Consider the following 57,671-nt stretch of genomic DNA (forward strand, 5'->3'; position numbering starts at 1 on the left):
TGAAAGAGTTTCTTCCGAAAGGGCAAATCATACAGCCGAAGTGGTCGGAAGATTTGATGAAAGTATATTGGCATGACAGCTGATTGATAGAAAAAAACCTCTCAACACCTTTTGAGAGGTTTTTTCATGCTTGTACGATAAAAAGAAGGATATCAGACCAATCTTGAAGATCGGAAGTCCCATGAATTGTACCCAATCGGCAAACAAAATGAAAACGCTTTATTATATGATGGCAATAAAGGGGGCGCAAAAATGATCAACGAGAAACGTCCGGCTCAATTGCTTCAATATTTGCTGCGTGTCAGAGAAGCGACCATGCATCAGCTGATTGATCATTTTCAATTATCAAAACGGCAAATCTGCTATGACCTGGACAAAATCAATCATCGGCTGACCGGCTTGCAGCTGCCTGAAATCGAATATAAAAGAAAAAACCGGCTGGCCGTTCCGGAAAAATTGCTTGAATTGCGGTTCTCCGAAGCCTGTTCAGACATCGGCCGCTCGTTTATTTTTACACAGGAAGAGCGGATCAAAGCCTTGTACATGTTCCTGTTTGTCCGCAGGGAGCCGATTTCATCCGCTCATCTCACACAGTTATTGCAGGTCAGCAAAAATACGGTCATGAATGATGTGAAAAAAGCGAATGAGGCGCTGGCTCCGTTTTTGGTGGCGATCAGATATACAAGACAGCGCGGCTATCATTTAATAGGAAGCGAGTTTGATAAAAGAGTTCCTGTCATGCACCACCTTTCTTATTTTCTGCAAAAGCCTTACGGCAAAGAAATCCTTTATTATATTTTAAAAGTTTCCGGCTCGTGCGATCACACACAACAAGAAACGAAAAGAGCGGTTGAACTTGTCTCGAAAGAATACAGGATTCAACTCGTTGAAGAAAGGCTCAATGAATTTGTTTACTTTCTGATGATGTATTCGATCAGAGTGGCCGAAGGAAAAATTGTTCGTTTTCACCAGGAGGAGGGGGAGCTTTTAAAGCAAAGTCCGCTGAAAAACGCAGCCGTAAGGCTTGTGAATGAACTTCGGATTCCCGTCTATGAAACCGAACTTTGCTACATTTTGATCCAGCTGCTCGGGCTTTCATTTGGACAACAGCCGGCGCATGATCCGCTTTATCAACTGTGTGAAAAGCTTGTGTTTGAATTTGAATCAAGAGCATGCATCACATTTCCGAGGAGACGCGAGGTGGCGGGATCTCTTTATCGGCACTTGAAGCCGGCATATTTCAGAATGAAATACCGCATTCCGATTCACAATCCCCTGCTCAGCAAGATTAAGAAAGAGCACAAAGAACTGTTTACCATCGTTCAAAAGCTGATGCGGCATCTTGAAGCGCTGCTGAACAAACCGGTTCCAGAAGAAGAAATCGGCTTTATCACGATTCACTTTGGTGCATTGCTTGAGCAGCCGGTACAGTCCGGATCATCGAAAAAGACAGCTGTCGTCATTTGTCCGAGCGGTGTCAGCTCATCCTTGATGGTCAGGCGCCAGCTTGAATCGCTATTTTCAGAGATTGTCGTTGAGAAGGCGATGTCTTTGCAGGCATTCACACCTGACGTCTTTGACCGTTATGATGCCGTGTTTTCCACCGTTGAGCTTAAAACCAAAAAACGATACTACATGGTCGGGCCGCTGATGACGCCCGCTGAAAAAAGCAGGCTTGTCAATGAAGTGTATCAGGAACTGTTCGGCGTGAAGCAAAAGGAGCTTTTGACAGACGAATTTCTTCACATCCTCAAGAAGCACGCCAAAATCATAGACGAAAAAGGCCTAAGAGAAGCATTGAAAAATATTATATTTATTCAAAAAGTGACGGAAACAAGGGGGAAACGACCAGTGCTGAAAGATCTGCTGACAGATGAAACCATTCAAATGGCTGACCAAATCAAAAGCTGGGAAGAAGCGATTCAAACAGCGGCAAAACCTTTGCTTGATAAGGAGGTGATCTTGAAAGAATACACAGATGCCATGATCGACAATGTCAAAAAGATGGGACCTTATATGATCATCGGCCCCGAGATTGCCGTTCCTCATGCAAGACCTGAAAAAGGCGTCCGAAAGGTGGGAATGAGTCTCCTGAAACTGAAGGAGCCGGTCTATTTTTTGGATGATGAACAGTATCCGGTAAGGCTTTTGTTTTGCATTGCGGCGGTTGACCATACGACACATCTGAAGGCGCTTTCCCAACTGACCCGGCTTCTCAGCAATAAAGAAAATCAGGACTCCTTAAAGGAAACCGAGTCGTTGGATCATATCAAACGTTTAATCGAAGCCTATTCATCCAATTAAAAACAGGAGGGATAACATGAAGATATTGGCAGTTTGTGGATCAGGACTTGGAAGCAGTTTTATGCTGGAAATGAATATTAAAGATATTTTGCAGGAAATGGGGTTAATGGAGATCGAGGTGGATCATTCGGATTTGAGCTCAGCGTCTCCTGATCAAGCGGATTTGTTTGTCGTTGCCAAAGATATCGCGGAAGGAGCAGCCCACCTGCGGGATATCGTCGTGCTTGAAAGCATTATAGACATGGATGAACTGAAAACAAAACTGGTTAAAACATTGCAGGAAAAAGGAGTGCTTTAATCACAGAAAAGGAGGAACTGCAAATGGGTGAAAGAGCGCTAAAGCTGATGATGGATGTGTTAAGCCAGCCGGCTGTATTAATTGCAGCCATTTCTTTTATCGGTCTTCTGCTTCAAAAAAAGCCGGCCAATGAAATCGTGAAAGGGACGACGAAATCGTTTTTAGGTTTTATCGTGATTTCAGCCGGGGCGGGTATTCTTGTTGGTTCGCTTGAGCCGTTCGGAAAGATGTTTCAAGCCGCCTTTCATGTGAACGGCGTCGTTCCGAACAATGAAGCGATTGTCGCGATGGCGCTCAACGAATACGGGACGGCGACAGCGCTGATTATGTTTTTCGGGATGCTGTCCAACATCTTAATCGCCCGTTTTACCAGATTAAAATACATTTTTTTGACGGGGCATCACACATTGTATATGGCTTGTTTAATCGCCGTCATACTGGCGGTGGCGGGTTTGAAGGGTCCATTTTTGATCGGCGTCGGAGCGGTTTCGCTCGGCTTGACAATGAGTGTGTTTCCGGCGATGGTTCAGCCTTTTATGAAAAAGATAACCGGCAATGATAAGGTCGCGTTCGGCCACTTTTCTTCAATCGGTTACGCTGTGTCCGGGTTAATCGGCAAAGCAGCAGGCAAGGGCTCGCGCTCGACTGAAAAAATCCGGTTTCCGAAGGGCCTCGGATTTTTAAGGGACAGTTCTGTCAGCATTGCGCTCACCATGACCATCTTGTACGTTTTGATTGCCTTATTTGCAGGGGCGGGCTATGTGGAGCGCGAGTTGAGCGACGGTACACATTACCTTGTCTTCTCCGTTATTCAAGCGGTCACATTTGCGGCAGGGGTGTTTATTATTCTTTCGGGAGTCAGACTCGTGCTCGCAGAGATCGTTCCGGCTTTTAAAGGCATATCTGACAAACTTGTGCCGGATTCCAAGCCGGCGCTGGATTGTCCGATCATTTTTCCGTACGCACCAAACGCCGTACTAATCGGCTTTTTTTGCAGCTTCATTGGCGGCATCACCGGCATGTTGATTCTCGGAGCAGCCGGAGCCGTCATCGTTCTTCCCGGAGTGGTTCCCCACTTTTTCACAGGGGCCTCGGCCGGCGTCTTCGGAAACGCTGCAGGGGGGATACGGGGAGCGGTCTTGGGGTCTTTTGTCAACGGTCTGATCATTACGTTTTTCCCTGTGTTTCTGCTGCCGGTCATGGGTGATTTAGGCTTTGCCAATACGACATTTTCCGATACCGACTTTGCCGCGACAGGAATCGTGCTTGGGCATGCGTTGAAACTGCTGGGGGCAGGAGGAGTTGTAATTGGAATTGCAGCGGTAGTGGCCGGTGCGGTCTTACTGGGCTTTAAACGCGGAAAGGCGGGGAAGTCCGATCATAAAGCTGAAGCATAAAGGAGTGGGCAATGATGTCAGTGAAGGAAATCAATATGGAACGTTTTCGTGACCAAATCAGGCTGCTGACACTGAAACAGCTTCATCACCTCGGTTTTGGGCATTATGGAGGCAGCTTGTCAATCGCCGATGTGTTAGCCGTTTTATATGGAAAGGTGATGAAAATAGATCCCGCCAATCCGTCGTGGGAAGATCGGGACTTTTTTATCCTTTCAAAAGGGCACGGCGGCCCCGCCTTGTATGCAGCGCTTCATCTTACCGGCTATTTTGAAGAAGATGTGCTCTATACGCTAAACCAAAACGGCACGGCTCTTCCGTCGCATCCTGACCGGAATTTAACACCGGGAGTCGATATGACGACCGGGTCGCTTGGCCAGGGGATCTCGGCTGCGGCAGGAGTCGCACTGTCGCACAAGCTTTCAGGACGCTCTAACCGGACCTTTGTTATTGTCGGCGACGGGGAGCTGAATGAAGGTCAATGTTGGGAAGCGATCCAATTCGCGGCACACCATAAGCTCCACAATTTTTATGTGCTTGTGGATGATAATAAACAACAGCTGGACGGTCCGACTAAAGATATTATTGATCCGCTGGATTTTGTCAGCAAATTTTCAGCCTTCGGTTTTTATTCCGAAAGGGTAAACGGACATGAACCGGATGCGATTTATCAAGCGACCAAAAGAGGAGAAGCCCAGCGGGAAAGGCCGGTTGCCGTCATCCTTGATACGGTGAAGGGAAAGGGCATCCCTTATTTTGAAAATATGGAGAACAGCCACCACATTAGAGCGAATGATGAACAAAATCGCATAATCGAAAAGATCATGATAACGCTTGAAGAAAAGGAAGTGAGGGCATGAATGAGGCGGCAGCAAATGTCAAGCTGGATGCAGTCGAAATGAGGCAGGCATACAGCTCGGCCGTTTATGAACTGGCTCAGGAAAACGCGGACATCGTGGCGTTGGAAGCGGATTTGATGAGCTCGATTTCCATGGACAAAATTAAACGGCGCATTCCCGAGAGAGTGATCAATTGCGGGGTTATGGAAGCCAATATGATAGGGATTGCGGCCGGGCTTTCGTTAACCGGAAGAATCCCGTTTGTTCACACGTTCGCCCAGTTTGCGACAAGACGCTGCTTTGATCAGCTGTTTGTTTCAGGTGCCTATGCCAAAACAAACATCAAGATTCTCGGTTCAGATTCGGGAATTACGGCTGAACATAACGGCGGAACACACATGGCCTTTGAAGATTTGGGACTCGCCCGGCTAATCCCGAATGCCTTTGTTTATGAAGCGAGCGATGCAGCAATGCTCCAATTTTTGATCAAAAAGGCTGCGGCAGAGTACGGCATTCACTATATCAGGACGATCAGAAAAAAGGCGGTCAGACTTTATGATGAACATGAAACATTTGCGGACGGAAAAGCAAAAGTTCTCAAAGACGGCAGCGATGCGGCGCTGTTTGCCAGCGGCATCATGGTCGCAGAAGCTTTGCGGGCGGCAGAACTGCTAAAAGAAAAAGGGATCGATGCAGCGGTCATCGATATGTATTGCATCAAGCCGATCGATCAAGAAACCGTGATTCGCTACGCACAAAAAACGAATGCGATTGTCACGGCAGAAAACCATAATGTCATAGGCGGATTGGGAAGCGCAGTCGCGGAAGTGCTGAGTGAACATCATCCCGCTCCGCTCAAGAGAATCGGGGTTCATGAAGCCTTCGGACAGGTCGGGACGATCGATTATTTGAAAAAATATTACCGTTTGACCGCAGAGCATATCGCACGGGCGGCGGAACAGCTCGTTTAAGATTTCTTTGTCCTGGCCGATTTTTATATTAGAATAGATAAAAGCCTAAAAAAAGTGAGGTATCTTAAATATCGTGTCAGTCAGTCAAAGAGATCGAATCGATGTGAAGCTAGTAGCTCTGGATATGGATGGAACACTATTAAATGATGAACAGACCATTTCTGATGAAAACAGAAATGCGATTAAAGAAGCAGAGGAAAAAGGGATTTATGTCGTGCTCAGTACCGGCCGCACGCTGATGACGTGCCGGGAGTTGGCGGAGTCGCTCGAACTGTCTTCTTTTTTGATCACGGCAAACGGCAGTGAAATTTGGGATTCGTCTTTCAACCTGGTCGAGCGTCAGCTGCTTCATCCCGATCATGTCCAAATGATGTGGGATTTGCGCAATCTGCACAACACCGATTTCTGGGCCGCCAGCGTCGATAAAGTGTGGAGAGGCGAGTTTCCTGAGGATATTCAGGCGTATGAATGGCTGAAATTCGGCTTTGATATTCCGGATGACGACGTCAGAAACCGGGTCCTGGAAGAGCTGAAAAAGAACAAAGAATTGGAAGTCAGCAATTCAAGCCCGACCAATATTGAAGTCAACGCCATCGGGATCAATAAAGCGGCCGCTTTGGCAAAAGTATGCGAGCGCCTCGGCTTTACGATGGAACACGTGATGGCGGTCGGAGACAGTTTAAATGATATCGCCATGATCAAAGAAGCGGGTTTAGGCGTTGCCATGGGGAACGCCCAGGAAATCGTCAAAGAAACCGCAGACTGGATCACGGATTCCAATATCGAACACGGAGTCGCAAAAGCGATCAGGCATTGGGTATTGTCCTAGCCGAAAAAAGAGCCGATTTACGGCTCTTTTTTTTGTGCAAAATAAAAAATATTCATGGACTGAAGCAAGTTGAAAAAACCTTGTGAAATCAGGTTTTTCAGCTAAAACTTTTTAGGAAAAATGATTTATTTTATGTGAGGTTTTCTAACAATATGATGCCAAGCGGGCAAATCCTTGATATAATCTATTCAAGTTTGATTATTCGGAATTAAGGTTCCGAAAATCGGAACAAAACGAGGGATATACTAAAATTCGACCGAATGTGCATCAATATATAGGGGGGATTTGATGAATCAAGTTGATTTAAACTGCGATCTTGGAGAAAGCTTCGGCGCTTATAAAATCGGGCTCGATGAGGAGATTCTCGAATTTGTTACATCAGCCAACATCGCTTGCGGTTTTCATGCCGGAGACCCTGGCGTCATGCGCAAAACCGTCAAAATGGCGGCGGAAAAAGGCGTGAAAATCGGCGCGCATCCGGGACTTCCCGATTTAGCGGGATTCGGGCGCCGCAATATGGCGATTACGCCTGAAGAAGCATACGATCTTGTCGTGTATCAAATCGGTGCGCTTTCAGGATTTTTAAAGGCCGAAGGTGTGACCATGCAGCATGTGAAACCCCATGGCGCACTGTATAATATGGCGGCGCAAAGCCGGGAACTGTCGGATGCGATCGCGCGTGCAGTTTATCAAACAGACCCGGAACTGATTTTATTCGGTTTGGCGGGAAGCGAACTTGTGCTTGCCGGTGAAAGAGCCGGTTTGAAAACGGCTCACGAAGTGTTCGCCGACCGTACATATCAGGAAGACGGAACGCTGACTTCCCGCCGCCAGAATGATGCGCTGATTCATGATGATGATGAAGCCGTCGGTCAGGTGATCCGCATGGTCAAAGAAGGCAAAGTCCGCAGCCTGCAAGGAACGGATGTCAGCCTTAAAGCAGATACGGTGTGCATTCACGGAGATGGTGCACACGCGCTTCAGTTTGCGAAAAAAATCCGCCGTGAACTCAGAGCAGCAGATATTAAAATACAAGCTTTTTCTACATGATGTTGACAAAAGGAGGAATACCATTTGAAACAAAATAAAAAAACAAAAGCGTCATCAAGCAACTGGACGTTGCTTTTGGGCGCCGCCTTTTTAATGGCCACATCCTCAATCGGGCCGGGATTTTTAACGCAAACCACAGTCTTTACACAGAGCTTGGCTGCAAGCTTCGGCTTTGTCATCCTCGTTTCCATCATTTTAGATATCTTCGTTCAAACCAATGTATGGAGAATCATTGCGGTTTCTGAAAAAAGAGGGCAGGAAATCGCCAACCTCGTCTTTCCGGGACTCGGCTATGTCATCGCCTTTCTCGTCGTTCTGGGCGGGCTTGCTTTCAACATCGGCAATATTGGAGGCGCCGGTCTCGGCCTCCAGGTTTTATTCGGCATTACACCGCAGACGGGTGCGATCATCAGCGCCGCGATCGCGGTTTTGATCTTTGTCATTAAAGAAGCGGGAAAAGCGATGGACCGGTTTACGCTGATCGCGGGCTTTGTCATGATTTTATTAGTGGTGTACGTTGCGATTACGACCGGTCCTCCGGTTGGAGAAGCAGTAACAAAAACGATCATGCCTGATAATATCGACATTCTTGCGATTGTGACGCTTGTCGGCGGCACGGTCGGCGGATACATTACATTTGCCGGCGGACACCGTTTGCTTGATGCGGGTGTTAAAGGGAGGGCTGCGATTCCTGAAGTAACGAAAAGCTCTGTTTCCGGCATTTTGATCACATCTGTCATGAGAATTGCGCTTTTCCTTGCTGTACTTGGAGTCGTCTCAAAAGGCCTGCACATTAATCCGGATAACCCGCCGGCTTCTGTCTTCCAGCTTGCTGCGGGAAATATCGGCTACAAAATCTTCGGTCTCGTCATGTGGGGAGCTGCTGTTACATCTGTAATCGGCGCTGCTTATACGTCCGTATCTTTCTTTAAAACGTTTTCTCCGAAAATTGAAAAGAATTCGCGCGGCATTATTATTGTCTTTATTATCGTATCAACGATTTGCTTTGTAACAATTGGTAAGCCGGTCAACCTTCTCGTGCTTGCCGGCGCATTAAACGGTTTAATCTTACCGATCGCACTCGGATCCCTTTTGATCGGCGCGTATAAGAAGAATATCGTCGGCGACTACAGGCATCCGATCTGGCTTACAATTCCGGGTATTCTGGTCGTTATTGTCATGGCGGTCATGGGAGGCTATACGTTAATCAATGAAATTCCTAAGTTATGGGGATGATATCGTTGCGTCATGTAAATGAAATGCGCCCTGACGAAGTCAGGGCCCTGATTCGAAAAGGCGAAATAACGGGTCCGACAGCCGGGATGGCCGGGGGTTTTACCCAGGCAAACCTGGTGATTTTGAAAAAAGAGCTCGCTTTTGAGTTTTTGCTGTTTTGCCAGCGCAATCAAAAGCCGTGTCCGATTCTCGATGTCACAGATCCCGGATCTCCGGTTCCGTCCATCACGGCGCCGGATGCCGATATCCGCACCGATTTTCCGAAATACCGCGTATACAGGCGCGGCGAATTGGCGGATGAAGTGACCGATATCCATTCTTTATGGGAAAACGACATGGTCGGTTTTTTAATCGGCTGCAGCTTTACGTTTGAGCAAGCGTTAATCAATAACGGAATCCCTGTCAGACACATTGAAGAAAAGCGAAATGTTCCGATGTATCAAACGAATATTCCTTGTGTCCCGGTAGGCCGTTTTCAAGGGCCGATGGTTGTCAGTATGAGGCCGGTTCCGGAAGAGCAGGCGGTGCGTGCCGTTCAGGTTACATCAAGGTTTCCCGCTGTTCACGGAGGACCTGTCCATATCGGCAGTCCTGAAGCCATCGGTATAACAGACATCGCAAAACCCGATTTCGGCGATGCGGTCACGATAAAAAAAGGAGAAGTTCCGGTATTTTGGGCATGCGGCGTCACCCCTCAGGCCGTCGCCATGCACGTAAAGCCGGAGCTGATGATCACGCATTCGCCCGGCCATATGCTGGTTACCGATGTTCGGGACGAACAATTTGGCGTGTTATAGGATCTAAAAAATCAATACAGAGTGGTTTATCTGTATTGATTTTTGATTTAAGGGGATGAAAGGCAAGGTGAAACAGAATGAAAAATCTATCGAATGTGACAATGTCTCCGCTCGGCGACTCCGCGGTTATCATTCAGCTCGGAGAGGGGATAAGCGAACAGACGCATCGTGTCGTCAGTGCACTGACAAAGCGGATTGAAAACGATCCGTTTCCCGGTTTTATTGAGTGTGTGCCGGCTTTCACGAGTGTGACCGTTTTCTATCAGCCGTTTGAAGTATACCGCAAGATGGAGAGCGGCAAGGCTGTTGATTCTCCGTATGAAAAGGTAAAAGCCCTCATCGAACATCATCTCCAAGAGCTCACAATGGAAGAAGAAACAAATCAGCGTACGGTGGAAATTCCGGTTTGTTACGGCGGCCGTTTCGGCCCTGATTTGGAGGAAGTGGCCGACATCAACGGACTGACTGCACAGGAAGTCATCGATATTCACACCTCGGGTGAGTACCTCGTTTATATGATCGGCTTTGCGCCGGGCTTCCCTTACTTAGGCGGAATGTCTGAAAAGATAGCCGCGCCGCGGCGGTCCTCTCCGCGGACTTCGATTCCCGCCGGCTCCGTGGGAATCGCCGGCATGCAAACAGGCGTCTATCCCCTTTCAACGCCGGGCGGCTGGCAGCTGATCGGCAATACGCCGCTTGAATTATTCAAGCCTTATGAACAGCCTCCGAGCCTTCTGAGAGCAGGGGATATCGTGAAATTTGTCAGCGTGACAGAAGAGGAGTATCACGCGCTGAAGGAGGGAAAATCTTGAGCATAGAAGTGTTAAAGCCGGGTCTGATGACGACGGTTCAAGACTTGGGCCGCGCAGGTTTTCAAAAATACGGCGTGCTTGTCAGCGGGGCCATGGATGCCGATTCTTTGCGGATTGCCAATCTCCTCGCGGGGAACAGCCAGAACGAAGCTGCACTTGAAGTGACGCTGATGGGACCGGGGCCGTCTCTCCGCTTTCAAAAACCGGCTCTTATAGCGGTGACGGGCGCTGACTTTTCACTGATGGTAAATGACGAAGAAGTCCCGCTTTGGCGTCCGGTTTTCATCAAAGAAGGCAGTGTGTTGACATTCGGCATGTGCAAGCGCGGAAGCCGTGCATACATGGCGGTGGCCGGAGGGATTGATGTGCCGCCTGTGATGGAAAGCAAAAGCACATATGTCAGAGCAGGGCTCGGCGGTTTTCAAGGAAGGGCGCTTCAAAAGGGAGACGTGTTATCGCTAGGCAGCCCGACGCCGTTGTCGGAAGCGATGTACAGAAAGCTTGCAGACCATGGCGATGGCTTAGGCTTTGGGGCTCCGAAGTGGGCTGTCGACCGCAAATATTTTCTCCCGTTAAAAAAGAATCCGGTCATTCGTGTCATCAAAGGCGATCAGTTCGCTTGCTTCACCTCATCATCGCAAGAACGCTTTTTCGCGGATACATTCCGGGTGACGGCCAAATCCGACCGGATGGGGTACCGTCTTCAAGGAGAAGCGCTCGAACTCACTCAGCCGCTGGAAATGATCTCTGAAGCGGTATCGTTCGGAACGATTCAGGTGCCGCCTGACGGCAATCCGATCGTTCTTCTCGCAGACAGACAGACAGCGGGCGGATATCCGAGAATCGCCCATATCGTATCCGCCGATTTTTCACAGGTGACGCAGATGATGCCGGGCGAGCAGGTACAGTTTCAGCTTGTCAGCCTTCAGGAAGCAGAGCGCATTTACATCGAACGGGAGACGAAAATCAGCGAACTTTCCGCCCGATTGAAGCTTGAATACATGTTATGATAGGTGTGATGTGTATCAGGAGGGGGAAGGCATGGAACATAAAAACAAAACAGTTGTCAAAGCTATGACCCTGCTCAATCTGTTCCTGACGAGAGAAAGGCTCTCACTGGGCGACATGATTGAGCTGACAGGCATGCCGAAAACATCTGTCTACCGCATGGTTTGTTCTCTCGAAGAAATGGGTTTTCTCGACCGTGAGGAGAACGGGATGTATGCTTTAGGACTGCTGTTTTTGCAATACGGCCACCTTGTTTCAGAAAGGCTTGATATCCGAAAAATCGCTCTGCCTATCATGGAAGAACTCCGCGATGACGTGGATGAAGCCGTCCATTTGATCGTGAGGCAGGGAAATGAAGCGATGTATATAGAAAAAATTGAGGGCACGCAGACCGTTCGCCTCTATACAGCGATCGGGAGGCGGTCCCCTTTATATGCCGGAGCCTGCGCAAGAAGCATTCTGACATTTTTGCCTGAAGAAGAGCGGGATGCCTATATCAAGAAAACAGAGCTGGTGCCGATCGCTTCCGGTACGATCCGGGATAAGAACGAGCTGATCCGCATTTTGAATGAGTCGTACCGGAGCGGCTGCACGGTCAGTCATTCGGAGCTCGAAGACTACACCTCTGCGATCGCCGCGCCGATTTTCAATCATAAGCGCGAAGTCGCGGCGGGGATCAGCATCGCCGGGTTTGAAGCCCGCTTTCAGAAAGACCGTCTTCCTTATTTGACCGAAAGAGTGAAAAAGGCGGCGCTTGACATTTCGAGAAAGTTAGGTTTTTAGGAAAAAAGAAAAGTATCCTTTCGAGCCTCTCCCGAGTACATATATGGTAGCTGCCGCGAAAAAACGGCATACCGGAGGGGGAAAGGATATGACGCTTCAATATACGGCTCTCGGCGATTCTCTAACCGTCGGGGTCGGTGCAGGTTTGTTTGAGCCGGGGTTTGTCCAGCGCTATAAAAGGAAAATGGAAGAGGATTTGAACGAATGCGTTTCTTTGCTTGTATTTGCGAAATCGGGTCTTGAAACGTCGGACATTCTGGCGATGCTGAACGAGCCGTTCATCATGGAACAGGTCAAAAAAGCGGACGTCATCACGATAACGGGCTGCGGCAATGACCTTCTGCAATCGCTGGAGATATATGAAAAAGAAAAGGATGAACACGTCTTTTTGGAAGCTTCCTCACACTGTCAGAAAAACTACTCAGGCATGCTTGAGAAAATCGGAGACATAAAGGGAGACAAAGATACGCGTTACCTCGTCCGTCTTCTCAATTTATACAACCCTTTTCCGTCGATCGAATTAGCGGACAAATGGATTTCCGGCTTTAACAGGCATTTAAAACAGCTCGAGTCCGCTCCGCAAATCAAGGTGATCGATACTTATGCTGTCTTTAAAGGACACGAACAAGAATATTTGTCAATTGACCGCGTACATCCAAACAGCAGAGGGTATGAAGCGATGGCGGAAAATTTGCGAGCGTCGGGCTACGGGCCGCTGAAAAGCTGAATATGATGAAGAAAGACCATTCCAATCAGGAATGGTCTTTTTTTATGCAATTCTTCAGCGCGCCTTTATTTTCCTCGAGTCGGCCGCGGCAGCCGAAACCAGACTAAAAAATGAAACTATTAAATTTTGTCACACGGCTCCTGCCAAAGTGCCGTTTTCTTTCAATTGAGCAGTCATCTGTAAGCGTTTTAATATAAAGACAAGGAGCCGACATTATTCGACATCATTTTTTTATCACAGGCTTTAAAGGACAACAAAGGAGGGTTATGAAATGGAAGAAAGACAAAATCCAGATTTCAAAGTAAAGATTCAACGTTTCGGAAGCTATTTGAGCGGAATGATCATGCCGAATATCGGTGCATTTATCGCATGGGGGATCATTACCGCCCTGTTTATTCCGACGGGATGGATGCCGAATGAGGCGCTTGCTTCATTGGTTGATCCGATGATCAAATTTCTGCTGCCGCTCTTGATCGGATACACGGGCGGTAAGATGGTGTACGACCACCGCGGAGGCGTCGTCGGTGCGACTGCAGCGATGGGTGTTATTGTCGGTGCGGACATTCCGATGTTCCTCGGCGCGATGATCATGGGGCCGCTGGGCGGCTTCCTGATGAAATTGACGGACAGGCTTTTCAAAGATAAGGTCCGTTCCGGATTTGAAATGCTGATCAACAACTTTACAGCCGGAATTCTCGGTTTCATTTTGGCAGTGCTCGGCTTTTTTGCGATCGGTCCGGTGGTGCTCGGCTTGAACAAAACATTGGCGGCCGGCGTGGAAGTGATCGTCAATGCGAATCTGCTTCCATTGGCAAGTATTTTTGTAGAGCCTGCGAAAGTTCTTTTCCTTAATAATGCGATTAACCACGGTATTTTGAGCCCGATTGGTATTGAACAGGCCGCCCAGACAGGAAAATCGATTTTATTCCTTTTGGAGGCGAACCCAGGTCCGGGTCTCGGGATTCTTTTAGCTTACATGATTTTTGGAAAAGGCACATCAAAGCAGACCGCCCCGGGCGCTGCAGTGATTCACTTCCTTGGCGGGATTCACGAAATTTATTTCCCTTACATTCTGATGAAACCGCTGTTAATTCTGGCTGCAATAGCGGGCGGAGCGAGCGGTGTGCTGACATTCTCCATCTTTAATGCGGGGCTGGCGGCTGTTCCTTCACCGGGAAGCATTATTGCGGTGCTGGCAATGACGCCGAAAGGCAACCACATCGGTGTGATCCTTGGTGTTCTCGTTGCGGCAGCCGTTTCATTCATTGTAGCTTCTTTGATTTTGAAAACGTCTAAAGCCGGCGAAGAAGATTTAACAGCCGCAGCGGAAAAAATGCAGCAAATGAAAGGTAAGAAGAGCCAAGCCGTTTCTGCATTGACTTCGGCTGATGAAGCGGAAGAATCAGAGGCAACTTATGAAAATGTCGGCAAGATCATTTTCGCGTGTGATGCCGGAATGGGCTCCAGTGCGATGGGGGCATCGATTTTGAAAAACAAAGTCAAAAAAGCAGAACTCGATATCGACGTATCCAATACATCGATCAATAATCTGCCTGGAGATGCCGACATCGTCATTACGCATAAAGACTTAACGGAACGCGCAAAAGCGAAGCTTCCAAACGCTAGACACATATCAGTGGAAAATTTCCTTAACAGTCCAAAATACGATGAACTGATCAATCAGCTTAAAAAGTAAAGTTTGAGAATCCGTGAGCCTGTCAATCAGGCTCACACAACATGTATGAAAGAGAGTGATTTCCCAATGAAACCAGTACTTGCAAAAGAAAACATTCATCTCAATCAATCTGCCGCAACGCAGGAAGAAGCGATCAGGCTGGCCGGAAAGGCGCTGGTTGACGCCGGCTATGTGACCGCGGATTATATCGAGAAAATGTTGGAGAGGGAAGGCCTCACTTCCACTTACATGGGGAACGCAATCGCTATTCCGCATGGTACGGAAGACAGCAAGCGGGATGTTCTTCACTCCGGAATATCCGTGATCCAGCTTCCGGAAGGTGTCGAATACGGCGATGGCAATATCGCTAAAGTGATCTTTGGCATTGCCGGGAAAAATGATGAGCATTTGGACATTTTGTCAAAGATTGCGATCGTCTGCTCAGAAGCGGACAACGTCGAACGGATCATCAATGCGAAAAATGAAGACGAGTTAATGGCGGTTTTTGAAGAAGGTGACCAAATATGATTGCACTGCATTTCGGTGCGGGGAACATCGGCCGGGGATTTATCGGAGCCTTGCTCTGCAAATCGGGGTATGATGTCGTGTTCGCCGATGTAAACGATGCCGTGATCAAGGAACTGAACGACAAGGGCCGCTATATCGTCGAATTGGCCGATGCCGGAAGGAAGCAGGAAACGATTGGCCCGGTTCGGGCGATCAACAGTGCGACCCAGCTTGACGAATTGTATGATTTCATAGCGAAAGCCGACCTTGTCACCACTGCGGTGGGCCCTGCGGTTCTTAAGCTGATCGCAGAGCCGATTGCAGAAGGTTTGAAGCGCCGGATAAAACTAAATACACAGCCTTTAAACATCATAGCTTGCGAGAATATGATCGGAGGCAGCGCTCATCTTCGCGAGGAGATTTTTGCCCGCTTAACTGAAACAGAGCGCGCCGCAATCAGCGATTCAGTCGGTTTTCCGAACTCGGCAGTCGACAGAATTGTGCCGATCCAGCATCATGATGATCTGTTGAAAGTAACGGTGGAGCCTTTTTTCGAATGGGCCGTCGATCAAACGGAATTCGCGGGAAAAGTGCCGGATATTGAAGGTGTGACATATGTACCGGATCTCGCGCCATTCATCGAAAGAAAGCTGTTTACGGTCAATACCGGACATGCCATGGCGGCGTATGCCGGCTATAAGAAAGGTTTGAAGACGATAAAAGCCGCCATTCACCACCCGGAGGTCCGTCAAACGGTAGCAGGCGCGCTTGAAGAAACAGGCCGGTACCTTGTTCAGACATACGATTTTACACAGGAAGAGCACCGGGCATATATGACAAAAATTATCGGGCGCTTTGAAAATGAATGCCTATCAGACGATGTCACCCGTGTGGCCAGGTCGCCGCTTCGCAAGCTTGGCAGGGATGACCGTCTTGTCGGCCCGGCCAGAAAGCTTTGCGACCTCGGCTTTGAACCTGTCCGCCTTGCAGAAGGTATTGCCTTGGCGCTGCAGTTTGATTGTGCCGATGATCCGGAAGCCGTTGAGCTTCAAAGCATGATCGCTGAAAAAGGCTATGAAGGCGTGCTTCGAGATGTATGCGGACTAAAAGAGGATCATTCTTTATTCAAACTGGTGATCAGCCATTTGAAAGCATAGTTTCAGATAGAATCGGGAAAAGTTCGGCAGCCGGGCGGGGGCTGCTGAAACAGAATGTATGAACAGGGCGGCGCAGATGCAACCTAACCTGGAAACATCAGCTGTGGGCTGATGTTTCTTCACTTCTTGAAGATTTTAATAAAAAATTAATTAGTTCGAATTGAAGATTTCTTAACAGCGTTTTATGATAGGGATACCGTTTCAACCGCCGGACCCCCTTTCACTCCCGCAAAAACGACAACACCGGAGGCGGCGTTTTATGTATATGACAGCAAGGGAACAAAAATTGATGAAATACCTTTTGCATCAAAACCGCTATGTCAAAGTCAATGAAATTGCCGACTATATTGAAGTCAGCACAAGAACGGTCCACCGCGAGCTCAAAGCGGTTAAATCCGTTCTGGACAAGTACAGTCTTCAACTTGATAAGCAGCCGGGAAAAGGCTTGAAACTGGTCGGTGTCTACAGAGACAAACAGCGGCTTCTTGAAGATCTGTCCCGGGACAGCCATGTCGAATACAGTGCCGATGAACGAAAGCTTTTGATTTTATGCGCGATGCTTGAAGCGGGAGAACCGATCAAGCTTTATACAATCGCCAATGACTTGCAGGTGACGACGGCAACGATCAGCAACGATCTTGACGAGCTGGAGAAGTGGATCGCTCCGTTCGGCCTGTCGCTGATCAGAAAAAGAGGTTACGGCATAGAGCTGAGGGGGCCGGAGGATGCCAAGCGAAAAATCGTCGGAAACTTGATGGCCGACAAGCTCGATGTTCAGCAGTTTCTGGAAACAATCGAAATGAATATTAAAGGCAAGAACGAAGCGCCGGAGAAAATATTCGGTGTCGTCAGCAGGGGGAAATTGCTGAAAGCGGAAAAAGTGCTGTTTCAGATGAAAGAAAAGTATGGGCTTTCCCTTTCCGACAGTGCATACATCGCTCTCGTCGTCCACTTGACGTTTGCGATCGAGCGGATACAGCTCGGTGAAATGATTAATATGAATGAAGAAGAATTGACGGACCTGAAGCGTACGAAAGAGTTTGAACTGGCGCTTGCGCTTGCAAAGGAGCTTGAAAATGCGTTTCACGTGAAGATCCCCGAAGCTGAGGCGGGTTATATAACGATGCATTTAAGAAGTGCCAACAAAAGCTTCAAAATCGACTACAGAGCGGAAGATATCGAGCTGGATACCGCCCTCAGGACGAAAAAGCTGATCGATTTCATCTCGCAAAAAACGGGCACGAATTTAACAGGCAACCATTCGCTTTATGAAGGATTAATCGCCCACCTTGAACCGGCGATCATCCGGATCAAAGAAAAGATGTCGGTGCATAATCCGTTAACAGAACAGGTCAAAAAAGATTATTTTCTCTTATATATGGCCATAGAGGAAGGCGTCGAAACATTTTTTTCGGAAATCCGGTTTCCAGATGAAGAAATTGCTTTTATCGTCCTTCACTTTGGATCGGCGCTTGAGATGAGCAAACAAAAAGTAGACATCAGCGCGCTCGTGATTTGTTCGAGCGGAATCGGTTCATCAAAGATGCTGGCCTCGCGGCTGAAAAAAGAGCTTCCTGAAATCGCTTCCTTTGAGATATCCTCGCTGATGGAGCTGAAATCGAAAAATACCGGTGCCTATGACATCATCGTTTCAACCGTGCCGATCCCATATGAAAACATTGACTGCGTCACCGTCAGTCCGCTCCTTGACACAGAAGATGTGAAACAGATCAAACACCAGCTCACCCGGAAAATCCCGCTCATCCTTCGGAAAAAGCGGATGGCTCCCAAAAAACCGGAGCCGTTTCCTGATATGCTTCAGATTGCGCGGAAAATCGGCCATTACGCAGCCGGCATTCAACATTTACTGAGCCATTTTACAGTTGAAACGCTGGAAGCTGAATCAAGCCTGGAACATACGGTCAAACGCCTTTGCAGCACCCTTGAAGATCAAGGTCTGGTTACGGATGCAGGGCAGATGGCCGGCGGGCTGATGACAAGAGAAGCACAGGGGGGCCTCGGCATTCCCGGAACCACCTTCGCACTGTTCCATTTAAAAAGCGAAGCGGCCGCGATTCCCCTCTTTAAAGCTTATGATCTGTCCAAACCGTTCGAGATCAAAGGGATGGACGGAAGCGTCATGAAGATGACGCGGATGCTTATCATGCTGGCGCCGGCCGATCTGTCTCCGGAAGGTTCCGAGATTTTGAGCTTGATCAGCTCTTCGATGATTGAAAGTGACGAAAGTATAAAAGCGTACCAGACCGGAGACCGCGAGCAGCTGTACGGAAGGCTGAACGTTTTGTTTCACCGGTTTATACAGGATAAAGAGTGGTAAAAGCCCCGGTCACCCGGGGCTTTCTTCATTTTTCGCGCACACGGTCATGTTTAAACAAAAATTTCTCCGGTTAAAAGTCTAGTAATATCAGCTAAAGGGAGGAATCACAAATGGATTTGCGCAATCAGCAGACAAACGGACAGCCGGCACAGACGCAAGACCGTCAGCCCGGCATCGAAAGCGTCATGAACCCGCGTCCGATCTATGAAGATGAAAATTACAAAGGGACGGATAAATTGAAAGGAAAGGTCGCACTGATTACAGGGGGCGACAGCGGAATCGGCAGGGCAGTTGCCGTTGCCTATGCTAAAGAAGGCGCGGACATCTCGATCGTCTACTTAAATGAACATGAGGACGCTCAGGAGACGAAAGTGCGGGTTGAAAAAGAAGGCGTCAAATGCATGCTGCTTCCCGGAGACGTCAGAGACGAAGCATTTTGCAATGACGCGGTTGAACAGACTGTAAAGGAGCTCGGCCGTCTTGATATTCTTGTCAATAATGCGGCCGAACAGCATCCAAAAGACAGCATTAAAGAGATTTCCAGTGAACAGCTTGAGAAAACATTTAAAACAAATTTCTTCTCTTATTTCTACTTTACAAAAAAAGCGATCGATTATTTGGAGCCGGGCAGCGCGATCATCAATACAACATCGATCAACCCTTACCGGGGCAATCCGCAGCTGATTGACTACACGGCAACAAAAGGTGCGATCAATGCATTTACACGGTCGATGTCACAGGCGCTCGTCAAAGACGGCATCCGCGTCAATGCCGTTGCACCGGGACCGATTTGGACGCCGCTGATCCCGTCCACATTTTCAGGTGAGGAAGTGGCGAAGTTCGGTACAAATACACCGATGGGCCGTCCAGGTCAGCCGGTGGATCATGTGGGCTGCTATGTGCTTTTAGCATCTGACGATTCTTCGTATATGACAGGGCAGACCCTCCACGTCAACGGCGGAGACTTTATCACGACATAAAAGGGGGAAGCTCGTGTGAAGGTGACAAAGGAAGACGTAATCGAATACTACGAGAAAGCGGGCATCGCGCTGAGCGACGATGATAAAGAAAACATCCAAATCATGGACTACGGTTTAAATAAGCTGAATAAGCTGGGACTTCAGCTGTTCGTCTATGTCAACACAGACCGCTACTGTGCCAAAGAGCTTGTATTATTCCCTGAACAAACATGCCCCGAACACCGGCATCCTCCCGTAGACGGGCAGGAAGGGAAAGAAGAGACATTCAGGTGCAGATACGGAAAAGTGTATTTGTATGTAGAAGGAGAAAAAACGGAAGTCCCGGCCGTTCTGCCGCCGCACGAGGATATCGAGCATTTCACCGTTTGGCACGAAATTCAGCTCACACCCGGCGAACAGTACACGATTCCGCCGGATACGAAACATTGGTTCAAAGCGGGGAGTGAAGGTGCTGTGGTTACGGAGTTTTCTTCAACAAGCACCGATGATCACGATGTGTTTACAGACCCGAGAATTTAGCGAATGGGAGCCAATCTCATTCGCTTTTTTCCGTCCGATCAAACACATCAAAGCCGATGAAGCGTTGTCCGTCATGATCGGCAAAATAAAATTGAACACCGTTCACACAAAGTGTTTTGACCGCTTCCTGTGACGTCGGTCGAAACCGATGAACGCGGGCGCCGTTTAGGAAAGCCGGTTCAAGTTTGTGTTTTCTGCCGGTCAGCGTTCCAAGCCGCGCTATTTCCGGAGCCGCCTTCCCCGGAAATTCGACACCGATCATCCGCTGATGGCGGTCAAAGTCTGCAGCCAAAGCCGTATTGCCGATATCATCGGTTGCTGCGGCAGACCCGGCACGGTTTTCCGTCAAAGCAATGTAGCCCATATCAGCCTCAGAATCAAACGATATGAAAATATTCACGTCAAAAACCTCCGTTCAATTGTTTAATATACAAGACATTGTGGAAAAGTAACAGTGGAGACGATACAAAGGAGGGAACTTAAAATGGATCAGCAGCAATTGAAGAACAAAGTGCTCGACATTCTCGATCATCATAAAATCGGTTCGCTTGCAACGGTCGAAAGCGGCAAACCTCATTCCCGCTACATGACCTTTTTCCACGACGGGCTGACGCTTTATACACCGACAAGCGATGAGACGCACAAGGCAGAAGAAATTGATAACAATCCGAACGTCCACGTGCTGTTGGGTTATAACGGCGAAGGATTAGGCGATGCATACCTTGAAATCACAGGTACGGCAAAGCTCAACCATTCAAAAGATTTAAAGGACAAAATCTGGGATGAAAAGCTTGAGCGCTGGTTTGACGGAAAAGACGATCCGAACTTGACCGTGCTTGAGATTGAGCCTTCGGAAATCAGACTGATGAATGAAGGTGAAAGCACCCCGGTCACGCTGGATCTGTAGCGCGCTGTGCTTAACAGTTTGTCATCAAGGACGAACTGTAGTATAATAAAAAACAGGAACACGCAAAAGAGCAAATAAATGGAAAGTAGACTTCTTTTTTCTTTCTTAGAAGATACTGATTTCTTCCTCTGACCCGCCCCTAACAGGATAGAGGGAAAAAAGACTTTTTGTTTCACAATTCACACTGGCGCGGCTTCGGAGCCGCAAGGACGAATGAGAGGTAGGGCTTTCGTTGTCTTGTATCAGAAATTCCATGGTGTTTACTTTCAACTCGGAACGATAGATACTGATCTTTTACGAAATTCAAATGACCGCCTTTGGCAGCGGATAAATTATTTGCTCGAATAAATATGATAATTGAGACCGCTTCGGCTTTTGCCGGGGCGGTTTTTGATTTGCCGAAACGTTTGCGTTTTGAAAACAGTCTTACCTATAGACTGGAGGAAGAGAAATGGACTTTTTAACATCTAAGGTACTATTGATTTTTTGTTTTCTGTTGCTGATCCATTCCATCGAAACGCTCGCATACGCCGCTCGTCTGTCAGGCGCGAGAGTCGGATTTATCGCATCGGCGCTGTCATTATTTAATGTGATGGTCATCGTCTCAAGAATGTCAAACATGGTTCAGCAGCCTGTGACGGGGAAGCTTGTCGATGTTGCGGGTGCGGACGCACTTTCCCTCGTCGGCAGCCAATTTCGGTTTTTAATCTTTGGTTCAACCGTTGGCACAATTTTCGGAATGCTGCTTCTGCCGACGTTTGTCGCCGTATTTTCGAGAGCGATTGTTCATTTGGCAGGGGAAAACGGCTCCGTTTTGCAAGTGTTTCGCAAGGCGTTCTCAAAAAATATCTTCAAGCATGCCAAGCATTATGCGAGAAGACCGAGTCTGGAATATGTGAAAGACTTTCGGTTCTGCTACATACCGAAGCGGCTGTTTGTCTTGAACATGGCCATCACGGCGATTTATACAATCGGCGTTCTTGCCGCTCTTTATGCGGGCGTCCTCGTGCCCGAAAGGCATACGACCGCGGTGATGGCTTCCGGCCTTGTCAACGGGGTGGCGACGATGCTGCTGGCGCTGTTTGTCGATCCGAAGGTTTCGGTACTTGCAGATGACGTAGCAAAAGGGAGGCGGAGCTACACCTATTTGAAATGGGCTTCGATCACGATGGCAACATCGAGGGTGGCCGGGACGATTTTTGCCCAAGTTCTGTTTATCCCGGCTTCTTACTATATCGCATGGATGACGAAGTGGATGTAGTCGATTTTTGACGAAAAGATCAAAATTCGATCATTTTTCTTTCAAAATGAAACAAATGAAAACAAAAGATTATCTTTTTCGACACGATTAGACGGCTTGATCTTTCTTTTATTAATTGCCCGCTGTTTGATCCTGTGATAGTCTTATGTGTGGCGGTGATAAAAGTGGAGAGGGTTAGAGTAAGAGTAAGAAAACCGAAAAGAAAAAGGCGAAAAATCATAAAGCGCCTGTTTACCTTAATGTTGCTGGTTATCATAGCAGCAGCGGGTTATACCTACTTTGAATACAAAAAAGGCTTATCCGAATCTGACGGGGATTTTAAAGAAGACGGTCAGTTTGAATTTAACGGGGAAGGCTCTGATCTTGATGAAGTGAACATCCTCGTTCTAGGGATCGATTCAAGAGGGGAAGACCATTCAAGGTCTGACTCGATGATGGTGATCCATTATAATAAAAAGCAGAAACAGCCTAAATTGATTTCGATTATGAGGGACAGCTATGTCGACATACCGGGATATGACAAGCAAAAAGTCAATGCGGCTTATGCATACGGAGGCCCGGAACTCGTCAGAAAAACATTAAAAGAATCCTTTGATTTGGACATTAACTATTATGCCATCATCGATTTTAAAGGTTTTGCCAAAATCGTTGATGCGGTGGCGCCTGACGGCATCGAAGTCGACGTTCCGAAAAAAATGTCGTACGGAATCGGCATGACACTGCAGCCGGGAAAACAAATTCTTCACGGTGATAGGCTGCTGGGCTATGTCCGGTTCAGGCATGACAGAGAAAGCGATTTTGGACGGGTCAGAAGACAGCAGGAAATCTTTTCAGAGCTTCAAAAAGAAGCGATGAGCATCGGAAATATCGCCCAGCTTCCGAAGCTGTGGGGGCTCGTCGATCCGTATATTGAAACAAACATTCCGAACGGCGTCATCTTCTCCCTCGGCAAAGACTTTTTGCTCGGAAGCGTAAAAGAAACCAAAAGCTTCAGGCTCCCGGTTGACGGATCATTCACGAACAAAGACGATCCAACATACGGGGCGGTCCTCGATTTAGACCTTGAACAAAACAAGGAAGAGCTGAAACGCTTTTTAAATGAGTGATCAAAAAAAAACCGCCGGGTTTCCCGGCGGTTTTTACTGATCATATTTTTTTAGTCCCCGGTCATAAAGGAAATTGCCGAACGGAACAAATGCGGCCACAAGACCGGCAGCCGGCCATTTCACAGACCACCTCAGCACAAAAGTCGCATACAACAGAACAAACAAATACAAAATAAACAATCCGCCGTGAAGCGATCCGACAATCGTAACGGCCATCGGATAATCCGCCCAATATTTAAGCGGCATGGCGATAAATAGCAGGATTAAAAGCGACATGCCTTCAATAAAACCCATCAACCGAAGGCGGCCAATCGGCGTTTGCAGCATAGTATACCTCCTGTGGAGTGATAGTCTACCTTTATACTATAAACCAAAAGGGGACAAATATGACAGGTTTTTTCTCCGTTGGATTTATGCGTCTGCCGGAAGCTTCATTAAAGCGCCGAAATATTGCTGAGCAGTCGTAAAACAAATAAATGCGGTCAATTCCGTTATTTCTTCTTCTGAAAACACTTCTTTTAAAACATCAAACTGCCTGTCTGAAACGCGCTCCCTCTGCGCCAAAAAGACCTCTGCAAACCCCATTGCAAAGCTCGTTTTCTGCTGATTCGGGATATCGGGTTTCCCCTTTGCCTTGCAATATTCGCATCCGTTTCCCTGAGCCAGCACGCGGCGCACCTGCTCCTTCAGTTCCTTTGATAAAAAGCCGTCTCCTGACAGCTCCTCAGCTAAAGCCGTCCAGTTTGACATCAGGCTTTCGGAGTGTCCGAGCAGCCGCTGAAACGGCGTCTCTCCTCTGTCTGAAAAATTGATTCTTGTCATATGATGATCACCTCTTCATAATCATATATAAGCAGAAGTGAAAAATGAATTTCGAACGAAAGAATTTTCATGATAATATTAAAATGATGAAATAGAATGAAGGGAATAAAGTTACATATGAAAATTGATGACCTCGATTTTAAAATCATAGCCGAATTAAAGAAAGACAGCCGTTTATCGATGCGGGAGCTGGGCAGGAAGATCAGCCTTTCCGCGCCGTCTGTGACCGAAAGGGTCAGGCGGCTCGAATCGTTCGGCGTCATTAAAAAATATACGCTGGACATCGATTACCAAAAGGTCGGCCTTCCCGTATCCTGCATCATTGAAGCAACGGTGAAAAACGGGGAATACGAAAGGTTTAAAGCATATATCGAACGCCTCCCGAATATTGAATTCTGCTACCGGATCGCGGGAGCCGCCTGCTATATGCTGAAAATCAATGCAGAGAGCCTGGCGCAGATCGAAGCGTTTATCAATGAAACATCACCATATGCCCAAACCGTGACACACGTCATTTTTTCTGAAATTGAAATAAAGGAATCATGAACATTAGAGCTGCATCTGTATCATCTGTTATAATAAAAGGATGCATGAACAAGAAAGTGATGTGATGGACTTGTCTAAAACAGTCGTTTTAGCAGAAAAACCTTCAGTCGGCCGTGACTTGGCCCGCGTGCTGAAGTGTCATAAAAAAGGAAACGGATATCTTGAAGGCGACCGCTATATCGTGACATGGGCGCTCGGCCATCTGGTCACATTGGCGGACCCTGAAGGATACGGAAAGGAATTCCAGTCTTGGCGGCTTGAAGATCTGCCAATCATCCCCGAGCCTTTAAAGCTCGTCGTCATTAAAAAGACCGGAAAGCAGTTTCAGGCGGTTAAATCGCAGCTGATCAGAAAAGACGTCAAAGACATCGTCATAGCAACCGATGCCGGCCGGGAAGGCGAGCTTGTCGCCCGCTGGATTATCGAAAAAGCAAAGATTACGAAGCCATTGAAGCGCCTGTGGATTTCATCGGTCACAGACAAAGCGATTAAAGACGGATTTAAAAACTTAAAGAACGGCAAAGACTTTGAAAACCTTTACCATTCAGCCGTGGCTCGAGCTGAAGCCGATTGGATCGTCGGCATCAACGCGACGAGGGCGCTGACTACGAAATTCAACGCCCAGCTTTCCTGCGGACGCGTACAGACGCCGACATTGGCGATGATCGCGAAAAGAGAGGAAGATATCAAGAACTTTAAACCCGTCCCTTATTTCGGCTTGCGTGCAGCGGTTGACGGTATGACGCTGACGTGGCAGGACAAGAAGACGAAGCAGACCCGCACTTTCAACGCGTCTGTGACGTCACAGCTTGCAGGAGCGCTGCAAGGCAAACCGGCCGCTATCGTCGACTTGAAAAAAACGGCGAAAAAAAGCTTTGCCCCCGGACTTTATGATCTGACCGAGCTGCAGAGGGACGCCCATAAACGCTACGGATTTTCCGCAAAAGAAACGCTGTCCGTTTTGCAGAAGCTCTATGAGCAGCATAAGCTCGTCACCTATCCGCGGACGGACTCAAGATTTCTTTCTAATGACATCGTCCCTACGCTGAAAGACCGTTTGGAAGGCATGCAGGTGAAGCCTTATGCTCAGCATGTGACCCGGATCTTAAAGCATGGCGTTAAAGCCAATAAAAGCTTTGTTAACGATGCGAAAGTATCCGATCACCACGCGATTATTCCGACGGAAGAGCCGCTTGCGCTCGGCGCGTTAAGCGAAAAGGAAAGAAAGCTTTACGATTTGATCGCGAAGCGCTTCCTCGCCGTTTTAATGCCGCCGTTTGAATATGAAGAAACTAAAGTGTTTGCCGAAATCGGCGGAGAAACCTTTACGGCAAAAGGGAAAACCGTTCAGTCGCAAGGCTGGAAAGCGGTGTACGATTTCGCAGACGAAGATGATGACGAGGAAGAAAAGGATCAAACCCTTCCTAAACTCGCAAAAGGCGACACGCTGTCCGTCCGGTCTTTGACAGAGACGAAGGGTGAAACAAAACCGCCGGCGCGGTTTAATGAAGGAACATTACTGTCTGCGATGGAAAATCCGGCCGCATTTATGCAGGGAGAAGAAAAAAACCTTGTGAAAACTCTCGGAGAGACGGGCGGACTCGGGACGGTGGCAACACGCGCCGACATTATCGAAAAGCTGTTCAACACGTTCCTGATCGAGAAAAAAGGAAAAGATATCTATATCACCTCAAAAGGAAAACAGCTCCTTGAGCTTGTTCCGTCAGATTTAAAATCTCCTGCCCTCACCGCTGAATGGGAGCAGAAGCTGTCAGGCATTGCGAAAGGAAAACTGAAATCCTCCGCCTTTATCAAAGAAATGAAGGAGTACGCAAAGCAGACGATCAGAGAAATCAAAAGCAGCAATCAAACGTTTAAGCATGACAATATCACAGGGACTCATTGCCCTGACTGCGGAAAACTGATGCTGAAAGTAAACGGCAAACGCGGCACAATGCTCGTCTGCCAGGACAGGGAGTGCGGCCACCGCAAAACAGTCGCCAAACAGACGAACGCCCGCTGCCCGAACTGCCATAAGCGCATGGAACTGCGAGGACACGGAGAAGGCCAGACATTCGCCTGCGTCTGCGGCCACAGAGAAAAACTCTCCGTTTTCGAAAAGCGCAGGGCAAAAGACAAAAATTCAAAAGCATCAAAACGCGATGTACACTCCTACATGAAAAAGCAAAACAAAGATGAGCCAATCAACAACGCGCTCGCCGAACAGCTGAAGAAGCTGAAGCTTGATCAATAATCATCAAACAGCCTGCCGGAAACGGCAGGCTGTTTTAATGTGACCAAATATCACAAAACTAGCGAACTTGTCAGTGGAAAAGTCGCGAATCTACACGATATTTTCATACTTCTATTTATCCCGGAAAGCTGTTCAAAGGAATCAGTTGTTTATAAAATTCAATTAACCGGGGGATTGGTTTGGCTGTGCTTTCCCTCCTTTGGTGCGATTGGCCCTTCAAAGATACTAGTACAGAGATCTTGGTAATGGGCTATTTCAGATCCAAATACCTCTCGGGATTTACGCATCAGTTCGGTGAATACGGACTGATCCCTCACCGATTCATTCAACGATGCAACTGCTTCAGCCAGTGCAGCACGAGCCGTCATTGCTTGGTGGTTCACGGATTGGACGTCCCAATACACATCCGGTGTTCCAGAACTAATCCGTGCCAGTAGCGCAAGCATAGTTGCATGCGGAGGGGGTGCAAGAGAACCAAGTTTTGCAATGTCAACATCTAATTCTGCGAGCGCCAATCCAAAGGTGAGTATCGCTGCATGAGTGAGTGCTTGCAAAGCCGCGGCCAATTGATCATGCTCCTCAGCTTCTAATAGCACCGGACGACCTTTCCAATCTAAAATCATCTGAATCAAATGACTTCCTTTAGGCCCATCGTTTTGAACGATGACAGCTACCGGTCTACCCACGATACTAAGGCTGGGAGCAAACATAGGGTTAAGACCTATGCTTTCGAAAGGCAAACCCAAAGCGTGTATTTTGTTAAATATGGGTGATTGTACAGAAAGAGTGTGCGCCAAGAGAGAATCAGGCTTCATTAACGTCCCGACAACTTTTACTGCTTGAAGAGCCGCGGTCTCTGGTAAAGCGAGCATCACCATGTCGGCCTTTTGGATCTTATCTTTGGCCTGTGGAGTCGGAACAGTGATGTCACATTTCATGAATTGTCGACGAACAGAAGGAGGATTCATATCGATAATACATACTTCAACACCCGATTCTTCAAGAAGGTCTGCAAACATCCCGCCAACGCCGCCGGCTCCTCCCGCAATCACACACTGCCTTATTTCCTGACTCATCTTGAACCTCCCACTGCAGAGACTTCCGCTGCTGCGATAGCTGAGACCATAGCTCGCGCTTTAACCTGAGTTTCTTTGAATTCCTCTTCTGGATCTGACAATGCTACGATCGCTCCTCCGACACCAAAAGTCGCCTTGTCATCGGTCACAACAACTGTGCGGATAACAATACTAAGATCCGCAGCTCCACTCAGTCCAAACCAGCCGAGGCTGCCCGAGTAGACACCGCGGGGGCCCTTCTCGAGTCGGTCTATGATTTCCATCGTCCGAATTTTCGGAGCACCGGTCATCGAACCGCCTGGAAAAGCAGCGCGGACGCAATCAACCGTTGATTTGTCCGGACGTATAGTGCCGCGAATCGTCGAGATCAACTGGTGAACTGGTGCATATGTTTCTACATCGAAAAGCTTAGGTACATGAACAGATCCTATTTCACAAACAGTGTTAAGGTCATTTCTGACTAAGTCAACGATCATTAAGTTCTCTGCGAGATCTTTTTCATCACTTAGCAACTCATTTCGTAATTGGTGATCTTCAGCAGAAGTCCTGCCTCTCATCCGGGTACCCTTGATCGGTTTGGACTCAACGATACGATCAGCACCGATTGAGAGGAACCGTTCCGGAGAGGCACTTAGTACTGCTGCATCCGCAAAGTTTAAAAATGCCCCATAGGGAACCGGACTGATTCTTCTCAGATGCGTATACGTAATCCAAGGATCTATAGGGGTATAAACAGTTGCGGAATTAGTCAAACATATCTCATAGGATTCACCATTACGGATTTCTTCTAAGCAATTGTTGATCAGTTGAAGATAAGAAGGCCGGTTATGCCGAAACTCGATTGGGATATTGTGGTCTGGCACGGATGTAAGGACTGAATCCTTGTCCGAATCGTTTGCTGCAGCAGGAATGTCATTCAAGATTCGCTCTGCCGTATTTAGCCAGTTGAGTGCTTGCTTATCCTCATCCCCAGTCGAAAGACACAACAGATAGGCTTCCTGTTCAAGATGATCAAAAACAAGCATGCGGTCAACGAAAAGCAGGGCTGCATCAGGAATCTCAGATTGATACCGGCTGCTCCCGCAAGTTTCAGCTTTTAGCTCATAGCCAATGTAGCCCACATAGCCGAGATTGAAGTCAAAGGGAAGGCCTTCCGGAGTAGATGTTGCCCGACGGCAGATTTGCTCATCAAGATAATCATAAAATGACTGTTGAATGAACTCCGTCTCTTGACCCGAACGTTGTACTTTTACAACACCCTCTGCTACTCTATAGGTCAAATATTCAGCATTCTCTCCCGCACCATCGCCAAGATAGGAAAATCGTGACAAGCCTTCGATGACACTGCTGCTGTCAAGCCAGAATCCATGAGGTGCATCAGCAAATAGTGTCTGGTAACTTAACTGAGCGTCTGGAAATCCCGATAATTTTCGAAAATGGATCCGGTAGAAATCGCTTTTAGAATGGGAAGGCTCCTTTAATTTGGGAGACGGTCTGGATCGTTCAGTGCGCTTCGGAGTCAGGTCTCTAAAGTTGGCAAGCAACTCGTGCCCATAATGACTGCAGATTGACTCGGGGTGGAATTGCACACCCCAAATCGGCAGATTGCGGTGTCGAAGCCCCATAATCAACTCATCTTTTGTCCACGCAATCGCTTCCACATCATCACCCAGATCAGTAACGACAAGGGAGTGATAGCGTACGACAGAGAACTCAGGAGGAAGCCCGTCAAAGATATCAACCCCTGAATGGTGAATGACTGATGTTCGTCCATGCATAGGCTCAGAAGCATGGTTCACCTTCCCGCCAAACAAATGAGCTATGCCTTGATGTCCAAGACAGACTCCGAGGACTGGCAGCTTAGCTTCTTGAATAATAGTTGCATTAATACCAAAGTCCTCAACCCGTTCCGGTCGACCGGGGCCTGGGGAGATCACGATGTTGTCAATCTCATCAATCGGCACTTGTGACCAGTCCACATCATTACGGACAACTATTGGCGGTCGGCCATTTACTTCGCCGATCAATTGATACAGGTTGTAAGTAAATGAATCATAGTTGTCAATTAGAAGTGTTTGTATCCCTGCCCCCATTAAACAATTCCTCCCTTTTTCTTTTTTGACCGGCCAGGCTTGAAGAAATGTCCTGTCTCCGATTTTCTGAATGGTCAATTACGATATCCTCAACCCTGCACGTTTCAGAAATAATGAGCTCATAAAGGTTACGCAAAAACTCTTGACTTAAACCATTCTCGTCAGCGTATCGAGCTGCCCGTTCCTGGACAAAGTTAATTCGGTGCGGCTGCATCATCGGAATATTATACTCGCGTTTGTATAATCCAATCTTAATGCAGCATTCTAAACGTTCTTTCAATGTATCCAACAGTTGTTCATCAATACGATCAAGTTTTACACGCAGGCCCTCAAGCCCCTTTTCTATTTCTGATAACATGTAAATGCCTCCAATTCTAAATTCTTTTGATAAAAGAGAGGGACTTTACCTTGACGATCCGCGTCTCTCCTTTTCACCCGAAACTTAGACTATGAAGTATACGGTTAATAAGATAAGAAGATTTGAGTGTTTCGACTATAGTTTCAGTGAAATTACCTTCAGACCGCAACAACCGAATCTCGAAGACAGATGGCTTCCACAACACTTGAAACTGATAATCTGCAGCATTATGAATACCTAACGTGCCGAGGAGACTTAACAAGCGGATTGAAATTGTCGTGGTATCTGCATTAATAGAATAGACCAGCTTGTCCTTCTAAAATGGAGTAACCTTTATACAATGCCGCATGACAGGTGGATTCACATACGTACGAGCACTGCTGACCCATCAGATCAGGATGATTGGATAAACAATCCAGTATCAAATGCTAAAAATTTTATAAAAGCAGATTATAATAGTTGCCGCCACGACCACCCCTGTGTTTGACGAAGGATTTAACAATCTTAACTTTCATCGATGCTATGCAAATTCGGTTTATTTCTGTTAAATTATAACTCTGAACCTAAATTATAACAATTTAAATATTAAAAAAAGTTTCAACACTTGTGTGAATGAACTGCGCCGCAATTGCTCTAAAGGATGAAGACCAAATGAAAAGGCATGAGTGCCATACAATTCCGGACTCATGCCAGTCTAACCGCTTCATGACATTTTATTGTCTAACTTCGCTGGGGCATATCAAAATGAGTGGCAGCCTTTTAGTAGATTTGATCATGTATACATGGAGTGGTGCTTAGGATAGGTGCCGCCGGATTTACCGGGCATGGCTTCAAGTTCAGCAGTGTGGCGGAGAGATCTTTATGCGAGATGAGTACGGCTGGGAACACAAAGCATGAAACAGCCGCTGTCGTGGTTTCCTTCACTTTCGTCAGCATGCCGGATCACGTTTCCCGGCAGCGAAAAAGTGGTATGGAAGAAACAAAGGAGGACGTGATATGGCAAACAAAACCGCAGGAAAAGTAGCTGCAGAACTGCTGAAGGAATGGAATATTGATCATGTTTACGGCATGCCGGGGGACAGCGTCAACGAATTTATCGATGAATTGCGGCATGAAGAAAACAGCCTCCGCTTCATTCAAGTGCGCCATGAAGAAACCGCTGCTCTCGCTGCCGCAGCTGATGCGAAGCTGACAGGCAAAATCGGCGTCTGCCTTTCGATAGCGGGCCCGGGTGCCGTTCATCTGCTGAACGGATTGTATGACGCGAAAGCTGACGGGGCGCCTGTGCTGGCGATTACAGGGCAGGTGTCTTCGAATGAAATCGGAAGAGATTACTTTCAGGAGATCGGTCTTGAACGAATGTTTGAGGATGTGGCTGTCTTTAATCAGCAGGTTCATTCGGCCGAAGCCCTGCCTGACCTTTTAAATCAGGCGATCCGTACCGCCTACAGCCAAAAAGGGGTCGCCGTACTGAGCGTATCCGATGATCTGTTTGCGGAAAAGATTAAGCGGAAGCCGGTTTATACGTCTGCGCTTTATATTGAAGGCGATCTTCAACCGAAGCAAAGCCAGCTGATGCAGTGTGCACAATTGATTAATCATGCGAAAAAGCCGGTGATTTTAGCCGGAAAGGGAATGAAATCGGCAAGAGATGAGCTGCTCGAGTTTGCCGATAAAGCGGCCGCACCGATCATCGTTACGCTCCCCGGGAAAGGAGTCGTACCCGATCGGCACCCGCACATGCTCGGGAATCTCGGACACATCGGTACAAAACCCGCATATGAAGCGATGGAGGAAAGCGATCTGTTGATCATGCTGGGGACTTCTTTTCCGTACCGCGATTATCTTCCGGAAGATGCGCCGGCTATTCAGCTTGATAACAACCCGGCGAAAATCGGCAAACGGTATCCTGTCACCGCCGGCCTTGTCTGCGATGCGAAAAAAGGGCTTATGGAACTGACGAAAACCATTGAACGGAAATCGAACCGCGCATTTTTGGAAAGCTGTATACAACATATGAGGAAGTGGCGTTATGAAATTGAAAAAGACGAACAGGTGGCGACAGAACCGCTCAAGCCTCAGCAGGTGATTGCAAGGCTTGAGGACGCAGTCGCCGATGATGCGGTCCTGTCTGTTGACGTCGGAAATGTGACGGTTTGGACGGCGCGCCATTTTAATATGACCAATCAGGATTTTCTGATTTCAAGCTGGCTTGGCACGATGGGATGCGGTCTTCCAGGCGCGATTTCCGCAAAGCTTTCCAATCCGGAGCGCCAAGCTGTAGCCGTGTGCGGAGACGGCGGCTTCAGCATGTCCATGCACGATTTTCCGACTGCTGTCAAATATGACCTGCCCATTGTTGTCGTGATTTTAAATAATCAGAACTTGGGAATGATTCAATATGAACAGCAGGAAAAAGGGCATGTTAATTATGCAACAGCGCTTGAAAACGTCGATTATGCCAAGTTTGCCGAGGCCTGCGGCGGGAAGGGCTTCAGCGTGACAAAGCACGAAGAGCTCATTCCGGCTTTGAAAAATGCCTTTCAATCACAAAAGCCGTCGATTATCGATGTGGCAATAGCAGATGAACCGCCGCTTCCGGGAAAAATATCTTATACACAAGCTGTCAACTACAGCAAATATATGATCAAAAAACTGGTTGAGAAAAAAGAGCTCGACTTGCCGCCGCTGAAAAAAAGTTTAAAAAGGATTTTTTAGTATGATGCCAAGGGAGATCGTCCCTTGGCTTTATCATGTTCAGATGTTAAAATTTGATGGATAGTATTGGAATATCCGCGTTTTTTCTTTTTGCATCAAAACCCGTCTCAACACGATAAAAAGAGAGGGGATTGAAACGTGGATTATTTTAAGAAAAGTACCTTCAGTACAGCTTTCATACTATCAGCCGGATTGCTGTTGATGTCAATCATTCCTCAGCACGCCTTCGCTCATGGTTTTGTCGAAAAACCAGGGAGCAGAGCGGCTCTGTGCAGTGAGGCTTACGGACTTCTCAATCTGAACTGCGGAAGCGTGATGTATGAGCCGCAAAGCCTGGAAGCGAAAAAAGGGTTTCCGCATGACGGCCCGGCAGACGGACAAATAGCATCCGCGGGCGGACTGTTCGGCGGGATTCTTGATCAGCAGTCGGAAAATCGCTGGTTTAAACATATCATGACCGGCGGGGAACACACCTTTACCTGGACATATACCGCCCCCCACAACACCAGCCAATGGCACTACTATATCACCAAAAAAGGCTGGGATCCTGACAAACCGCTAAAGCGTGCAGATTTCGAACGGATTGGAACCGTTCCGCATGATGGTTCCCCTGCATCCCGCCATTTATCTCACCAAATTTACATTCCAGAAGACCGCTCCGGGTATCATGTGATATTGGCCGTTTGGGATGTGGCTGATACTGAAAACGCTTTCTATCAGGTGATCGACGTTGATCTAGTGAACAAATAAAGCCCAGTAGTCTGAAAACCGATTTGTGAATCAGCGGGTTTTGGTGCAAACAGAGAAAATAAGTAATCAAAAACCCCGGCATGTTTTGGGAAAGCCGGGGTTTTTGGTATTCGTTATTTCTTTTTCTTCATGGCGGCAGCCATGAACGGCAGCAGGGTGCCGAACAGCATTGTGCCGCCGAAGAAATTCCCGAGGTAAGGCTGTCCGATCAGGTAACAGACGGCAAATACAGCCGCAGCAAGACCGATCATGATATAGCCTGGATAAAACCTTTTTTTAAAGCTTGTCCGCTGGGTCACCCGGAAAAATATCAGCCCGATGACGAGCGGGACAATCCATAGGTAAAACAGTATAAATACTTTCATAATCAAAACTCCATATTTTTTTATCTATCATACCAGATTGCAGTATAAAATGCGTGTGACAAATCCCGGACTCATTTGCTGCGGGCGAGGTATTCCTCCTTCAGGAGCCCGTATACGAAATGGTCGGCGAAGTGGTCGTGGAGCCACTCGCATTGCCTGAGGCAGCCTTCTTTCGTGAAGCCGAGCCTTTCCGGAATAGCCTGGCTTTTTACGTTTTGAACAGCGGCTCTAATTTCAATTCTGTTTAAATCGTATTCGCTGAAAAGCGTGTCGATCAGCGCCCGGCAGGCATCAGTCATCAGCCCTTTTCCTTGAAAAGGCTCCCCCAGCCAATAGCCGATCGAAGTCGTACGGTTGATCCAATTGATATAATGGAGTCCGATGATTCCGGCAAAATGGCCTTGATGCCATATTCCCGCTTGAAACCCGTTGTTCGCAGCGGCCTGTTTCATGCATTCTTCGATAAAAGCTTCGGTATCCTCCAGCTGCTTTGTGCCGTCCACCCAAAACAGCCATTTCCGCAACACATCTTTAGACTGCTGGATCTGCATATAAACTGCTTTGGCATCTTTTGGTTCGAGCATTTTTAAATAAAGATCATCACGCACCATTAATTTAAACATCCAGAATCCCCCTTTTCTTCAGTATAATATAAAAAAGCCGACCAAGGTCGGCTTTAACCAGAAAATGTATCGTAAATCAAGAAAATATTAAGGGCGACGATTAAGGCGGCGATCAGCCAGGAGACGGCTGTTATCCACTTCGCATTTTTCAGGCTCCCCATAATGCGTTTATTGCTCGTAAATAAGATAAGCGGGATAAGGGCAAAGGCGATCCCGAATGACAGGACGACCTGGCTCAAGACAAGAGCGGTTGTCGGATTTACCCCTGAAGCAATAATAGCGATAGGCGGCAACATCGTAATGAACCGTCTTAAATAAAGCGGAATCCTGAAATTAATGAAGCCCTGCATGATAATATCTCCTGAAAGCGTTCCGACAGACGAACTTGATAAACCGGCGATTAACAGGCCGACGCCGAACAGTACGGCGGAAAGCGGACTGACCATGCTGCTGAAGTGGCTGAAGGCCACATCAAGGTCTTCGACAAAAATGCCGTTCTTATAAAACAGTGCAGCGGCGACGATCAGCATGCTCGCATTGATTGCTCCGGCAATCAGCATGGCGATTAAAATGTCGATGAACTCAAACCGGAATATCTTCTTCTTTTCCGCTTCCGTTTTTCCGATCACTCTCCGCTGGGTGAGAGCGGAATGGAGATAGATGGCGTGCGGCATCACGGTCGCTCCCAAGATTCCCGCCGCCAGCAGGATGCTGTCTGCACCATCGAAGCGGGGAACAAACATGCCCTCCAAAACCGAACCGATATCAGGTTTTGCAAAAAAGGTTTGAAAGGCAAAAGCGATCACGACGATGAACAGCATTCCTGTTATCGCCGCTTCTAGCGGCCTGACGCCGCGCCTTTGCAGTTCCAAAATCGCGAAAGATCCGGCGGCTGCAATAATCGATGCTTCAAGCATCGGTATGCCGAACAGCAAGTAGAGACCGAGAGCAGCTCCGATAAATTCAGCCAAGTCGGTCGCGATCACGACAAGCTCTCCTTGAATCCACAAGCCGATGGAGACCGGTTTAGGGAATTCTTCCCGGGCGACTTCGGGCAGATTTTTACCCGTTGCAATTCCGAGCTTGGCAGACAGCGACTGAATCAGCAAAGCCATAATATTTGAAAAAAGAATCACCCATAAAAGCAAGTAGCCGTATTTCGAACCAGCCGCGATATTTGTGGCGAAATTGCCGGGATCAATATAAGCTATAGCCGCGATAAACGCCGGACCCAAAAAAGGGAGCAGCCTTTTGAAGCCTTTGCTTTTTCCGTCCAGTGCATCTTGAGCTTCTTTTGATATTTGCGAGTGTTTGGACAAATCGTGACTGACCATTTGATTCACCTAGATTCTCAGTTGTTTTTCCTTGTACATAAAAGTTTCCTTAGTGCAAAAATTATATCATCATCATATGCCCGCGATGATCAATTGTCAACCATAAGATGTTATAGTATATGCGCGAACGGTTTCGCCCAAACAAAAAACCAGCACCGCTTTTGGGCGATGCTGGCCGGATATTATGCCTGAGAACCCATTCTCCCGCGGAAGATTAGGTTTAAAATGAAGACGAGAATTGCGGCTCCGATTATCGCCGGAAAGATGGCGAATCCCGCAATATCAGGCCCCCACGTTCCAAGCAGCCCGTGGCCGATCCAGGCTCCGATAAAGCCGACAACCATGGAGCCGATAATACCTCCTGGTGCACCGTGGCCTCCGATTGCGCCTCCTATTAAACCGATGACAATCGCTACGATTAAAGAAACGAGAAATCCTAACATTGTCTTTCCACCTCTTTCAATTGATTTATATTACATGTTTAGCCCGTCTCGGGCGTCTATAAACGCTTGAAAGCATATTGAGAAAGACGGCTGGCTATTCCTCGAGAAGCGAAGCACCTGCGATGCCCGGATGCGTCATTTCATACGGATCCAGAATGAGATCCAATTCTTCCTCTGTCAAAACATCATGGAGCAAACACAGCTCGCGCACTGACCGTCCTGTGGCGATCGCTTCTTTTGCAATTCGTGCGGCAGCCTCATAGCCGAGGTGCGGATTGACGGCCGTAATCGTTCCTACGCTTTTTTCAACGAATTCCTTCAGCCTGATCTCATTCGCTTCAATCCCGGTGATGCAGTAATCGGTAAATACGCGAAATCCGTTGTTCATGATTTTAATCGACTGCAGCAAATTAAAGACGAGTACGGGCTCCATCACGTTTAACTCAAGCTGCCCCGCCTCTGATGCAAGGCAGATGGTATGATCGTTGCCGATCACCTGAAATGCGATCTGGTTCATCAGTTCAGGCATCACCGGATTCACCTTGCCGGGCATGATGGAGGAGCCGGGCTGGCGGGGCGGCAGCCGGATCTCGGCAAGCCCTGCCCTCGGGCCTGACGCCATTAAACGCAAATCGTTGGCGATTTTGGACATGTTCATCATGCCGACTTTCAAAGCAGCCGATACTTCTGTGTAGGCATCCGTATTTTGTGTGGCATCGACAAGATGGTCTGCGCCTTTCAGCTGATAGCCGCTGATATCTGAAAGGTGTTCGACAACGCTTTGAATATATCTCGGATCAGCGTTTAAACCTGTGCCGACAGCGGTGGCCCCCATATTGACTTCATAGAGATGATGCTGCGACTGCCTGATCCGCTGAATATCGCGTTCGATGACCCGGGAATAGGCTTCGAATTCCTGACCGAGCCTGATCGGAACGGCATCCTGAAGATGAGTGCGGCCCATTTTGATAACGGAATCGAACTCCTCCGCTTTTTGGCGGAAGGCATCCAGCATATGTTCCATCGTCGATATAAGCTGTCTTAAGTGATTCAATGTGGCCAGATGAATGGCTGTCGGAAACACATCATTCGTTGATTGGGCCATATTGACATGTGTGTTCGGGCTTAAATGGAAGTAATCACCTTTTTCTTTTCCTAAAAGCTCCAAACCTCTGTTTGCGATAACTTCATTTGTATTCATATTCATTGAAGTGCCGGCGCCGCCTTGAATGGGGTCGACAATAAAATGATCGTGCCAGAGCCCTTCCGCTATTTCGCCGGCCGCTTTTACAATGACTTCGCCGAGCTCTTTATATAAACGTTTAATATCCATATTGGCGAGAGCCGCCGCTTTTTTGACCATTGCCAAAGCTTTAATCAGCTCTTCATCAATCCGGTAGCCTGTAATCGGAAAGTTCTCCACGGCCCTCATGGTTTGTACGCCGTAATAGGCGTCAGCCGGAACTTCTTTTTCGCCTAGAAAATCCTTTTCGATCCTGGTTGCTTTCGTATCCATGGCAAAACCTCCGTAGGTTGTTTCTTATGATGTATTGTGCCTCGATCGGCCGTGTTTTAATTTGCTTTTAAAAAAAGGAAAATCGTCTTCTGATTGGGGCTGTCAAGTAATAAAGAGCCTGTTTTCTCTAATAATATACGCTCATTTGAATGGCAAAAAAATTTAAAGGAAAGATATGCAGAAACAGACAAATGGTTATATAGTTATGTTTATGTATTATTAACTTAATTAAATTTCTTTACTTCATTTGTCTTTTTGTAGTAAATTTCCTTATATAAATTTTCGTATGAGAAAGGAAGAGCTGTGATGGGACATGTACTGATGATCAATTTCCCGGGGGAGGGGCACATCAATCCCTCTCTTGGCGTCACAAAGGAGCTGCAAAGACGAGGAGAAAGCATCGTCTATTATGCAGTTGAGGAATACGCTGAAAAAATTAAAAAAACAGGGGCGGAAGTCCGTTTATACCCGGATTTCAGAGAGGCTTTATCACCCGGGAAAGAAAGAGAAAAGATGGACTTTGCCGAGTTGGTATACAATATGTCAGGTAAAGTCGATGAGATCGTTCAGCTCATCTGCCAGGAAGTCAGGGACGAGTCTTATGATTATGTGATATATGACCATCACTTTTTGGCGGGGAAAATCATTGCTGAAATGCTTGGGCTGCCGAGCGTTTCGTTATGTACGACATTTGCAATGGACGAGACGTTCGCAAAAACGTTTACCCTGCAAGGCGACCTTGAAAGCTCGCCGTATTTTGAAAAATTGAAGCAATCCCTTGGCGAATTAAGTGAGCGGTACCCCGTCAGTCTCGACAAGCCGTTTGGCGTATTCTCCTGTCCGGGGGACATTACGATTGTCTTTACCTCCAGGGAGTTTCAGCCTCATGCCGAGCAATTTGGAAATGACTATTTGTTTGTCGGGCCGTCGATTACGAGCAGACAGGATCCAGGCAGCTTCCCGTTCACTGAGCTGGAGGGGGAAACCGTCATCGTGATCTCGATGGGCACGATCTTTAATCAGCAAAAAGAGCTGTATCATATGTGTATCGAAGCGTTGAAAGACTTTGACGGCAAGGTGGTTATGGCTGTTGGGAAATCAACGGACCCCGCGGATCTCGGCACCATACCGGATCATTTTATCGTGAGGCCGTATATCCCGCAATTGGAGGTTTTGAAAAAAGCCGATGTATTTGTCACCCACGGCGGCATGAACAGTACAAATGAAGGCCTGTATTTTGATACGCCGCTCATCGTCATTCCGATGGGTGCTGACCAGTTTTTCGTCGCAGCTCAGGTGGAACGGACAGGGGCCGGGATCAAGCTTGATAAAAATGAACTTTCTCCGGCTGTTTTACAAAAAACGATTGAAGATATGCTTGAAAACCGCTCCTATAAAGACGGCGCCGCCAAAATCGGCCGCTCGCTCCGCGATGCCGGCGGCTATCAAAAAGCAGCTGATGCTGTATTGGAGTTGGCGGGGAAAAAAGTAAGACGCTCCAAAAACGGAGCGCCCCGTTAATTCATCCTGATCTTCCGCTCCACACTGCCGTCTTTTTTATGGACGATGACGGCAGTGCCTTTGTTTTCGGCTATTTCTTTCGCCCGTTCGACGGCTTCTGCTTTTGTATCCTTTACTTCGCTGGCCCGCTTGGCGTCTTCGGCTTTGACTGCCCAGCCTTTTTCGTGTTTAATGACATGCTCGCACTTTTCCGCAAGCTCCGGCCTGCTGCTCGAACCGCTGTCACCGCGTACCGTTTCATCAGCTTCCTCCGCATAGGATTTGAGTTCGCTTTTGCTCCTGTTATCCGCCCATTCCTTCGCCTGACTCGTCGCGATCGGAATCGCCCGGCTTTCGTCGTATCCTTCGTCTACCATTGCATTCGCAATTTCAATGGCTTTCTTTTTTACCGGTTTGTCCAAATGTTTCAATGAAGCGGGATAGTCTTCCATTGACCATGGCATTTGATCATTCCTCCTTTTACATAAAGGTTTACCCTCCGGCTGCCGATCAAAAAACACGGATTCATAAAGTGAATCATTGTATACTATAAAAAAACACATTGAGAGGGCGAACCTTCTGTGCGCAACGATAAAACAGATTTGGAAAACGAACTGAAAAAAATTGAAAAATGGGAAAAAGAGCAGCAGAAAGCGTGGTTTTGGGAAAGGATCGGGCGGCTGCCGTTCAAGGTTCTGGACAAGCTTACACCGGCATTCATTCAAGATAAAATCGGTCTCTTGCTCGACGAAATCGGCGGCTTTATTCAAAACGGCGGCCAATATTTGACGTCCGAAAAACATCTGATCCGCCAGTTTCAAAAAAAGCTGCCGGATGAAACGATCGAAACGGTCGAAGATATTCAAAGGGCTCCTTTGGAAGTGATGGATCAAATGTGTGAAAACCTCGGAAAAAACAGGGCGAATACCGCGGCTGTCCAAGGAGCGACAACAGGTGTCGGCGGCTTATTCACGCTTGCCGTCGATATTCCCGCCATCCTCGGCCTTTCATTGAAGACATTACAGGACATCGCGGTGTCTTACGGCTACGATCCTAAAGAAAAAACGGAGCGTATGTTCATTATTAAATGCCTGCAGCTCAGCGCCGCTGATATTGTCGGGAAAAGGGCGATCATTCAGGAACTCAGCCGATACCATCTACAGTCAGGCTCACGGGAAAATATGATTTCGCAAATTCAAGGCTGGCGGGAGGTTGTTTATACATACCGCGATTCTTTCGGATGGAAAAAGCTGTTTCAAATGGTGCCCGTCGCAGGCATCCTCTTTGGCGCAATCTCAAACCGTTCAATGGTGAACGGCGTTGCCGAAACAGGAATGATGATGTATAAAAAACGGAGGATCATGGAAAGGCTTGCGGAGCTGGACGCCGCAGAAACAGAGTGATAAAAAGGCTGCCGTTTCGATAACGGCAGCCTTTTTCATAGAGTTACGCTTTTTCCGTAAAGCGAGGCAGTCTGAAGATAATCGCGCATATGCCGCAGACGCCGATCAAAATCGGATAAAAAGAATAAGGAAGAATGCTGACAGGCGATATTTTCGCGATTTGTGCAGCTGACAGCATTTGCGCGCCGTAAGGAATCAATCCTTGTACCACACAGGAAAAGATATCGAGGATGCTCGCCGATTTCCTATTGTCGATTCCGTACCGGTCGGATAAATCTTTTGCCAGCGGTCCCGCTGTAATAATGGCAATCGTATTGTTGGCCGTCGCCAGGTTTGCCGCGCTGACAAGGCCGGCAATGCCCGCTTCCGCTCCTTTTTTTGAACGGATTCTCCGCGATACAAATTGAAGGAGAAATGCGATCCCGCCGTTTCGCTTCATCATTTCCGCCATTCCGCCAATCAGAAGCGATAAAATGATCAGTTCGGACATCCCGCCGATGCCTTCGGTGATCGCGGTTAAATACGTATGAAGCGTCAGGCTGCCGTCGGAAATACCGATTACTCCGGCTAACACGATGCCGCCGAAAATAACGGCCATAACATTAAATCCGAGAAGAGCGAATATCAGAACACCGAGATACGGCAGCACCTTCACCCAGCTGTAAGTCCCGGCTTGTGCGGCAGGATGCCCTCCGGCTGAAAACACCATCAGCAGGATGACCGTGGCAACCGCGGCAGGCAGGACGATCAGGAAATTCGTTTTAAACTTGTCCGACATTTTCGTCTTTTGTGTGCGGACAGCGGCAATGGTCGTATCGGAAATAAATGATAAGTTATCACCGAACATCGCGCCCCCCACAACCGCAGCAACCGAATAGGCCGCCGGAACGCCGATTTCGGCGCTGATCCCTGCTGCGATCGGAGCGAGCGCAGCAATCGTTCCGGTTGACGTGCCCATCGACACAGAGATAAACGCAGCGATGATAAATAAACCGGCAACCATAAACTGCCCCGGTACAAACGAAAGCGCAAGATTAACGGTTGATTCAACGGCCCCCATCGCCTTTGCGGCTGATGAAAACGCGCCGGCCAAAATAAAGATCATCACCATGATCATAATATCGGGGTGTCCGGCGCCTTTCGCAAACCACTCCGTCTTTTGGCTGAGCTTCTCCTTACGGTTCATCGCCAGTGAGACAACCGATGCCGCAAGCGCCGCGGCCACGATTGGCAGGCTGTAAAAATCGCCTGTGATCAAGCCTGATCCAACGAATAAACAAACAAATAAAAACAGCGGCAAAAGCCCTGAAGCTTTTCCGTTTTGATTTTGCATGATGTACACCTCTTCTATAGGTTCAAACCGTTTTTTCACCAATATCCAACACTTTAAAAGGCGAACGCTCAAAAGTCAAATGGTAAAATAAGTTCGGGAGAAAATCAAATGAAAGAGGAGTGAAGCTGATGGATCGCAAAACGAGTCTTCTTGAATTGACAAAGAAAGTCACAGAAAAGCATGCCAATTTTTCCGTTTCGGAAGTGAACGACCATTGTATGCGAATTGCTGTTTTGGAGGGCGAATACGTATGGCATTTCCATCCCGGCTCAGATGAGCTGTTTATTGTTTTGGAAGGAGAGCTGTTGATCGACTTTCAGGACCGTCCCACAGAAGTCCTGAAAGCGAACGATTCCCTGCTGATTCCGAAAGGCGTCATTCACCGGACGCGCGCTGATGTAAGGTCGGTTAACCTTTGTATAGAAAAAACTAATGCGGAAACCGTCCCGTTCGCGGAAGGGAATGTGCTGAAGCTGATACGGTGCAAACCAGCCGGACAACAGCTTCATGCATTCAGCGAGGCGCAGGCCAAATGGGCTCCGCTGCAAAACGTCAGCGGATTCATCAGACAGTGGGGTGGATGGATGGAAACAGAAAACGGGCCGGAAGCCCTTGTCCTCGTGCTTTGGAAATCAAAGCGCGATTATTTGAACTTTATGGCCGATCATCATGATGCAATATATGAAAGAACGAATCAGAAAGGTACGTTCGAATCCATCAACATTACCCTGTTTGAAGAGCCTGCCGAGATATCTAAGACGCTGCAGAACAATACGCCGGCTCCGGTACCGGAATGGACGGTAAAAGGCAGCGGATGATTGCATGATTCCCGGACTCTTTCGTGAATGTGCTATTTGTGTTTACTCTTTTTGAAATGTGGAATGTAAAAACCATAACACTTCAAAAGGAGGAATCGAAAATGGCAAACAATAATGACAACAACAAAATGAGCAGGGAAGAAGCAGGCAGAAAAGGCGGAGAAAAAACAAGCCAAAACCATGATAAAGAATTCTACCAAGAGATCGGTCAAAAAGGCGGAGAAGCAACAAGCAAAAATCATGACAAAGAATTCTACCAGGAAATCGGCGAAAAAGGCGGGGAAGCCACAAGCCGTAATCATGACAAAGAATTCTACCAGGAAATCGGTGAAAAAGGCGGAGAAGCCACAAGCCGTAATCATGACAAAGAATTCTACCAGGAAATCGGTGAAAAGGGCGGAGAAGCCACAAGCAAAAACCATGACAAAGAATTCTACCAGGAGATCGGTCAAAAAGGCGGAGAAGCCACAAGCCGAAACCATGACAAGGAGTTCTATCAAGAAAACGGTGAAAAAGGCGGACGCCAAAGAAGAAGCGGTTAATGTACGGTGAAGAGAGGGGCTGACAAACAGTCCCTCTCAGCGTGTCGACAAACCCTCGCATTCGTTGTCAGGCCTGCGCGTCGGTGCTCACGAATTGCAACATTCGCTCCGCCCCAATGCTCGGCCTTCCTAGACTGCAAGGGTTGAGGGTCACGCTGAAAGGATTTTGTCAATAATCTGGAGGGGCTGAACATCAGCCCCTCCTTTTTTATGGAAGATGCCTGCCGCTGCCGCACGAGCGCTCATATTAAAATATTATTAATTATTGATCTTCTGAAGAGATTTCCGGTCTGTTTTGTTATATAATTTACAGATGATGCATCAAATTGTAATTATAAAAGTTTGAATGCTAAAAGTTAAGGACTAAAGTACTGGTGGGAGTGTACCGAATGGCAGCGTTGATTAAATTTTTTCAGCATCCTGGGGTCAGGCGTTTTTCAGTTTTTGTTGTATTGGCGGGAGTTTTATATCTGTTCCGCAGCATGATGAATCTCATATTGCTCACATTTATCTTTACGTTTTTGATGAACCGTCTGGAAAATGTGATCCGCGGTTTTTTAAACCGCTTTATTAAAGTCAGCCAGAGACTGATTATTTCCTGTTTGTATGCGGCTCTTGCCATCGCGCTTTCGATCGGCGGTGTGGTCTATTACCCCGTGATCGTCACCCAGATTCAGCAGCTGATCAAACAAGGAAAGTATATTGCTTCTCACCCTGACAGCATTCCTTTTCTCGATATGATCACCGGTATGTTCGGCGATATCAATTTGACATCCTATTTGGAAAAAGGTCTTAACTTTATCTATACATATATCACAGATATTAGCGCGTTTGGCCTGCAGGTGGTTATGTCATTGGTTCTCAGCATGTTCTTATTGATCGAAAAAGACAAGGTCTTGAGCTTAATGGATAAATTTAAGACGAGCAAAATAGCCATTTTCTACGAGGAAATTGCTTACTTTGGTAAAAAATTCACGAGAACGTTCGGAAAGGTGCTTGAGGCTCAGTTTATTATCGCCTCCATCAATTGCGCATTGACGACCATTGCCCTCGCGATTATGGGTTTTCCTCAGCTATTCGGCCTTGCTGTCATGGTGTTTTTCCTCGGGCTGGTTCCGGTCGCAGGCGTTGTGCTCTCCCTTATTCCGTTAAGCATTATCGCCTACAGTATCGGCGGAATCGCTTATATCGTATCACTGGTATTGGTCATCATGATCGTCCATGCGATAGAGGCCTATTTCCTCAATCCGAAACTGATGTCCGCCAAGACGGAGCTGCCGATTTTCTTCACGTTTATCGTGCTGATTTTTTCTGAACATTTCATAGGGATTTGGGGTTTAATTATCGGTATTCCGATATTTGTTTTCCTGCTTGATATCCTTGATGTCACAAGTCAAGAGAAAAGCCGAACAGCGGGCACCCGAAAATAGCATATATTTGTAAATCAGAAAATTTGGTTTACATATTTCGAATTTTCAGGTATAACTGTTATATAACGAAATAGCGCCACACGTTTAATCCTTTAGTAGGAGTGGGGGACCCGATCATTTGGGGTGAATTTTTCTGTTCCCGTGCGAACTGAAAGACGGACATCTCTTCGTCCGAACCCGTCAGCTAACCTCATCAACGTGAAGAGAGTCATGTGGAACCAATTTTAATGGTAAAAGCCCATGGGAGATCTCTCATGGGCTTTTTTTGGAAAGGGGAGATATGTTATATGAAGTTAGCAACAAAAATTATTATCGCTCTATTACTCGGTGCAGTCGTCGGTATTATACTGAACGTCACTTCGCCGGATTTATTTAGCAAGCTTAATACATTTTTATTCGGGCCGCTCGGCACGATCTTCCTCAACTTAATTAAAATGCTCGTTGTACCGATTGTTTTCTTTTCTCTCACTTTAGGGGTAGCAGGACTTGGAGATCCAAAGAAACTGGGCAGAATCGGTGCCAAAACGATTTCTTTCTTTTTAGTTACAACGGCAATTGCCATTATTATCGGACTTATTTTAGCGTTGGTCATCAAACCGGGAACCATCGGAACGTATGATACAAGCGCAGCGGAATATTCAGCACAGAAAGCGCCAAGCATTGCCGAAACGCTTTTGAATATCATTCCGACAAACCCGGTTCAGGCAATGGCTGAAGGAAATATGCTGCAAATCATTGCTTTCTCCATTTTGGTCGGTCTCGGAATTACGATGCTCGGCAAAAAAGCGGACGCTCTTCTCAAAGTGGTTGAACAAGGTAACGATCTCATGATGTATCTCGTCAATCTCGTCATGAAGTTCGCACCGTACGGTACGTTCGGCTTGATTGCCGGGGCAATCGGAAGTCAAGGCTGGGACGCCATTAAAGCAATGGGGCTTTATATGATCGTCGTCATTCTGGCGCTGTTCATCCACACCATCGTCACATACGGCTCAGCGATTGCGTTTTTGGCAAAGCGGAACCCGCTCACATTCTTTAAAGATTTTTCAGAGGTTATGCTTGTTGCCTTCAGTACGTCAAGCAGCAACGCGACGCTTCCGGTTTCGATGGATGTCGCTCAAAGAAAGCTGAAAGTGCCAGAGCCGATCTCAAGCTTTGTTCAGCCGCTTGGAGCTACGATCAACATGGATGGCACGGCGATTATGCAAGGGGTAGCGACGGTCTTTATCGCTCAGGTGTACGGCAATGACCTGTCACTGACACAGCTGTTGATGGTTGTTCTCACCGCAGTGCTTGCCAGCATTGGAACAGCGGGTGTTCCGGGTGTCGGACTGATTATGCTCGCCATGGTTCTTCAAACAGTTGGCCTTCCAGTTGAAGGAATTGCGCTAATATTGGGAATTGACCGACTTCTAGACATGATTCGTACGGCTGTCAATACAACAGGTGATGCAGCATGCGCAGTCATCGTCACCGAAACGGAAAAGAAACACGGCAAAATCGAAGCCCCTCATAGTGAAGTGTCCGTGTAACTCAAAAATGATATAATCAAACAGTGCCTTTTCGGCACTGTTTATTTTTTTGGGAAAGAGGAGGGGGCTATGACAAAGCAGCCTGTTTTACATATAGAAAATGTTGATAAAATCATAGACGGCAAAACGATATTGAAGGATATCCGCTTAACGGCGGATGAAGGGGAGATCATCGGCCTGCTTGGACCGAACGGATCAGGAAAAACGACCCTCATCAAATTGATTACCGGGTTAATTAAAATGAAGAGCGGATCAATTGTCATAAACGGCTTTCCGATTGACCGCCAATTTGAAAAAGCGATCCGGTCGGTCGGAGCCATCGTTGAAAATCCAGAATTTTATCCGTATCTGACAGGCTATGAAAATCTGAAACACTATGCAAATATGCACGCTGGAATCGGTCGGGATAGACTGGCGGAAGTGATCAGCAGGGTCGGGCTAGAAGATGCCGCAGAAGACAAGGTCAAAACATACTCGCTCGGAATGAAACAGCGCCTCGGTATTGCCCAGGCGATTCTTCACCGGCCGAAGCTGCTGATTTTGGACGAGCCGACAAACGGATTGGACCCGGCGGGAATGAAAGATTTCCGCGAACACTTGCGTGAGCTTGCCGAAGAAGAAGGAACGGCGATCCTGTTTGCGACCCACTTGCTGAAGGAAGTGGAAGATTTGTGCGATCGGGTCGTCATTCTTCAACAAGGGAAAATCAAATCAACCGTCGTCCTCAATGATGCGGATGAAAAGCAGGAAAAGGCGATGCTGGAGGTACAGCCCTATGACAAAGCGCTTCAGTGGCTGAAAGACCAGGGATACGAAGCCCGCGCCGAAAAAGGTCTCCTCGCCGTAAAGGTGGCGAAAGCGCAAATTCCTGCTTTAAATCAACAGCTTGTCGCCAATGAGATTGACGTCTATTCGATCGCTCCGTTTAAGCAGTCTCTCGAGGATGAATATATGGCGCGGACGAATGGAACGGAAGAGAGGAATACTGATGTTTAAACTGATTCAAAACGAGCATGTTAAATTGCTGAAGCGAAAAGTAACATTTGTATCGCTGGCGCTGATCGCAGTCTTTCAATTTCTCCTCGCGCTCATAACGAAAAGAATCCTGATGAGCGCCGGGACAGAGGATCATTTTATCGGCTATTTTTCATTCACCCCAAACCTGAATATCCTCTTGCAGGGGCTTTCGATTGTGGTGGCGGCTTCAATTATATCTTTTGAATATGATAAAAAGACGATTAAATTTTTGCTGATCCGCCCTGTCAGAAGAGAAAAAATTCTTGTTTCAAAATACGTGACGAGCGTGCTCGCAAGCATTTGGCTCTTTATCATTTACTACGGATTTTCTTTATTGTTCGGTCTGCTCTTTTTCGGCGTGAAGCTCGACGAAAAAGCGGAGCCGCTCTTTATCAATACGGTGACAATGATCGGTACGCAGTGGTTTGAAGTATGGATGATGGTTTCCTTTGCGTTTTTATGCTCTGCATTGTTTAAAAGCAGCGCGCTCAGCATCATGGTGTCGATCGTCGTGTTGTACGGCGCCAAAATGCTTGTGACGATCATGTCTTATTTGGAAAAACCGCTCGGTAAATTTTTGTTGTTCGCTAATACTGATTTAACGCAATACGCCGGTGAGGCCAAGCCGCTTTTTAGCGGGATGACGCCTTTGTTTTCACTCGTCATCGTCTTTCTCCATCTCGTGTTTTTTCTCGGAACGGCGTGGTGGGCCTTTTGTAAACGCGATATGAAAGTATAAAATATTTTGTCTAAAGTGTGACAAAAGGAATGACATTTTTGTGAAATATGTCGTAATTACCGTGTGAATTTCCTATCCTAAATTATAATTTTAGGATAAGGGAATGGGGGATGAGACATCCATGAAAAAATTTATTACGGCATTGCCGATTGTATTGCTGTTGTCATTTTCATTTGTTTCTTTTGCCTTTAATTTCGATCATCTTGTCTATTTTAGACTTGCGCTCGGGCTCTTTTCGCTCGCAGGTTTGTTTCTGTTATATAAATTGAAAAACGGCGTCCGCTTCTTTATGGCGTATCTTTATGGAAGCTGGGTCGTGCTGGCCGGAATCGCCGCATATGAAGAACCGCTTTTTTCCGATTTCTTCTTCGGCGGTCTCACGATCACGATGGGCTACTTAACCTACATGCTGATTTATCTCGGTATGAAGGTTGACCGTCGCGGCGGTCAAGCCGTTTAGTCAAAAGCGCACCTCGCTGAAGGTGCGCTTTTTTGTTTTGCCAAGGGTATCATTTGCACAACAAGCCGTGAACGAACTATAATACTTATTAAATCTATCGGAATTTGGTCAGGAGGATGCCGGTGTGTGTTCAATATTTGTGAAAACGGAAAGGCAGCAGGAATGGCTCGGTAAAATCGGGAAACTGGCGGATGAATTTGAGAAAACAGCAGCGTATTATGACGAACATGCCCAATTTCCCGCAGAACATATTCAAAAGCTGCGGGATTCAGGCTACACAGCGCTGACGGTCGGAAAAGAATACGGGGGAGAAGGCATTTCACTCTACGATATGCTTTTGTTTCAGGAACGGCTTGCCAAAGGAGACGGACCGACAGCTCTCAGCATCGGCTGGCACTTGAGCGTGATGGGAGAACTGGCGGAAGGAAACAGCTGGGACCGGCATGTGTTTTCATCGATTTCACAGGAAGCATTAAAGGGCGCGCTGATCAACAGAGCTGCAAGTGAAGCGCAGACGGGAAGCCCGACAAGAGGAGGACGTCCCGGAACCCATGCGGTTAAAAAGAATGGCGGATGGATTGTAAACGGACGTAAAACATTTACAACGATGTCTCCGGTTCTCGACTACTTTCTTGTCACCGCTTGGATTGAAGAGAAGCAAACGATTGGCGTTTTCTTGATCCATAAAGATGCGGAAGGCTTGGCAATAGAAGAAACGTGGGATATGGCGGCGATGAGGGGTACGGGAAGCCACGATTTGGTGCTGACCGATGTCCGTCTCGACGAATCCATGCTTGTCGAGCTGTTGGCGGGTAAAAGAACGGATAAAGTCAACGGCTGGCTGCTTCATATACCGGCTGTTTATCTAGGTATCGCGCAAGCAGCGAGAGATTATGCCGTCCAATTTGCAAAAGACTATCAGCCGAACAGTTTGAAAGGTCCGATTAAAGAAGTGCCTGCTGTTCAGCGTCATATCGGCGAAATCGATTTGGAACTCATGAAAGCCCGTCACTTTATGTATCATGTCGCAGAGCTTTATGATGACCCGGAGCGCCGCGCCTTTTTAACAGGTGAGCTTGGAGCGGTTAAACATACAGTAACGAATACGGCCATTGCTGTCGTAGACAGGGCGATGAGAGTCGTCGGAGCGAAGAGCCTGGCGAGAACGAACCCGCTCCAAAGATTCTATCGCGATGTCCGGGCGGGCCTCCACAATCCGCCGATGGATGATGCGACAATCGGCAAGCTTGCTGGCATTGCATTCAGTGAATAGTAAAAAAGAAGCCGTTCAAAATGAGCGGCTTCTTTTTTAAGTTTGTTTTGCTTTAGACATTGCCAAAAGGCGGTTCTCGTGTCTGCGGTCGATCTTGTCATAAATGACTTCCATTTCTTTCGGGTTCTTGGCGATTTCTTTCTTATATTCTTCGACAAGCTGATGAAAGGTTTTAATCTTCCGTTTTGACATGATTATCCGCCTTTCTTGTTGGATTGGTATTCGCTTTCAAGTTCGCTTAAAGACAATTCGTAAAGGTGGCGCTCTTCTTTTTTATATATGCCAAGCTGGATAAGCCGCTGAATGAGTTGTTTCTTTCTCATTTCCACCGCTTTCTTTAATTGAGGGGCCATGTGATCACCTCGTCAACCGTTAGTGATATTGATAATCATTATCAATTAAGGGTATTATACTAAATAGTATCCCCGAATGTAAAGAGACATCCTTAAAATAATATTGAATAAAATCGAAAAATATGAATTATTATCCAAAAACACATATAAAAAAAGAAGCCGACAAGGGCTTCACAACTAGAAAAAATAATTGCAAAATAGGAACAAAAAACATTCTACCTGAATATAAAAAACGAATCAAGAACTTTTTGCGAAATTTCGACATTTTCGTTTCCCGGGAAATACTCGTGTCGAATTATTAATGAAAGCTCACTTTTATGAAACAAATATTGCTGCTGTCCCGTCTTGTATAAAAAGGACATGGGCGTTCCCATGTCCTGCGGTTCAGACAAAAAATCAGAACTTTAAACGAATTAGCTAATATGTTCAGCCAGGAACTCGTTCACTTCTTCAGGTGTTTTGGCATTTGCACTGTGAAGGTGACCCGTTTTTTCGCCGTTTTTGAAAATCAACAGGCTTGGAATGCCCATGACCTGATACTTATCGGCAAGTTCAGGAAGATCGTCTTTATTCAGCTCATACCAGTCATTTTCCTGATAAGCCTCAAGAATGTCTCCAATGAACATGTTCATGCGTGTACAGTCCGGGCACCAGTCAGCATAAAATTTGACGATGATTTCTTTATCGGATTGGATCAGTTCATTAAATTGTGCTTCTGTTGTGATTTTTTTCAATTGCAACCTCTCCTTTTCAATGCCATTTTAATATAAAATGAAAAGGATTTACATACAAATGCTTTTTATATGCTGTTTTTAGACCGTATTAAAATAATTAGATCATTTTCCCGGGAAAGTGATAAGATAGTAAAGATGAATCCAGTGGGGGGAGTACGAATTGAAGACAAGATTAGGATTGGTATACGGCGGAAAATCAGCGGAGCATAACGTTTCTCTGCAAACCGCGCTGGCCGTCACGAAAGCATTAGATACTGAAAAATTTGATATACACCCGATTTATATAACAGAAAAAGGCGAGTGGGTGAGAGGGCCGCAACTGACAGAACCGGTTTCAAATGTGAAAATGCTTCAGTTTGAACAGACGGGCCAGACATTTTCTCCGGCATTGCTGAACCGCGATATGTTTCCGGGCGAAGCTGATGTAAAAGAAGACTCGATTGATGTTGTTTTCCCGCTTTTGCACGGACCGAATGGGGAAGACGGCACCATTCAAGGCATGCTTGAACTATTGAACGTGCCATATGTGGGCAACGGAGTCTTAGCTTCCTCTGCGGGCATGGATAAAGTGGTCATGAAGCATCTGTTTGCACAGGCAGGGCTTGACCAGGCGAAATACGTTTCATTTGTGAAAAAAACATGGAGTCACTCCAAAGAAGAAAGCTATGATCAAGTGGAAGCTGAGCTTGGTTATCCGTGCTTCGTAAAACCGGCTAACCTTGGATCAAGCGTCGGGATCAGCAAATGCAGAAACCGTGAAGAGCTTGACCAAGCCTTTGAGCTTGCATTTCAATATGACCGGAAAATTGTCGTTGAAGAGGGCGTCATCGGACGCGAAATAGAACTCGGCGTTCTGGGGAATGATGAACCTGTCTGCTCAGTCGCGGGGGAAATCGCTCCGAAGAAAGATTTTTATGACTATAAAGCAAAATATGAAGACGGCGACACTGATTTGATTATTCCGGCTTCCCTGACAGAGGACGAATACGAAACAATGCGCAGCATGGCGGTCAAAGCGTTTCAGGCGATTGACGGCTCAGGCCTTGTGAGAGCGGACTTTTTCCTTACAAACGAAGGCAGGGTCCTGATCAATGAAGTCAATACGATGCCGGGATTCACACCGTTCAGCATGTTCCCGCTTCTCTGGAAGCAATCAGGGGTTGAGTATGCTGAACTGATTGAAAAACTTGTCGCTTTGGCAATCGATCGGCACGAAGAAAAACAGCAGATCAAACATACATTTTAACGGGACGGAGCGGACCGAATCCGGGGGAAAGCGGTTCGCCCTTATATACAGCTGCAGACACTATCCTTATTTGTGGTAGTGTCTCTTTTCCTTGCTGGAGAAAGAGAGGGACATACATGATAACGAGAACGGTAAAAGAAATTGCTGAAATGTCGGAAGGCGTTTTGACGAATGAAGCTTTTGAAGGGCGTCTCGTCAAAGGCGTCTCAACCGATTCGAGAAAACTGGCGAAAGACCAACTGTTTATTCCGCTTGCAGGCGAGCGGTTCAATGGTCACGTTTTTGCAGAGCAGGCTTTTCAGGAAGGCGTCGCAGCCGTGCTGTGGAACCGGAGCGAACCGAATCCTCCGGAAGGGAAGCCGGTCATTTTAGTTGACGATACGCTGGAAGCGCTGCAGAAGCTTGCGAAGGCATACAGGCATCAGCTGGACGTGAAAATCGTCGGCGTGACCGGTTCAAATGGGAAAACGACGACAAAAGACATGATTCATGCTGTGTTGGGCACCGAGTATAAAGTGCATAAGACAGAAGGAAACTATAATAACCACATCGGCCTGCCCCTGACGATTCTGGCGATGCCGGAAGATACGGAAATCGCCATTTTGGAGATGGGGATGAGCGCCAAAGGGGAAATTGATTTTCTGACACGTCTGGCGCGTCCTGATATCGCCGTCATCACAAACATCGGCGAATCGCACCTCCTTGAACTCGGATCAAGAGAAGGAATTGCAGAGGCAAAGCTCGAAATTGTCAATGGGCTTTCAAAAGAGGGCACACTCATTTATATCGGAGATGAACCGCTGCTCGCTGAAAGGCTGAACCAGCCGCCTTACGAGACAAAGACGTTTGGAGAGGATCCGGCTTTCGACTATCAGCTTGAGGATATGACGCAGACGGAAGAGGGCACGGCATTCCGCGTCAGAGGGATCGAAAACCGGTTCTTCATCCCGGTGCTCGGAAAGCATAATGTGAAAAACGCTTTAGCTGCGATTGCGACCGGAGACCTTCTGAATGTCAGCAGGACTCATATTGCAGAAGGGCTGACGAAACTGAAAGTGACCGGTATGCGGCTTGAGCTTGTAAAGACACGGGCCGGCGTTGCGATCATTAATGACGCCTATAATGCAAGTCCGACATCCATGAAAGCGGCGATCGAGCTTGTCGACCAGATGAAGGGATACGGCAAGAAAATGCTCGTTCTCGGCGATATGCTGGAGCTCGGCGAAGGAGAGAAAGCGTTTCATGAAGACATCGGGCAGGCAGTCAATCCGGACTCAATCGACTTTTTATTTACGTACGGGGATCTCGGTGCATATATTGCAAAAGGGGCGCTTAAACATTTTCCCGAACACCGCGTCCTTCATTTCAACCCGGAAAACAAAGACGGTTTGAAAAAGACATTGAAAGAAAAAGCGAATACAGGGGATCTGATCCTTGTCAAAGCGTCCAGAGGCATGCGTCTTGAGGATGTTATAAAAGATTTGTAAGGGAACATTGAATCATAAAGTCGTTTTTTATGTGATCATCAGTAAAAGAAAACGGGTGAATGGTCATGATAGGATGTTTATGCATTCACGGATTTACCGGAGCACCGTATGAATTGGAACCGCTGGCTTCTCATTTAAAACAAACGGCCGATTGGCGAGTCGAAATGATCACGCTGCCCGGGCACGGGGAGATGCCGGTTTTAAAAGGCGTCTGTTTTCAGGAATGGATCGCTTGCGCAGAAGTGGAGCTTGTCCGTTTGTTGAAAACGTGTGATACGGTATTTTTAATCGGATTTTCAATGGGCGGGATGATTGCCGCCTATTTAGCCGGAAAATATCCGGTCAGCCGCCTTGTCCTGTTGAGCGCGGCTGCCCAGTACATCAGCCCGGGACAGCTGATCCAGGATTTGAAGAATGTGATCAAAGATTCTTTGCAAGGCAAGCTTGAGGATAATCTGCTTTACAAAAGGTACAAACAAAAGCTGACAAGCACCCCGGTGTCTTCAGCATTTCAGTTTCGCAAGCTCGTTAAGATGACAAAGCCTGCTTTGAAAAACCTCCGCATCCCTGTGCTCATTGTTCAGGGGGAATGCGATTCAATCGTGCCGCTGTCAAGCGCGTATTATCTTTATGAAACCATACCTTCCGAAGAGAAAGAGCTGTGCCTCTTGCCGGAATCCAAGCACCATGTCTGCCTTGAAGAAAACTCCGCTGTCCTCTTTCAAACCGTTGAGGCGTTTCTCAAAAAAACGCCGATTGAATCCATAAAAAAATAAATAATTGAACGGCAATCTGCAAAAAATAATCGGGGATGCGGGCAGAGAAAAATGAGTGTATGCTGTCGAAAGCCGCACAAGCCTGTGTTACAATGTGTAAAAGACGTCAACAGGCGGGCTTGACGTTTCGCGGACGGTTGTCCCAGAGGTCTATAGATGGCTGCCGAACCGGCGAGAGAGCACACTGCTCATTTTCATCTTGTTGAAAAACGTATAACGGAATGGTAATATAACATGTAAAGTAATTCGGGCTTTGCATAAGTATGGACCTGTCCTTTGCACAAAGGGCAGTTTTTATTGATAAAACACGATTACTGAAACAGTAAGCAGAAGGAGTTTGAATACATTGACAATAACGTTTCAAGATTTTCAATTAAGTTCTGATCTCACAAAAGCGATCAAGCGTATGGGATTTGAAGAGGCAACACCGATTCAGGCACAAACGATTCCGCTCGGCCTTGCAAATAAAGATGTGATCGGACAAGCGCAAACGGGAACAGGAAAAACGGCTGCATTTGGCATCCCCCTTGTTGAGAAAATCAACCCCGAGTCTCCTAACATTCAAGCCATTGTTATCGCACCTACTCGTGAATTAGCCATTCAAGTTTCTGAAGAGCTATATAAAATTGGACAGGATAAACGCGCTCGCGTGCTGCCGATTTACGGTGGACAGGATATCGGACGCCAGATTCGCGCGCTTAAGAAAAATCCTCATATTATCGTCGGAACACCTGGCCGTTTGCTTGACCATATCAACCGCCGCACAATGCGTCTTCAAACAGTGAACACCGTTGTGCTTGATGAAGCGGATGAAATGCTGAACATGGGATTCATCGAAGATATCGAATCCATCCTTTCCAATGTGCCCGCTGAGCATCAAACATTGCTGTTTTCTGCAACAATGCCTGCTCCAATTAAACGGATTGCAGAACGTTTCATGACCAACCCGGAGCACGTGAAAGTGAAAGCGAAGGAAATGACAGTATCAAACATTCAGCAGTTCTACCTTGAAGTACATGAACGCAAAAAGTTTGATACGCTGACACGTCTTCTTGACATCCAGTCTCCTGAACTGGCGATTGTATTCGGCCGGACAAAGCGCCGCGTCGATGAACTGACAGAAGCGCTTAATCTGCGCGGTTATACAGCTGAAGGAATCCACGGCGATTTGACTCAGGCGAAGCGGATGGTGGCACTCCGGAAATTTAAGCAAGGCGCAATTGAAGTGCTCGTTGCGACAGACGTTGCGGCGCGTGGCCTTGATATTTCAGGGGTAACGCACGTCTACAACTTCGATGTGCCGCAAGATCCTGAAAGCTATGTTCACCGCATCGGAAGAACGGGACGCGCAGGCAAAACAGGAATGGCGATGACCTTCATTACACCGCGCGAAAAAGACATGCTCCGCGCCATCGAGCAGACGACAAAACGCAAAATGGACCGCATGAAAGCACCGACTCTAGATGAGGCGATTGAAGGACAGCAGCAGGTGACGGTTGACCGCCTCCGGACGATCATCGAGGAAAATAACCTGAACTTCTATATGACGGCTGCAGCGGAATTATTGGAAGACCATGATTCTGTGACAGTTGTTGCGGCTGCCATTAAAATGATGACCAAAGAGCCGGACAACACGCCTGTCCGTTTGACGGAAGAGGCTCCGCTCAGAACGAAGCGAAATAAAAGTCACCACCCCCGTTCATCAAAACGCAGAGACGGCGGCGGCTACAGAGGAAAGAACAATCGTTCATCTTATGATAAAAAGCGTTCTTCGAATGACAGACGCCAAAAAAAATCATATAATTCATAATCAAAAGGCGGATCCTTTTTTACGGATTCGCCTTTTTTTAAAAACGAAAGTCTTTATCCGAAACATTTTCAGCCTAAGACCGTAAATAGAACTAGATTGGGGGAATCGAGTTTTGAGAAGCGAGCCGAAAAATCAAATAAGCCGCGATGGCGTAAAAGTCTGGAGAATTACAGCTTGTATCACATCATTCGTTTTAATGCTGGCTGCAGCAGGCCTTGTTGCCGCAGGGTTGATATTTAAATGGCCGGTATGGATCGGCATTTTGTCAGCAGCCGTTTGGCTGGTGATTTCATTTGGCATCATTATTATTATTCCGAATATCCGCCACAGAATATGGCGCTACGAAGTCCATGAGAACGAAATCGATATTCAGCACGGCATCTTTGTGGTGACCCGCGTGATCGTTCCGATGGTCAGAGTCCAGCATGTTGATACATCGCAGGGCCCCATCCTCAGAAAATATAATCTCGCCTCCGTGCAAATTTCAACAGCCGCGACGACCCATTCCATTCCCGCTCTGGATGTTGAAGAGGCGGATCAGCTCAGGGACTCCATTTCCAGGCTGGCAAGGGTGACTGAAGATGATGTCTGAACCGAGACGCATGCACCCCGCCGCCGTCATTCTCAACTTTATTAAAGGCCTTGTTGAGACCGTTAAAAACTTTATCATTCCATTTGGCGTAGTGCTTTTTTTAAATCAGTCGCACACAGTCAAAATGCTGGCGATCGCCGCGGCCGTGCTGTTTTTCATTGCTTTGGTCGTGACGAGCATCATTAAGTGGAGCAAATTTACATACCGTATCGAAGAGGATGAATTGCGAA

General features: G+C 47.2%; 57 protein-coding genes, 3 pseudogenes and 1 riboswitch (2 of these 61 only partly in view). Of the genes and pseudogenes, 44 read left to right on the plus strand and 16 right to left on the minus strand.

The features are described from left to right. From tsaA to M1D67_RS02635, 20 genes are all read left to right on the plus strand, one after another. Positions 1–83, plus strand: partial view of a tRNA (N6-threonylcarbamoyladenosine(37)-N6)-methyltransferase TrmO gene (gene tsaA, locus M1D67_RS02540; RefSeq protein ID WP_023857917.1) — the final stretch only. It extends 382 nt beyond the left edge of the window; 83 of the gene's 465 nt are visible here — the last part of the coding sequence; its start codon lies beyond the left edge, outside the window; its stop codon occupies positions 81–83. A 169-nt stretch (positions 84–252) separates the two neighbouring features. After that, complete coding sequence (locus M1D67_RS02545; RefSeq protein WP_105979285.1) at positions 253–2,304, plus strand: BglG family transcription antiterminator; 2,052 nt, start codon at positions 253–255, stop codon at positions 2,302–2,304. 16 nt (positions 2,305–2,320) lie between these two features. After that, positions 2,321–2,602, plus strand: a complete 282-nt coding sequence (locus M1D67_RS02550; protein ID WP_003179002.1) for a PTS sugar transporter subunit IIB — start codon at positions 2,321–2,323, stop codon at positions 2,600–2,602. A gap of 23 nt (positions 2,603–2,625) precedes the next feature. Next, positions 2,626–3,999, plus strand: coding sequence for a PTS ascorbate transporter subunit IIC (locus tag M1D67_RS02555; protein WP_039073217.1), 1,374 nt, complete (start codon positions 2,626–2,628; stop codon positions 3,997–3,999). 14 nt (positions 4,000–4,013) lie between these two features. Further along, positions 4,014–4,856, plus strand: coding sequence for a transketolase (locus tag M1D67_RS02560; protein WP_479831575.1), 843 nt, complete (start codon positions 4,014–4,016; stop codon positions 4,854–4,856). After that, positions 4,853–5,806: a transketolase family protein gene (locus tag M1D67_RS02565; RefSeq protein WP_025810109.1), complete on the plus strand. Its 954-nt coding sequence runs from the start codon at positions 4,853–4,855 to the stop codon at positions 5,804–5,806. Before M1D67_RS02560 ends, M1D67_RS02565 begins: the two co-directional genes overlap by 4 nt. Positions 5,807–5,879: 73 nt before the next feature. Further along, positions 5,880–6,635: a Cof-type HAD-IIB family hydrolase gene (locus M1D67_RS02570; protein ID WP_020450202.1), complete on the plus strand. Its 756-nt coding sequence runs from the start codon at positions 5,880–5,882 to the stop codon at positions 6,633–6,635. 288 nt (positions 6,636–6,923) lie between these two features. Beyond that, positions 6,924–7,685, plus strand: coding sequence for a 5-oxoprolinase subunit PxpA (gene pxpA, locus M1D67_RS02575; RefSeq protein ID WP_023857912.1), 762 nt, complete (start codon positions 6,924–6,926; stop codon positions 7,683–7,685). Between the two features lie 24 nt (positions 7,686–7,709). Continuing rightward, the gene (locus M1D67_RS02580; RefSeq protein WP_101561607.1) at positions 7,710–8,921 is read left to right on the plus strand and encodes an NRAMP family divalent metal transporter; all 1,212 of its coding nucleotides are present in this window, start codon (positions 7,710–7,712) and stop codon (positions 8,919–8,921) included. Positions 8,922–8,944: 23 nt separating this feature from the next. Further along, positions 8,945–9,718, plus strand: coding sequence for a putative hydro-lyase (locus M1D67_RS02585; protein ID WP_479831836.1), 774 nt, complete (start codon positions 8,945–8,947; stop codon positions 9,716–9,718). 77 nt (positions 9,719–9,795) lie between these two features. Then, positions 9,796–10,530 (plus strand): 5-oxoprolinase subunit PxpB, encoded by a 735-nt coding sequence (pxpB, locus tag M1D67_RS02590; protein ID WP_020450206.1) that lies wholly within the window; start codon positions 9,796–9,798, stop codon positions 10,528–10,530. Continuing rightward, on the plus strand, positions 10,527–11,540 hold the full coding sequence (locus tag M1D67_RS02595; protein ID WP_025810102.1) for a 5-oxoprolinase subunit C family protein: 1,014 nt from the start codon (positions 10,527–10,529) through the stop codon (positions 11,538–11,540). The genes pxpB and M1D67_RS02595 overlap by 4 nt, the downstream gene beginning before the upstream one ends. A 31-nt stretch (positions 11,541–11,571) precedes the next feature. Further along, positions 11,572–12,321, plus strand: a complete 750-nt coding sequence (locus M1D67_RS02600) for an IclR family transcriptional regulator (protein WP_479831576.1) — start codon at positions 11,572–11,574, stop codon at positions 12,319–12,321. An 88-nt stretch (positions 12,322–12,409) separates the two neighbouring features. After that, positions 12,410–13,048: a GDSL-type esterase/lipase family protein gene (locus tag M1D67_RS02605; RefSeq protein WP_035337176.1), complete on the plus strand. Its 639-nt coding sequence runs from the start codon at positions 12,410–12,412 to the stop codon at positions 13,046–13,048. A 271-nt stretch (positions 13,049–13,319) separates the two neighbouring features. Then, positions 13,320–14,744 carry a PTS mannitol transporter subunit IIBC gene (locus tag M1D67_RS02610; RefSeq protein WP_039073222.1) on the plus strand — a complete coding sequence of 475 codons (1,425 nt, stop codon included), beginning with the start codon at positions 13,320–13,322 and terminating at the stop codon, positions 14,742–14,744. Positions 14,745–14,810: 66 nt separating this feature from the next. Next, complete coding sequence (locus M1D67_RS02615) at positions 14,811–15,251, plus strand: PTS mannitol transporter subunit IIA (RefSeq protein ID WP_023857905.1); 441 nt, start codon at positions 14,811–14,813, stop codon at positions 15,249–15,251. Continuing rightward, complete coding sequence (locus M1D67_RS02620) at positions 15,248–16,387, plus strand: mannitol-1-phosphate 5-dehydrogenase (protein ID WP_039073224.1); 1,140 nt, start codon at positions 15,248–15,250, stop codon at positions 16,385–16,387. The genes M1D67_RS02615 and M1D67_RS02620 overlap by 4 nt, the downstream gene beginning before the upstream one ends. Before the next feature lie 259 nt (positions 16,388–16,646). Beyond that, positions 16,647–18,725: a BglG family transcription antiterminator gene (locus tag M1D67_RS02625; protein ID WP_283931569.1), complete on the plus strand. Its 2,079-nt coding sequence runs from the start codon at positions 16,647–16,649 to the stop codon at positions 18,723–18,725. Between the two features lie 110 nt (positions 18,726–18,835). Then, positions 18,836–19,705, plus strand: coding sequence for an SDR family oxidoreductase (locus M1D67_RS02630; protein WP_101561604.1), 870 nt, complete (start codon positions 18,836–18,838; stop codon positions 19,703–19,705). 15 nt (positions 19,706–19,720) lie between these two features. After that, positions 19,721–20,224 (plus strand): D-lyxose/D-mannose family sugar isomerase, encoded by a 504-nt coding sequence (locus M1D67_RS02635; RefSeq protein WP_020450216.1) that lies wholly within the window; start codon positions 19,721–19,723, stop codon positions 20,222–20,224. Positions 20,225–20,240: 16 nt separating this feature from the next. Here M1D67_RS02635 and M1D67_RS02640 read toward each other — a convergent pair whose 3' ends face one another. After that, a complete protein-coding gene (locus M1D67_RS02640; RefSeq protein WP_023857900.1) occupies positions 20,241–20,624 on the minus strand; it encodes a DUF2283 domain-containing protein in 384 nt (127 codons plus the stop codon). Between the two features lie 84 nt (positions 20,625–20,708). Between M1D67_RS02640 and M1D67_RS02645 the strand changes: the two genes are divergently transcribed. From M1D67_RS02645 to M1D67_RS02655, 3 genes are all read left to right on the plus strand, one after another. Beyond that, complete coding sequence (locus tag M1D67_RS02645) at positions 20,709–21,131, plus strand: pyridoxamine 5'-phosphate oxidase family protein (RefSeq protein WP_023857899.1); 423 nt, start codon at positions 20,709–20,711, stop codon at positions 21,129–21,131. A 451-nt stretch (positions 21,132–21,582) separates the two neighbouring features. Next, a complete protein-coding gene (locus tag M1D67_RS02650; RefSeq protein ID WP_023857898.1) occupies positions 21,583–22,392 on the plus strand; it encodes a lipid II flippase Amj family protein in 810 nt (269 codons plus the stop codon). A 164-nt stretch (positions 22,393–22,556) separates the two neighbouring features. Continuing rightward, entirely contained in the window at positions 22,557–23,498 is a 942-nt protein-coding gene (locus tag M1D67_RS02655; RefSeq protein WP_023857897.1) for an LCP family protein, read from the plus strand. Positions 23,499–23,531: 33 nt separating this feature from the next. Here the strand turns inward: M1D67_RS02655 and M1D67_RS02660 are convergent, their stop codons facing one another. Beyond that, the gene (locus M1D67_RS02660; protein WP_020450222.1) at positions 23,532–23,825 is read right to left on the minus strand and encodes a DUF3817 domain-containing protein; all 294 of its coding nucleotides are present in this window, start codon (positions 23,823–23,825) and stop codon (positions 23,532–23,534) included. Between the two features lie 84 nt (positions 23,826–23,909). Beyond that, the gene (locus M1D67_RS02665) at positions 23,910–24,320 is read right to left on the minus strand and encodes a carboxymuconolactone decarboxylase family protein (RefSeq protein WP_479831577.1); all 411 of its coding nucleotides are present in this window, start codon (positions 24,318–24,320) and stop codon (positions 23,910–23,912) included. 117 nt (positions 24,321–24,437) lie between these two features. On the opposite strand from M1D67_RS02665, the gene lrpC reads away from it, so the two are divergent. Together lrpC and M1D67_RS02675 are read left to right on the plus strand one after the other, a co-directional pair. Beyond that, positions 24,438–24,866 carry a transcriptional regulator LrpC gene (gene lrpC, locus M1D67_RS02670; RefSeq protein ID WP_023857895.1) on the plus strand — a complete coding sequence of 143 codons (429 nt, stop codon included), beginning with the start codon at positions 24,438–24,440 and terminating at the stop codon, positions 24,864–24,866. 70 nt (positions 24,867–24,936) lie between these two features. Further along, entirely contained in the window at positions 24,937–27,120 is a 2,184-nt protein-coding gene (locus M1D67_RS02675; RefSeq protein ID WP_023857894.1) for a DNA topoisomerase III, read from the plus strand. A gap of 158 nt (positions 27,121–27,278) precedes the next feature. Here the strand turns inward: M1D67_RS02675 and M1D67_RS02680 are convergent, their stop codons facing one another. From M1D67_RS02680 to M1D67_RS02690, 3 genes are read right to left on the minus strand one after another with little or no spacing between them, the layout of a single operon-like run. Beyond that, positions 27,279–28,196 (minus strand): prephenate dehydrogenase dimerization domain-containing protein, encoded by a 918-nt coding sequence (locus M1D67_RS02680; protein WP_025810087.1) that lies wholly within the window; start codon positions 28,194–28,196, stop codon positions 27,279–27,281. Then, the gene (gene pabB, locus M1D67_RS02685) at positions 28,193–30,289 is read right to left on the minus strand and encodes an aminodeoxychorismate synthase component I (protein WP_031305227.1); all 2,097 of its coding nucleotides are present in this window, start codon (positions 30,287–30,289) and stop codon (positions 28,193–28,195) included. The genes M1D67_RS02680 and pabB overlap by 4 nt, the downstream gene beginning before the upstream one ends. After that, positions 30,258–30,647 (minus strand): chorismate mutase family protein, encoded by a 390-nt coding sequence (locus M1D67_RS02690; protein WP_025810086.1) that lies wholly within the window; start codon positions 30,645–30,647, stop codon positions 30,258–30,260. Before M1D67_RS02690 ends, pabB begins: the two co-directional genes overlap by 32 nt. A 996-nt stretch (positions 30,648–31,643) precedes the next feature. On the opposite strand from M1D67_RS02690, the gene M1D67_RS02695 reads away from it, so the two are divergent. Next, entirely contained in the window at positions 31,644–33,365 is a 1,722-nt protein-coding gene (locus M1D67_RS02695; RefSeq protein WP_020450230.1) for a pyruvate oxidase, read from the plus strand. 138 nt (positions 33,366–33,503) lie between these two features. Continuing rightward, positions 33,504–34,109 (plus strand): annotated as a pseudogene (locus M1D67_RS02700) (lytic polysaccharide monooxygenase auxiliary activity family 9 protein); the annotation flags it as partial. Positions 34,110–34,228: 119 nt separating this feature from the next. Here M1D67_RS02700 and M1D67_RS02705 read toward each other — a convergent pair. The 5 genes from M1D67_RS02705 to aspA form a co-directional block, all read right to left on the minus strand. Further along, entirely contained in the window at positions 34,229–34,480 is a 252-nt protein-coding gene (locus M1D67_RS02705) for a hypothetical protein (RefSeq protein ID WP_020450232.1), read from the minus strand. Positions 34,481–34,551: 71 nt separating this feature from the next. Continuing rightward, positions 34,552–35,103, minus strand: coding sequence for a GNAT family N-acetyltransferase (locus M1D67_RS02710; protein ID WP_020450233.1), 552 nt, complete (start codon positions 35,101–35,103; stop codon positions 34,552–34,554). 53 nt (positions 35,104–35,156) lie between these two features. Further along, complete coding sequence (locus tag M1D67_RS02715) at positions 35,157–36,437, minus strand: Nramp family divalent metal transporter (protein WP_020450234.1); 1,281 nt, start codon at positions 36,435–36,437, stop codon at positions 35,157–35,159. Between the two features lie 182 nt (positions 36,438–36,619). Beyond that, entirely contained in the window at positions 36,620–36,880 is a 261-nt protein-coding gene (locus tag M1D67_RS02720; protein ID WP_020450235.1) for a GlsB/YeaQ/YmgE family stress response membrane protein, read from the minus strand. A gap of 94 nt (positions 36,881–36,974) precedes the next feature. After that, complete coding sequence (aspA, locus tag M1D67_RS02725) at positions 36,975–38,396, minus strand: aspartate ammonia-lyase (RefSeq protein ID WP_020450236.1); 1,422 nt, start codon at positions 38,394–38,396, stop codon at positions 36,975–36,977. 306 nt (positions 38,397–38,702) lie between these two features. Here aspA and M1D67_RS02730 point away from each other — a divergent pair, with 306 nt between their 5' ends. Next, a complete protein-coding gene (locus tag M1D67_RS02730; RefSeq protein WP_256164236.1) occupies positions 38,703–39,917 on the plus strand; it encodes a macrolide family glycosyltransferase in 1,215 nt (404 codons plus the stop codon). On the opposite strand, the gene M1D67_RS02735 is transcribed toward M1D67_RS02730, so the two are convergent. Further along, the gene (locus tag M1D67_RS02735; RefSeq protein WP_020450238.1) at positions 39,914–40,360 is read right to left on the minus strand and encodes a DUF2188 domain-containing protein; all 447 of its coding nucleotides are present in this window, start codon (positions 40,358–40,360) and stop codon (positions 39,914–39,916) included. The genes M1D67_RS02730 and M1D67_RS02735 overlap by 4 nt on opposite strands. Positions 40,361–40,477: 117 nt before the next feature. On the opposite strand from M1D67_RS02735, the gene M1D67_RS02740 reads away from it, so the two are divergent. Next, entirely contained in the window at positions 40,478–41,299 is an 822-nt protein-coding gene (locus M1D67_RS02740) for an EcsC family protein (RefSeq protein ID WP_023857886.1), read from the plus strand. A gap of 43 nt (positions 41,300–41,342) precedes the next feature. Here the strand turns inward: M1D67_RS02740 and M1D67_RS02745 are convergent, their stop codons facing one another. Next, entirely contained in the window at positions 41,343–42,632 is a 1,290-nt protein-coding gene (locus M1D67_RS02745) for a Na+/H+ antiporter NhaC family protein (protein ID WP_023857885.1), read from the minus strand. Positions 42,633–42,760: 128 nt separating this feature from the next. Here M1D67_RS02745 and M1D67_RS02750 point away from each other — a divergent pair. The 9 genes and pseudogenes from M1D67_RS02750 to M1D67_RS02790 all read left to right on the plus strand — a co-directional run. Beyond that, positions 42,761–43,090, plus strand: a pseudogene (locus M1D67_RS02750) (cupin domain-containing protein); the annotation flags it as partial. Positions 43,091–43,159: 69 nt separating this feature from the next. Continuing rightward, a pseudogene (locus tag M1D67_RS02755) lies at positions 43,160–43,450 on the plus strand (DUF4937 domain-containing protein); the annotation flags it as partial. A 101-nt stretch (positions 43,451–43,551) separates the two neighbouring features. Then, positions 43,552–43,992, plus strand: a complete 441-nt coding sequence (gene gsiB, locus M1D67_RS02760) for a glucose starvation-inducible protein GsiB (RefSeq protein ID WP_023857883.1) — start codon at positions 43,552–43,554, stop codon at positions 43,990–43,992. A 389-nt stretch (positions 43,993–44,381) separates the two neighbouring features. Next, positions 44,382–45,422: an AI-2E family transporter gene (locus M1D67_RS02765; RefSeq protein ID WP_023857882.1), complete on the plus strand. Its 1,041-nt coding sequence runs from the start codon at positions 44,382–44,384 to the stop codon at positions 45,420–45,422. 71 nt (positions 45,423–45,493) lie between these two features. After that, a riboswitch (cyclic di-AMP (ydaO/yuaA leader) is annotated at positions 45,494–45,635 on the plus strand. 74 nt (positions 45,636–45,709) lie between these two features. Beyond that, positions 45,710–46,954, plus strand: coding sequence for a dicarboxylate/amino acid:cation symporter (locus M1D67_RS02770; protein ID WP_035337166.1), 1,245 nt, complete (start codon positions 45,710–45,712; stop codon positions 46,952–46,954). A gap of 69 nt (positions 46,955–47,023) precedes the next feature. After that, positions 47,024–47,950, plus strand: coding sequence for an ABC transporter ATP-binding protein (locus M1D67_RS02775; RefSeq protein ID WP_023857880.1), 927 nt, complete (start codon positions 47,024–47,026; stop codon positions 47,948–47,950). Next, entirely contained in the window at positions 47,943–48,710 is a 768-nt protein-coding gene (locus tag M1D67_RS02780) for an ABC transporter permease (RefSeq protein WP_023857879.1), read from the plus strand. Before M1D67_RS02775 ends, M1D67_RS02780 begins: the two co-directional genes overlap by 8 nt. 121 nt (positions 48,711–48,831) lie before the next feature. Continuing rightward, positions 48,832–49,170 carry a hypothetical protein gene (locus M1D67_RS02785; RefSeq protein ID WP_023857878.1) on the plus strand — a complete coding sequence of 113 codons (339 nt, stop codon included), beginning with the start codon at positions 48,832–48,834 and terminating at the stop codon, positions 49,168–49,170. Between the two features lie 124 nt (positions 49,171–49,294). Beyond that, entirely contained in the window at positions 49,295–50,443 is a 1,149-nt protein-coding gene (locus M1D67_RS02790; RefSeq protein WP_023857877.1) for an acyl-CoA dehydrogenase family protein, read from the plus strand. A gap of 36 nt (positions 50,444–50,479) precedes the next feature. Here M1D67_RS02790 and fbpB read toward each other — a convergent pair whose 3' ends face one another. The 3 genes from fbpB to M1D67_RS02805 all read right to left on the minus strand — a co-directional run bounded on the left by fbpB (position 50,480) and on the right by M1D67_RS02805 (position 51,530). After that, entirely contained in the window at positions 50,480–50,635 is a 156-nt protein-coding gene (fbpB, locus tag M1D67_RS02795; protein ID WP_023857876.1) for a Fur-regulated basic protein FbpB, read from the minus strand. A 2-nt stretch (positions 50,636–50,637) separates the two neighbouring features. Beyond that, positions 50,638–50,796, minus strand: coding sequence for a Fur-regulated basic protein FbpA (gene fbpA / locus M1D67_RS02800; RefSeq protein WP_023857875.1), 159 nt, complete (start codon positions 50,794–50,796; stop codon positions 50,638–50,640). A gap of 413 nt (positions 50,797–51,209) precedes the next feature. Then, positions 51,210–51,530 (minus strand): thioredoxin family protein, encoded by a 321-nt coding sequence (locus M1D67_RS02805; protein WP_003179104.1) that lies wholly within the window; start codon positions 51,528–51,530, stop codon positions 51,210–51,212. 160 nt (positions 51,531–51,690) lie between these two features. On the opposite strand from M1D67_RS02805, the gene M1D67_RS02810 reads away from it, so the two are divergent. From M1D67_RS02810 to M1D67_RS02835, 6 genes are all read left to right on the plus strand, one after another. Continuing rightward, positions 51,691–52,776 carry a D-alanine--D-alanine ligase gene (locus M1D67_RS02810; protein WP_023857873.1) on the plus strand — a complete coding sequence of 362 codons (1,086 nt, stop codon included), beginning with the start codon at positions 51,691–51,693 and terminating at the stop codon, positions 52,774–52,776. A 116-nt stretch (positions 52,777–52,892) separates the two neighbouring features. Beyond that, positions 52,893–54,263 carry a UDP-N-acetylmuramoyl-tripeptide--D-alanyl-D-alanine ligase gene (locus tag M1D67_RS02815; protein WP_023857872.1) on the plus strand — a complete coding sequence of 457 codons (1,371 nt, stop codon included), beginning with the start codon at positions 52,893–52,895 and terminating at the stop codon, positions 54,261–54,263. Positions 54,264–54,328: 65 nt separating this feature from the next. Then, a complete protein-coding gene (locus tag M1D67_RS02820) occupies positions 54,329–55,039 on the plus strand; it encodes an alpha/beta hydrolase (RefSeq protein ID WP_023857871.1) in 711 nt (236 codons plus the stop codon). Between the two features lie 346 nt (positions 55,040–55,385). Continuing rightward, complete coding sequence (cshA, locus tag M1D67_RS02825; RefSeq protein ID WP_023857870.1) at positions 55,386–56,849, plus strand: degradosome RNA helicase CshA; 1,464 nt, start codon at positions 55,386–55,388, stop codon at positions 56,847–56,849. Positions 56,850–56,961: 112 nt separating this feature from the next. Continuing rightward, on the plus strand, positions 56,962–57,441 hold the full coding sequence (locus M1D67_RS02830; RefSeq protein WP_023857869.1) for a PH domain-containing protein: 480 nt from the start codon (positions 56,962–56,964) through the stop codon (positions 57,439–57,441). Continuing rightward, positions 57,431–57,671, plus strand: the beginning of a protein-coding gene (locus tag M1D67_RS02835) for a PH domain-containing protein (RefSeq protein ID WP_039073238.1). It continues 1,244 nt past the right edge of the window; the window shows 241 of its 1,485 coding nt (coding positions 1–241); the start codon lies at positions 57,431–57,433; its stop codon lies off the right edge, out of view. The genes M1D67_RS02830 and M1D67_RS02835 overlap by 11 nt, the downstream gene beginning before the upstream one ends.

The sequence above is a fragment of the Bacillus sp. PK6-025 genome, assembly GCF_056530265.1.

Coding starts and splice junctions, on each gene's coding strand:
- M1D67_RS02545 (WP_105979285.1), top strand. CDS start 253: ATGATCAACGAGAAACGTCCGGCTCAATTGCTTCAATATTTGCTGCGT.
- M1D67_RS02550 (WP_003179002.1), top strand. CDS start 2,321: ATGAAGATATTGGCAGTTTGTGGATCAGGACTTGGAAGCAGTTTTATG.
- M1D67_RS02555 (WP_039073217.1), top strand. CDS start 2,626: ATGGGTGAAAGAGCGCTAAAGCTGATGATGGATGTGTTAAGCCAGCCG.
- M1D67_RS02560 (WP_479831575.1), top strand. CDS start 4,014: ATGTCAGTGAAGGAAATCAATATGGAACGTTTTCGTGACCAAATCAGG.
- M1D67_RS02565 (WP_025810109.1), top strand. CDS start 4,853: ATGAATGAGGCGGCAGCAAATGTCAAGCTGGATGCAGTCGAAATGAGG.
- pxpA (WP_023857912.1), top strand. CDS start 6,924: ATGAATCAAGTTGATTTAAACTGCGATCTTGGAGAAAGCTTCGGCGCT.
- M1D67_RS02585 (WP_479831836.1), top strand. CDS start 8,945: ATGCGCCCTGACGAAGTCAGGGCCCTGATTCGAAAAGGCGAAATAACG.
- pxpB (WP_020450206.1), top strand. CDS start 9,796: ATGAAAAATCTATCGAATGTGACAATGTCTCCGCTCGGCGACTCCGCG.
- M1D67_RS02600 (WP_479831576.1), top strand. CDS start 11,572: ATGGAACATAAAAACAAAACAGTTGTCAAAGCTATGACCCTGCTCAAT.
- M1D67_RS02605 (WP_035337176.1), top strand. CDS start 12,410: ATGACGCTTCAATATACGGCTCTCGGCGATTCTCTAACCGTCGGGGTC.
- M1D67_RS02610 (WP_039073222.1), top strand. CDS start 13,320: ATGGAAGAAAGACAAAATCCAGATTTCAAAGTAAAGATTCAACGTTTC.
- M1D67_RS02615 (WP_023857905.1), top strand. CDS start 14,811: ATGAAACCAGTACTTGCAAAAGAAAACATTCATCTCAATCAATCTGCC.
- M1D67_RS02620 (WP_039073224.1), top strand. CDS start 15,248: ATGATTGCACTGCATTTCGGTGCGGGGAACATCGGCCGGGGATTTATC.
- M1D67_RS02625 (WP_283931569.1), top strand. CDS start 16,647: ATGTATATGACAGCAAGGGAACAAAAATTGATGAAATACCTTTTGCAT.
- M1D67_RS02630 (WP_101561604.1), top strand. CDS start 18,836: ATGGATTTGCGCAATCAGCAGACAAACGGACAGCCGGCACAGACGCAA.
- M1D67_RS02645 (WP_023857899.1), top strand. CDS start 20,709: ATGGATCAGCAGCAATTGAAGAACAAAGTGCTCGACATTCTCGATCAT.
- M1D67_RS02650 (WP_023857898.1), top strand. CDS start 21,583: ATGGACTTTTTAACATCTAAGGTACTATTGATTTTTTGTTTTCTGTTG.
- M1D67_RS02660 (WP_020450222.1), bottom strand. CDS start 23,825: ATGCTGCAAACGCCGATTGGCCGCCTTCGGTTGATGGGTTTTATTGAA.
- M1D67_RS02665 (WP_479831577.1), bottom strand. CDS start 24,320: ATGACAAGAATCAATTTTTCAGACAGAGGAGAGACGCCGTTTCAGCGG.
- lrpC (WP_023857895.1), top strand. CDS start 24,438: ATGAAAATTGATGACCTCGATTTTAAAATCATAGCCGAATTAAAGAAA.
- M1D67_RS02680 (WP_025810087.1), bottom strand. CDS start 28,196: ATGAGTCAGGAAATAAGGCAGTGTGTGATTGCGGGAGGAGCCGGCGGC.
- pabB (WP_031305227.1), bottom strand. CDS start 30,289: ATGGGGGCAGGGATACAAACACTTCTAATTGACAACTATGATTCATTT.
- M1D67_RS02690 (WP_025810086.1), bottom strand. CDS start 30,647: ATGTTATCAGAAATAGAAAAGGGGCTTGAGGGCCTGCGTGTAAAACTT.
- M1D67_RS02695 (WP_020450230.1), top strand. CDS start 31,644: ATGGCAAACAAAACCGCAGGAAAAGTAGCTGCAGAACTGCTGAAGGAA.
- M1D67_RS02705 (WP_020450232.1), bottom strand. CDS start 34,480: ATGAAAGTATTTATACTGTTTTACCTATGGATTGTCCCGCTCGTCATC.
- M1D67_RS02710 (WP_020450233.1), bottom strand. CDS start 35,103: ATGTTTAAATTAATGGTGCGTGATGATCTTTATTTAAAAATGCTCGAA.
- M1D67_RS02715 (WP_020450234.1), bottom strand. CDS start 36,437: ATGGTCAGTCACGATTTGTCCAAACACTCGCAAATATCAAAAGAAGCT.
- M1D67_RS02720 (WP_020450235.1), bottom strand. CDS start 36,880: ATGTTAGGATTTCTCGTTTCTTTAATCGTAGCGATTGTCATCGGTTTA.
- aspA (WP_020450236.1), bottom strand. CDS start 38,396: ATGGATACGAAAGCAACCAGGATCGAAAAGGATTTTCTAGGCGAAAAA.
- M1D67_RS02730 (WP_256164236.1), top strand. CDS start 38,703: ATGGGACATGTACTGATGATCAATTTCCCGGGGGAGGGGCACATCAAT.
- M1D67_RS02735 (WP_020450238.1), bottom strand. CDS start 40,360: ATGCCATGGTCAATGGAAGACTATCCCGCTTCATTGAAACATTTGGAC.
- M1D67_RS02745 (WP_023857885.1), bottom strand. CDS start 42,632: ATGCAAAATCAAAACGGAAAAGCTTCAGGGCTTTTGCCGCTGTTTTTA.
- gsiB (WP_023857883.1), top strand. CDS start 43,552: ATGGCAAACAATAATGACAACAACAAAATGAGCAGGGAAGAAGCAGGC.
- M1D67_RS02765 (WP_023857882.1), top strand. CDS start 44,382: ATGGCAGCGTTGATTAAATTTTTTCAGCATCCTGGGGTCAGGCGTTTT.
- M1D67_RS02770 (WP_035337166.1), top strand. CDS start 45,710: ATGAAGTTAGCAACAAAAATTATTATCGCTCTATTACTCGGTGCAGTC.
- M1D67_RS02775 (WP_023857880.1), top strand. CDS start 47,024: ATGACAAAGCAGCCTGTTTTACATATAGAAAATGTTGATAAAATCATA.
- M1D67_RS02780 (WP_023857879.1), top strand. CDS start 47,943: ATGTTTAAACTGATTCAAAACGAGCATGTTAAATTGCTGAAGCGAAAA.
- M1D67_RS02785 (WP_023857878.1), top strand. CDS start 48,832: ATGAAAAAATTTATTACGGCATTGCCGATTGTATTGCTGTTGTCATTT.
- fbpB (WP_023857876.1), bottom strand. CDS start 50,635: ATGTCAAAACGGAAGATTAAAACCTTTCATCAGCTTGTCGAAGAATAT.
- fbpA (WP_023857875.1), bottom strand. CDS start 50,796: ATGGCCCCTCAATTAAAGAAAGCGGTGGAAATGAGAAAGAAACAACTC.
- M1D67_RS02815 (WP_023857872.1), top strand. CDS start 52,893: ATGATAACGAGAACGGTAAAAGAAATTGCTGAAATGTCGGAAGGCGTT.
- M1D67_RS02820 (WP_023857871.1), top strand. CDS start 54,329: ATGATAGGATGTTTATGCATTCACGGATTTACCGGAGCACCGTATGAA.